The following is a 56,858-nucleotide window of genomic DNA, read 5'->3' as shown; positions in this document are numbered from 1 at the left end:
CCGTCTCCCGGGCGACCCGGATCTCCATGAGGATCAGGGGCACCCGCGTCTCGGCATCGGAGACGGGCGCCGCCGCGAGCGCGTCGTCGATCACGCGCAGGCACGCGCGCACCTCGTGCGCATCGAGGTAGTCCTGTGCGATCGCCCGCCGGACGTGCGCGAGATCCGCCCCCGCGACCTCCGCGGCACGCGGCACCCGGCCCCACAGACCGACCAGCTGCTCGCCCAGCCGTGCGGCGATGTCGACGGCGAGCGTCGCCCGCGCATGGGCGACCGCGGCGACGGTCGCCGCGAACGCCGCGTCGGGATCGTCGGCGGCACGCCAGTGCGCGGCCGCGGGCGCTGCGGCGCCCGCATCGCCGCCGTCCAGACGCCTCTGGAGGTCCGACGCATACGCGCGATGCAGGTCCTTGCGCTCGTGGGGCAGGAGCTGCTCGTACACCGCCTCCCGGATCAGCGCGTGGCGGAAGACGTAGCCGTCGCCCTCGGCGCCGAGGATGCCGGCGGCGATCGCCGCGTGAAGCCCCGCGGTCAGCTCCGGCACCTCGCCCGGCCACGCTGAGGCGAGATCGTCGTGCTCGAGCCGTGCGCCGGCGACCGCCGCCACGCGGACCACCGCGCGACCGGGGTCCTCGAGCCGCCCCACACGGGCGAGCACCACCTCGCGCAACGACGAGGGCAGCGCGTGCTCCGGAAGGCCGAGCAGCTCCTCGACGAAGAACGGGACGCCCTCGCTGCGCTCCATGAGGGTGGCGACCTCGGTCGAGGTCGGCTCCCGGTCGAGGATCTGGCCGGCGTGCGCCGCCACCTGCTCGGCACGGAGACGGCTGATATCGATCGTGGTGACCGTCCTGGCGCGCTGCATCTCGGCAAGCCATGCGGCCATGTCCGGGCCGCGGTCGACGTCGTCGGTACGGTAGGTCAGCAGCAGCGTCAGATGCGTCGCACGCGGGGTGGTCGCCAGCACGCGCAGCACCGCCAGGGTGGCCGCATCCGCCCAATGGATGTCCTCGACGGCGAGGATCAGGTGTCGGTCACGTGACAGGCCCTCGACCAGGGTCTCGATCGCCTCGGGGATGTAGTCGGCGCCTCCTGTCAGCGGCGCCGACGGCCCGCTGGCGAGCTCCGGCACCAGCGTCGCGAGGGCCGCGATGATCGCAGGCGTCCCCGATGCCGCCTCGATCGCGTCAGCCCCGACCCGCGCGCAGCAGTCCCGCAGCAGCCTGCGGATGGGCGTGAGTGGAGCGCCGACGGGCCCGAGGTCGATGCAATGGCTCGTCGCGACGACCGGCTCGACTTCGTAGCCGCGAGCCGCGCGCTCGAGGCACTCCCGCAGGAGCCGCGTCTTGCCGATCCCGGCCTCGCCACGGATGAGAGCGGTTCGAGGCTCGCCTGCGCGCCCGGCGGCGCACAGGTCCAGGAGCGCGGCCAGCTCGGTGTCGCGGCCCACCATTCTGGCGGCCAACGGGGCGACGGCCATCTCCCCATGGTGCCGCACTCGAGCGTTGCAGTCGAGGGGTCGCTGGCGATCAGTCCTGCTAGATGGCTTGCCGGCCGAGGTTCAGGCCGAGGCGGGCGTCCGGTCCAGGCCGGCCGCCAGCAGGGCGAGCACCTCGCCCTCGCGCGCGGAGCGGGCGCCTCAACGGTGATCGACCCCTGCGCGCGAGGGGAGGCCGGGCGCTCACGCTCGTGACCGGGTCCCCTCCGCGGCGAACCAGGCCGCCGCCTCCGCGCGATTCGCCGCACCGAGCTTGGCGAGGATCGACGAGACGTGCACGCTCGCCGTCTTGGGCGAGATGAACAGGCGCTGGCCGATCTGCACGTTGGTGAGGCCCTCGGCGATGAGCTCGAGGACCTCCCGCTCGCGCGGGGTGAGCCCGACGCCGGCATCGTCGTCGGATCCGTGTCCGCCCGCGCCGAGCCGCGCCAGCGTGGAGCGCGCCCATCCGGCGACGAGCCGGGTGTGCTGCTCCTCGGCGTCGTCGACGAGCGCGGTGAGCGAGGCGATCGCCTCCGCGCGTGCGCCCGCGTCCAGCAAGGCTCGTGCGTGCTCGTAGCGCGCGGTGAGCGCGAGCGCGACCCGCCCGCCCTCCACCGCCGTCGCGTCCCGCACCGCGGTCCACCGCGAGAGCCGGTCGCCGTCACCCGCGAGATCGGCGAGGTACGCGCGCATCGTCGCGTGCATCGGCCGCGTCCAGCGGTCCGCGGGGAACCTGTCGACCGTGGCGCGCAGGCCCGCCTCGAGAGCAGGGTCGGCCTCGATGCCCCATTCCGCGGCGAGCGCCAGGACGCGGCCACCGGACACCAGGAGGTCCCGCACCACGACGGCGTGCTCGGGCAGATCCGGGTTCGCGAGCACTCGCGCGGTCTCGAGCGCCTGCGTCACGGCGCGCCGCCGCTCGACGCCGCCGGTGGTGAGCGCGTGGGACACGGCGGCGTCGATGCCCAGCCGCGCCCAGTTCGCGGTCTCCTCGACGTCGTCCTCGATCGCCTGCACCACCGGCCGCAGCTCGGCGGCGATCGCGAGGAAGCGCTCGGTGTCGCCGTCCCACAGGAGCGCCCCGGCCTCGGCGCGCTGTGCGATCGACAGCCAGCGCCCCGACTCGCCCCGCCACAGCACGCTCGCGCGGTGCGCGTGCGTGAAGGCCTCGTCGACGCGTCCGCGGGCCGCGAGCGCCTCCGCGACGTTCGCGTGGATGTAGCCGCCGCAGGAGCGCTCGCGGCCGGCGGCGATCGCCTGCTCGATGGCGCGCAGCCCCGCGTCGACGGCCTCGGCGTACCGGCCCATGACCATCAGCTGGTCCACGCGGTTGTTCCTCGCGATGAGTCCCGTCTCGGAGTCGGGGCCGTCGACCTCGGTCGCGCGCGCGAGGGTCGCCATCACCTCGTCGTTCCTGCCGAGCGTCTGGAGGACGATGCCCCGCAGGCGCAGGACCGGCCCCAGCGTGTGACGGTCGCCCACCGCCTCCGCGATCGCGAGCGCCTCGTCGGACAGGCCGAGGCCGTCCTCGGCGCGCTCGCGGTGGACCGCGCGCATCGCGAGCGCGTTCGCGCGCAGCGGAGCGAGCTCCGGGTCGGCCGAGTCCTTGACGATCTTCTCCAGCTGCGCGAGGTGGTCGACCCCGCACCCGCAGCCGTCCGCCTCGCACGACACCCGCGTGGCGACCTGGTGCAGCGCGGCGCGCTCGAACGCCGTCGCCTCGGTGCAGGCGTCCAGCGCGTCGTCGACGACCGTCAGTGCGTCGCGCTTGCGGCCGGCGGCGAAGTAGTCGCGCGCGATGTCCGCGGCGAGCGCCGCACGGCTGCGGCCGGCCCGGCCCGCCGGATCCTCCACGGCGCGCCACAGTTCGAGCACCCGCTCGCCCAGCTGGGCGCACGTCTCGAACGCATGGGTGTCGCGTGCCTCGGCGAGGGCGGCCACCGTCGCGTCGAAGGCCCGTGCTGCGTCCCGCGCGCCGAACCAGTGCGCGGCGATGCCGGCCGCGAGCTCGCGCTCGCCGCGCGCGGCGCGTGCCTCGAGGGCCTCCGCGATCGCGGCGTGGTGACGAGCCCGCTCCGAGGGCAGCAGCCCCTGGTAGACGGCCTCGTGCACGAGTGCGTGACGGAACGTGTAGCCGGCGCCGTCGACCACGAGCAGATGGGCGGCGACGCACGCCTGCAGACCGTCGACCAGCCCTTCCGGGTCGCCCTGCCAGACGAGTCCGAGGGTCTCGTCGTCGACCCGCATCCCCGCCACGGCCGCCAGCTTCGCCACCGAGCGCGCTCCCGTCGCCAGGCGGTCGTAGCGCGCGAGCACCACGTCGCGCAGCGAGTCGGGCAGCGGCCCCGGAGGGAGGTCCAGCAGCTCCTCGACGAAGAACGGCACCCCATCCGTGCGCGCCACCAGCTCGGCGAGCTCGCGAGCGGTGGGAGGCCGCCCCATGATCTGGTGCGCCTGGTCCTCGATCTCCTCGGCGGACAACGGTGCGACGTCGACGGTCGCGACCGCCCGGTTGCGTTCGAGCTCGGCGAGGACCGCGCGCAGCGGGTGGCCTCGGCCCACGTCGTCCGAGCGGTACGTCAGGACCAGCGTGAGGTGCGTCGCGCGCAGCGTCGCCGCCAAGGTGGCCACGAGCGCGAGGGACGCGGGGTCCGCCCAGTGGAGGTCCTCCAGCACCACGATCGCGTGGACGTCTGCGGTGAGGTTCTCGACCAGCACCTCGATCGCCTCCGCGACCTCGGCGGTGGCCCGCGAGCGCTCGGGCTCGTCCGGCGCGAGCTCGGGCAGCAGCGAGCCGATCGGCACGAGCGTGGCGGTGCCGCCGGCGGCGGCCCGGAACGCGTCGACTCCCACCGCGTCCATCAGCGCGCGCAACGCGTGCCGGAACGGCGTGAACGGTGCCGCGATCGGCCCCATGTCGACGCAGTGGCCCACGGCGATCGCGCGCGGCACGCCGGCCTCGTCCGCGGCCGCCTCGGCGAGCATCTCCGTGATCAGCCGGGACTTGCCGATGCCCGCCTCGCCGCGCACCACGAGCACGCGCGGCCGGCCCTCGGCGCCGTCGCGCACGGCGGCGCGGATGGTGTCCGCCTGCTGACGGCGCCCCACCATCCGGCCGGCGGGCGCGATCGCGTTCATGGTCATATCGTGACATCCCCGTCCGAAACGCTCCAGGCCGCACGTGGCGCGAGGCGCGACCCCACGCGACCGAGGGAGCCCCAGCGGCCGGGGGCCGCGGCGGGCCGTGCGGGCCGCCCGAACCAGTCGCTGAGGAACCGACGGCGACGTGCGGGCCCGTCGCCGTCGAGGCCCTCGAGCCGCGACCGCCGGAGCTCCGCGGCGGCAGCGACGCCGGCGGCGCGGCGCTCGAGGTAGAGGTCGTTGGCGATGAGCTGGTGCATGATGACTCCCCGTTGTCCCGACCGGCCGGGTGCCGCTGCGGTGACACCGCTCACGGTGCTCCCTAAGGCGCACGTCGGGCATGGGGTGGATGCCCTATCTTCGGCGACGGGGCACCTCAGCCGCGTCCGGGGCGAGCGCGTGCGTCGGCCCGCATTCAGGCCGAGGCGGGCGTCCGGTCCAAGCCGGCGTAGTACGCGGCGGCCTCGGTACGGTTGGCCGCGCCGAGCTTCGCGAGGATCGCGGAGACGTGGACGCTGACGGTCTTGCGCGAGATCACGAGCCGGTCGCCGATCTCGGGATTCGTCAGGCCGGCCGCCAGCAGGGCGAGGACCTCGCCCTCGCGCGCGGTCAGCGAGGGGCCCGCGGTCTGCAGCGCCGTGCCGGCGGTCTCCCGTTCCGCCCATCGCAGGACCAGAGGAGCGCGCCCGGCATCGGGATGACGCGCCAGCGCGTCGAACGCCTCCCGAGCATCCGCGCGGCGGCCCTCGCGTCGCAGCGCGAGCGCCTCCCACAGCCGCGCCTCGAGGACGAGCCGGACCGGCGCGTTGCCGTCGGCCGCTCGGGCGATGTCGCCCCAGGTCTCGGCCGGTGCCTCGGCCACGAGCGCGTCGGCGGTCCGGGCCCAGGCCGCCATCGCCGGATGGCGGGGGAGCGCCGCCGCGACCTCGTGGACGCTCGCGACGAGGCTGTCGTCGGGATCCAGCCGCGCGGAGCGCGCCACGGCGATCGCGCGGCTCGCCGCGACCAGGAGCCGTGCCGCGGCGTCGGGCTCGGCGCGCGCCTCCTCCGTGGACAGCGCGGACGCGCGACCGAGCGCGCTCGTGGCGTGCGCGCGGGCGGCGACGGGCGGGCTCTCCATCGCACGCGCGGTCTCCGCCTCGACCAGGATCGCCGCCCGGTTGAAGGCCGCCTCGGCATCGTCCTCGACCGCGGGCGGGACGCCCGGCCCCTCGATCACCTCCGAGGCCTCGTCGATGCGCCCGTCCCAGAGCAGCGCGGTCGCCTCGATCTCGACCAGGAAGTCCCCCCAGCGTGGCGAGTCCCCCGCGAGCAGGGCGCGCGCGCGGCGCAGGTGCGGCATCGCCTCGTCCGTCCGTCCCGCGTTCACCAGCGCCTCGGCCACGTTGGCGAGGATCGGGGCGCCGATGCGTCGCTCGAGCCCGGCCTCGATCGCCTCATCGAGCGTCGCCAGACCGGCTGCCACCGCCTCGTCGTACCGCCCCATCTGGTTGAGGACGTCCACCAGGTTGGCGGTCGCGCACCGTCCCCACAGCACCGCTCCCGCGTCCATCGTGAGCGCGGCGCGGAGGTCGGCGATCGCATCCTCGTACCTGCTCCGCTTGCGATTGACCACCGCGCGCTTGCACAGGGCCATCGACAGCGTCTCGGGGCTGCCGGCGGTGCGGGCGAGGGCGACGCAGTCGTCCGCGAGCACCGCGCCCCGAGGGGAGTCCGACCGAACCGCTCGAGCCGCCAGGGCCCCGACGCGCAACGGCAGCGCGGCGGCGTCGGTCCGGTCGCCGAGCAGGCGCTCGATCTCCTCGAGGTGAGCCGGCACGCCGGAGCGCCCGACATGCTCCGCCGTGAGCGCCATCGCGGTCGCGTGGAGTCGCGCGCGCTCGATCGCGGCTCCCGTCGCGGGCGCGACGGCGAGCGCCTCGTCGACAGCGCGCATCGCGGAGACGCTCTCGCCCGCGTCGTACAGGTCCTCGGCCACCTGGCAGCGCAGCTCCAGCGCGCTCATGCCCAGCCGCGCCGCAGGGGAGTCGACCCGGTCCCACAGGTCGAGGAGCTGCTCGCCGAGCCGGGCCGCTGACACCACCGCGTAGGCAGAGCGTGCCTCGTCGAGCGCGGTGACGATCGCGGCGAAGGCGCGGTCGACGTCCTGCGCGGCCAGCCAGTGGTGGGAGGCCGCGGCGGCACGCGCGGTGTCGCCCGCGTCGACCCGGTCCTGCTCGATCCGTGCGAGCCGGCGGTGCGCCTCGGTGCGCTCGCTCGGCAGCAGGTCCTGATAGACCGCCTCGCGCAGCAGCGCATGGTGGAAGGCGAAGCCCGCCTCGTCGGCTGTCAGGGCACCGGCGTCGAGGCATTGCCGCAGTCCCTCGAGCCGCTGCGCCTCCTCGCCGTCCCACGCCTCGCGCAGGAGCGCGTCATCGATCCGCTCGCCCGCGACGCTCATGAGCCGGGCGACGGCCCGTGCGGCACCGGGCAGGCGGTCGTACCGGGCGAGGACGATGTCGCGGAGGGTTCCCGCGGCATCGTCGCCGTCGCCGCCGGCGAGCTCCTCGACGAAGAACGGCACGCCCTCGGACCGTCGGAGCACCGACGCCACCACCGCGGCGCCCGGCTCTGTCCCCTGCAGCTCGCGAAGCTGCGACGCGACCTGCTCGCGGGTGAGCCGGTGCAGATCGATCAGGCTCACGCCCCGGCGCCGCTCGAGGTCCGCGAGCACCTCGCGCAGCGGATGCCCCCGGCCGACGTCCTCCGGCCGGTAGGTGAGCACCAGCGTGAGCCTGCTCGCCCGGAGGGTGCCGGCCAGCGTCCGCAGGAGGGCCCGGGTCGCGTCGTCCGCCCAGTGCAGATCCTCGAGGACCAGGAGCAGGTGCTGGTCGACCGACAGGTTCTCGAGCACGCGCTCGATCGCCTCGGCCACGTAGTCGGCCCCGCTGGCGGGCGGCGGCTCCTCGCCCTCGTCGAGCTCCGGGATCAGCCGGGCGAGCGTCGCCCGCACGCGCGGGCTCCCTGCCGCCGCGGCCACCGGCTCGAGCCCGAGCGCCTCGACCAGCTCGTGGAGGAGACGCCGCACCGAGGTGAACGGCGCACCGATGGGTCCCAGGTCGACGCAGCTGCCCGAGGCGACCACGGTGCCCGGCATCTCCCGGGAACGGTCCACCAGGTCGGTGACCAGCCGTGTCTTGCCTATGCCGGCCTCGCCGCGGACGAGCACCGTGGACGGCTCTCCGGCGCGACCCGACGCGACGGCGTCGAGGAGCGCGCCGAGCTCGCGGTCTCGGCCCACCATCCGCGGCGCTGTCGGAACGGTGCTCACGGGTCCTCCCCTCCCCATGCGCGGCCCGCGTCCTCCCCGTCGAGGCGTCGGCCTCCGGGAAGGGCTCGCGACCGGTGCCTCCCGTCGGCGCGGCGGACGACCGGGCGCGGTGCGCGCCACCGGTCCATCGTCGCACCGAACCGCGCCGACGGGAAGGCCGCTACGCGGCGGCCGCACGCCCGCCGTGGTGTGGCAGCACGGCACGGACGGGGTGGGAGAACCACTCACGGAGGGGACGACGGCGGCTGGGTCGAGGCGCGTCCTCGAGGCGCTCGAGCTGGCGACGCCGCGCCTCCGCGGCGGAGTCGAGCGACGCGGCGCGGGTGGTGATGTACAGGCCGTTGGCGGTCAGGTCGTTCATGATGGCTCCCCCTGTCGGAAGCGGTCGTGCGCCGCTTCATCGACGCCACCTACGCTCCGCCCTAAGGCACCCGTCGCACATCGGGCAGGTGCCCTATCTTGAGGGGCGAGCCGGTCCTAGGGGACCTCGGGCGGCACCTCCGGGGTGGGCGTCCGCTCGGTGCGGGCGGTCTGCGCCACCACGATCGCGATCAGCACCACGGCGGCGCCCGCGAGCGGTACCGGGGCGAGGGTCTCGCCCAGCCACAGCCAGGCCACCAGGAAGGCGAACAGCACCTCGGAGCTGGCGATGATCCCCGACGCGGTCGCGCTGATGTGGCGCAGCGACGTGAGGATCAGCGTGAAGGGCGCGAACCCGCCCAGCACGGCGATCCACAGCAGCGGCACCCACATCGGCACGACCACCGCGGAGAGGGCGCCGTCGAGAGAGACGGAACCGTTGAGCAGCGCGGGCTCGACGCGCCACCACCCCGAGAGCAGGGCCCAGAAGGCCGTGGCGAACAGCGACGCCCAGAACGCGATCGCCATGGGAGGCCGGCGCGTCACGCCGCGCTCGCCGGCGAGGAAGTAGAAGGCGTAGCAGACCGCGGCCCCGAGCCCGGCGGCGACGCCGAGCGCGTCGAGGTGGGAGTCCCACACCTGCGCCACCACCGCGAGACCGGCGAGCACGCCGGCGATCGCGAGCCACAGGCGGCGGTGCACCCGCTCCTTGAACACGGCGAACGCGACCACCGCGACCATCACGACGGCGGTGTACTCGAAGAGCAGCGCGACCCCGACCGGGAGCCGCGCGATCGCGACCGAGTACATCCACTGGATCATGGCGAGGCCCGCCACGCCGAGCAGCGCGAGCCGGGCCAGCTCGCCGCGCGTGACGCGGAACTGGGCGCGATCGGTGACCAGCAGCACGCCGCCCGCGATCACGGTGGTGGCGAGCACCCGCATGAAGGTCAGCTGGGGCGGAGTGATCCCGGCCGCCATCACGACCTTGGAGATGGAGCCGTTGATGCCGAACAGCGCGGCCGCGGTGAGCGCGTAGGCGGCACCGAGGCCGGGGGAGCGCAGTCGTGCGGGCACGGCGCAAGCCTAGGGGTCGCGGGCGCCCCGTCCGCGCTAGCATCGTGCCCTGCCAGCCCGCCATCGTGAGGAGCCCCCGTGACCGTCCTGCGCATCGTCCTGCTGATCGTTCACTTCGTCGGCCTCGCGGCGATCCTCGGTCCCTTCCTCGATCAGCTCCGCGCGCGCTCCAAGCGCATCACCACCGCGATGGTGTGGGGCGCCCGCGCGCAGATCGTGACGGGCCTCGCCCTCGTCGGCGTCGCCTACGCGTCCGACCACGAGCCCGACCACGTCAAGATCGCGTTCAAGCTGGTCATCGCGCTGGCCGTCGCGGGAGTGGCGGAGGCGACCCGCAAGCGCGCGGAGCCGGGCGCGGCCTACTGGATCGTCGGCGCGCTGACGCTGCTCAACATCGTCGTCGCCGTCGCCTGGCGCTGAGGTGGCCCAGGTCCGTCAGGCGCGCCCGGACGACTCCGCCGAGATCGTCCACCTCGGCGCACTCATGTACAAGGCCGTCGGCGCGCGGCCCACGCCCTCGTGGGCGGCGGAGTCGGCACGGACCGTGAGGGCGCGCCTGGGCACGGACCTGTTCGGCGTGGTGATCGATGCGGAGGAGGGCGGCCTCGCGGCCTGCGGCCTCGTGAACGTCGCGCCGCGCCTCGCGCGCCCCGGCGCCCAGGCGGAACGGATGGGCTACATCCAGTGGGTCTCCACCGCGCCTCAGCATCAGCGCCGCGGCTACGCGCGTGCGGTGATGGAGGCGCTGCTGGACCTGACCGATGCGATGGGCATCGAGGTGGTGGAGCTCCACGCGAGCCCCGCGGGACTGCACCTCTACCAGGATCTCGGCTTCTTCATCAAGCACGACAACGTCGCGATGACGGCGCAGCGGCTCCGTCCCCGACTCTGACGCGTCAGGCTCGGCGGCGCGCCCGGAACGCCGCGACGGCTGTGGCGATGGCCACGGCCAGCAGGACGATGCCCGCGGCGCCGAGCGCGGCCCACCCGACGATGGCGTCGGCGGGCTCGCCCCGGAGACGGCCGTCGCCGATCCACGCCAGGCCCCAGGCCGCCGCGCCGGCGACCGCCCAGGCGAGGACCGGTGCGGTCGCGAGGTCGCGCACCATCGCGATCACGAGCAGGGCGACCGCGGCGACCACGGCGGTCGCGAGGTAGGTGCCGTCCTCGGGCGCCGCGCCGAGCTGGACGGCGCCGGCGGTGGTCAGGTTCGCGACCGTCGCCACGGACGCCCACCCGAGGTAGAGGCCCGTGGGCACGTCGACGGCCACGGCGTCGATCCACCCGCGCGGCGCAGGGCGGGTGAGGCGCACCGCCGCCCACGACAGCGTCGCGACGATCGCGATGAGCACGCCGACGGACGCCCACAGGAGACCGGCTTGGGCGACCGCGATCCACGCGGCGTTCAGGAGCATCGCCGCGAGCAGGTGCCACGCGACCGCGCGCACCCGGGGGAGGGCGGCGGTCGCGGGGAGCGCCTGGACGACGGCGAACACCGCCAGGCCCAGGTAGATCGGGGTCCAGATCCCGAACGCGGGGGTCGCGGGCGCGAGCAGGGTGGCGTCCGCCGCGAGGGCGCCGTCCGCGGCCTCCTCGATGGGAGTGCCGCCGAAGGCGCCTGCGCCCCACGCCGCTCCCACGATGGCGACCAGGGCGCCCGCGGCGACCACCAGTCGCGGGGCGAGCGCGGGCGCGCTCCGTTCGATGTCGAGCTCGGCGGTGGTGGACTGCGTCATCGGGGCCTCCTCATCGGGATGAACGTGACCGCACCGGTGCTTCTTCCCGGTGGACGGGACGGGCCCCCGGCCGCCGCATCGAGGGGGAGGTGCGGCGGCCCGGGGCCCGGTGGAGGAGGGAGATCAGCTGGCGGCGGCGGCGAGGCGCACGAAGGGCACCGGGTCGTCGGCGAGCGCCTCCAGCGCCTGTGCGGGAGCCGACGGGTTCGCGGCGACCGCGAGCCGCACGTCGGCGTGCGTGTCGTACGCGAGGTCGATCAGGACGGTGCCCGGGGCCGCGGGATTCGCGGCGACGGCGCCACGGACGGAGTCCGCGATGTCGAGGGCCAGCGAGACCAGCGTCGCCGCCTCGGCCGCCGGATGGGCGGCGGCGAGGAGCCGCTCCGCCCGCAGCGGCGAGGTCGCGAGGCGGTGCAGCTCGCGCGTGTCGTTCACGGGGGCGGAGAGTCCGGTGCTTGCCGTGGCGATGGCGGTCATGTTGGCTCCTCTTGGTCTGCGAGGGTGTGGACACCTCGCGCTTTACGGGACCTTTACTGTTTCAGGACTATTCCTACACCCGGTCGCGAGGATGTGCAAGGCCGGAGCGCCGGCAGGTGGCCTGTCGAGAGATCGACGGCGCGTGCGGGGTGGCGCCGCCCGGCGACCCGCGTCGGCGAGGCTGGGCCCGGATGTCGGCGCCCGCGACTAAACTTTCGGCGTGGCGAACGACTATTCAGCGCGGCATCTGTCCGTCCTCGAGGGGCTCGAGGCGGTGCGCAAGCGCCCGGGCATGTACATCGGCACCACGGACTCCCGTGGCCTCATGCACTGCCTGTGGGAGATCATCGACAACTCGGTCGACGAGGCGCTCGGCGGCTTCGGCGACCGCATCGAGATCGTGCTGCACGGCGACGACTCCGTCGAGGTCCGGGACTCCGGCCGCGGGATCCCCGTGGACGTCGAGCCCAAGACGGGGCTCACCGGTGTCGAGGTCGTCATGACCAAGCTCCACGCGGGAGGCAAGTTCGGCGGCGGGTCCTACGCGGCGTCCGGCGGCCTCCACGGCGTCGGCGCGTCGGTCGTCAACGCGCTCAGCGAGCGGCTCGACGTGTGGGTCGACCGTGGCGGCAAGACCCATCACATGGCCTTCCGACGGGGAGAGCCCGGCTACTTCAAGGATCCGGCCGCCGGCCCCGCGCCCGAGAGCACCTTCGAGCCCTTCGTCACGGGCTCCGAGCTCGCCGTGGTCGGCAAGGTCGCCAAGGCGCGCACGGGCACGCGCATCCGCTACTGGGCGGATCGGCAGATCTTCAACAAGGGCGCGTCCTTCAGCTACGACGACCTGCTGGTGCGCGCCCGCCAGACCGCGTTCCTGGTCCCGGGGCTCGAGCTCGTGATCCGCGACGAGCGCGACCCGCTCACCCCGCACGAGGAGTCGTTCCGATACGAGGGCGGCGCGAAGGACTTCGTCGAGTTCATCGCGACGGACACGGCGATCACCGACACCCTTGAGCTCACCGGCTCCGGGACGTACAGCGAGACCGTCCCGGTCCTGAAGCCCAACGGGCACCTGGTGTCCGAAGAGGTCGAGCGCGAGTGCCAGGTCGACGTCGCGCTCCGCTGGGGCACCGGGTACGAGACGGACACGCGGTCGTTCGTGAACATCATCGCGACGCCCAAGGGCGGCACCCACCTCGCCGGCTTCGAGCAGGGGATCGTGAAGGTGCTGCGCGCCCAGATCCAGGCGAACGCGCGGCGGCTCAAGCTGACCGGCAAGGACGGCGCGGAGCGCATCGAGAAGGACGACATCATGGCCGGACTGACCGCCGTGGTGACGGTCAGGATCCCGGAGCCGCAGTTCGAGGGCCAGACCAAGGAGGTGCTCGGCACGGGCCCCGTGCGCGGGATCGTCGCCAAGGTGATCGAGCAGGAGCTGACCGCGATCCTCACGTCGACCAAGCGGGACGCGAAGCTCCAGGCCAACACCGTGCTCGAGAAGGTGGTCGCGGAGATGCGGGCGCGCGTCGCCGCGCGCAAGCAGAAGGAGATCTCGCGGCGCAAGAACGCGCTCGAGACGTCATCCCTGCCGTCGAAGCTCGCGGACTGCCGGAGCAACGACGTCGAGCAGTCCGAGCTCTTCATCGTCGAGGGCGACTCCGCGCTGGGCACCGCCAAGCTCGCGCGTCGCTCCGACTTTCAGGCCCTGCTGCCGATCCGCGGCAAGATCCTCAACGTGCAGAAGGCCTCGGTCACGGACATGCTGCACAACGCCGAGTGCGCCTCGATCATCCAGGTGGTCGGGGCGGGGTCCGGACGCACGTTCGACCTCGAGCAGGCCCGCTACGGCAAGATCATCCTCATGACCGACGCCGACGTCGACGGCGCGCACATCCGCACGCTGCTCCTGACGCTCTTCTTCCGCTACATGAGGCCGCTCGTCGACGCCGGCCGGGTGTTCGCCGCGGTGCCGCCGCTGCACCGGGTCGAGGTCTCGGGCTCCGCGCGACGGGAGAAGGAGTACATCTACACGTACTCGGAGAAGGAGCTCCAGGAGACCCTCCGCGACCTCAAGCGCGCCGGTCGCCGCTACAAGGAGGACATCCAGCGCTACAAGGGACTGGGAGAGATGGACGCCGATCAGCTGGCCGAGACCACCATGGACCCGGAGCGTCGCACGCTCCGCCGCGTCACGAGCGCCGACGCGGCGGCCGCGGAGCGCGTGTTCGAGCTGCTCATGGGCAACGACGTGGGGCCACGCCGCGACTTCATCATCGCGGGTGCCGCGAGCCTCGACCACTCGAGGATCGACGCATGAGCGGCGGGGTCTGGCCCGAGGGGACGCACGAGTCCCGCACGTGCTCCGTGCACCCGTTCGGCTACCACCGCAGCAAGCGCGTCAACGACGCGCCGTCCCGCACGGTCTTCCGTGACGTGCGCTGGGGCGGGCTTCCGCGGCGCTGCGAGTGGCTCGAGCACGAGCTCGACGTGTCCGGACGCGAGCCCGACTTCATCGACGAGCTCTGGATCCGCGAGCGCTCCGGACGAAGGCACGGGCTCGCCGTCATCGGGGTCACCCTCACCGCCGCGGTGCTGGTGTCGTTGATCCTCGCGGGCACCACGACCGTCGCGGCCGTGATCACGGTCGTGATCGGCGGTGCGCTGGTCCTGGGGCTCGACCGCGGTGACGCGGCCCTCCACCACGAGCGGCTGCGACGCATCCGCGACTGGCACAAGCGCGTCGGCTCGCCGCGATAGTCGGACCCTGGGGGCGCCCGTTGTTGGCATGATGGGAGTCCCCGGGCCATCAGGGCGGCGCCGCGCGCGTCGGCAGGCACACGACACGAGGCGGGACGCATGGCGGAGGCCTACATCCAGGCGGGCGACCACGAGGACGCCCTCGAGCCCGTCGGCCTGATCCGGCAGTCGGGCGCGATCCTGCGGGTCGGGCGCATGATGCTCGCCGCGGGCACTGCCAGCTACCGCGTCAAGCAGGCGATGCAGGCGGTGGCGCACGCGCTGGGCGTGGACCACCACGCGGCGCACGTCACGCTCACCGAGATCACGGCGACCACGCACCGCGGACCCATCTTCCGCACCGAGGTCACCGAGATCCGCAGCCTCGGGGTCAACGCGGACCGCATCGCGATGCTCGACCGGTTCCGGCGCGACGTCCCCGAGCGCACCTCGGTCGCGGAGGTCTCCGCGGCGCTCGACCGGATCGAGAAGGCGCCCGCCCGGCACCACCCGGTCATGAACGCGATCTACGCGGGCGGCGCGTGCGCCGGCTTCGCCGTGCTCAACAACGCCCGCCCCCTCGAGGTGATCGCGGTGCTCATCGCCGCGTCGCTCGGCCAGTTCGTGCGTCGCGCCTTCCACCACCGCGGCTTCAACCCCTTCGGCACCACCATGCTCGCGGCGGCGATCGCGTGCGGCGCGTACCTGGGCTCGGTCGCCGTCTACGCGCTCTTCGGCGCCGCGACCGACGTGCACGCCTCGGGCTACATCGCGTGCGTCCTGTTCCTGCTCCCCGGGTTCCCGCTGATCACGGGGGCGCTCGACCTCGCCAAGCTCGACTTCTCCGCGGGGATCTCCCGCATCGTCTTCGGATCGATGATGACGCTCGGCGCGGCGCTCAGCGTGTGGGCGCTCACCCTGCTGGGCGGGCTCGACACCTCCGTGCGCGAGCCCATGGAGATGACCGCGGCCACGCACGTGGTCGTCACCGCACTCGCCAGCCTGATCGGCGTGCTGGGCTTCGCGCTGATGTTCAACTCGCCATGGCGCATGGCCTTGTTCGCCGCGGCGATCGGCATGGTCGCGAACACCATCCGCAAGGCGATGATCGAGGACGGCATGATGATCCAGATGGCGACGGTGATCGCCTGCGTGATCGTGGGCGTGCTCGCGGCCCTCGCCGCGGATCTCGCCCGTTCGCCGATCATCACGCTGCAGGTGCCGGCGGTGCTCGTCATGATCCCCGGGGTGCTGGCGTTCCAGTCGGTGGTGAGCCTCAACGAGGGTCGCTACTCCGACACGATCGGCGCCATCCTGGAGGTGCTGCTGGTGGTCCTGTCGATCATGGTGGGCCTGGTGATCGGCAAGCTGCTGACGGACCGTCATTGGTCGTTCGAGGGTCACTGACGATGAGGGCGCGCCGACGGCGCGCGAGGACCTGGGGGAGCACGATGCGGGGGTCACGCCCCGGTGAGGGGCTGAGATGGACAGGGTGATCGAGAGGACCCGGCGCATCGCCGTGCTCGACGGCCATCGCCTGAGCGACCGCGCGGTCGACAGGCTCGCGATGGCCGCCGCGTCGCTGGTGCTGTTCTCGACGGACGCGCTGTTCGACGCCACGGACAGGTTCCGCGCACTCCGCCCCGACATCGAGGTCCTCGACGGCGGGCTCCTCAAGGGCGGTGGGGTCCGGGAGGCGATCGTCGCCGCGGCGGAGGCCGGATGCGTGCTGCTCGCGGTGGCCGAGCCGATCCAGCGTCGCCGCTTCCTGCACCAGGCGGTCAACGGTGCCATCGACGCGGGGGAGCGCGGTCATCCCACCGTCGCGGTCCTCATCATGCGTCCCCGCGAGGTGCCCGGCGACGTGGCCGTGTTCTCCAACACGGGCGAGGCCTCGGGGTACGGGCTCGCGTTCGCCCTCGAGATCGCGATGCGGCGCGGTGTCGACGTGGCGCGCATCCTGCCCACCAAGGGCCTGTACGTGCGTCGCACCGCGGAGGTCGGCCACAAGGCGGACGTCGAGGCGGGCGGCTACGGGGTGAAGGTGCGGTACCGCAAGGTCGCGCGCCCCCTCGAGACGGTGCTGCGGGGCCAGTACACCCTGGCGGTCCACTCCGTGCTCGACGTGATCGGGCGCCGCTCCACGCGCGCCGAGCCGGGCGCGCCGGCGCGGCTCCAGCACGATGCCAACGTCGACGCCGTGCTGTGGCTGCTGCGCTTCTTCCGCGGCGACGTCCTCCTCGTGGGCGACACCGTCCGGCTGCGCCAGCCGCGCGAGCGCGACGCGGTGGTCGTGGAGCCGACCGTCTAGGGTCCAGCGATCGCCGACGCGGTCAGCCGACGCCGCCCACGGGCGCCGGCATGCCGACGCCCGACCCGTCGCGTCGGCCGGGCTCGCCGGGCAGGTCGAGAGGCTGGCCCGCGCCGGAGCACGCGCGCGGCGGGGCCGCGCCCGCCCACGCGAGCAGCAGCGCGTCCTCACCCTTGAGGAAGCGGTGCGACCGGACCCCGCCGGTGGCCCGCCCCTTCCCGGGGAACTCCGCCAGCGGCGTCCACTTGGCGGAGCCCGCCGCCGTGCCGGGGAGCGCGTCGGACGGTCCCGCGATCGTCACCACGGCGGCCTCGGTGCCCGCGGCGATCGTGCCGAAGAACACGGCCGAGGCGCCGGCGGCCAGCTTGATGCCCGCCATGCCGCCGCCCGCGCGGCCTTGCGGCCTGACGTTCGCCGCGTCGAAGTGCAGCAGGCTCGCGTCCGACGCGATGAAGAGCAGCTCGTCGCCGTCGGCCGCGGCGCCGGCCCCGATCACGACGTCACCGTCGGCGAGCGCGATCGCCTCCCAGGCGTCCTTCGTCGGGACGTCGTCCGCCTTGACACGCTTGACGATGCCGCGGGCCGTGCCGAGCGCGAGCGGGGCGGTCCCGTCGAGAGGGACCAGGGCGAGCGCGTCCTCGCCGCGCTCCAGCACGACGAGCTCGCCGATCGGGGTGCCGCCCCCGAGCGACGGCGGCTCGCTGGTCGGGGCGAGCGCGGGGACGTCGAGCAGCGACAGCCGGACGATGCGACCCGTCGTCGTGACGACGCCGACATCCGCGCGTGCCGTGGCGTGCACGGTCGACCGCAGCGCGTCGTGCGGGGAGCGCCGGCCGTCGCGCGCGGGGGGCTCGTCGGCCGACGTACGGGCGATCAGCCCGGTGGTCGACAGCAGGGCGTAGCACGGCGAGTCCTCGATCTCCATCGCCATCGCGGGCGCCTTGGCGCGGCTCGCGCCGGTCGCCGCCGCGGGTGCGAGGGCGCCGCCGTCGGCGAGCAGGATGGTGCGACGCGGGGTGCCGTGCTCGGCGGCCGCGGCGTCCATCTCGCGGCCCACCACGGACCGGAGCACGGACTCGGACCCGAGGATCTCCTCGAGCTCGGCGATCTCGGCGAGCAGCTGCGACTTCTCGTTCTCGAGCTCGAGGCGCGAGAACTTGGTGAGGCGGCGCAGGCGCAGCTCGAGGATGTACTCGGCCTGGATCTCCGACAGGTCGAAGGCGGTGCGCAGCCGCTCCTTGGCGACCGCCGCATCGTCCGCCGCCCGGATGATCTGGATGACCTCGTCGATGTCGAGGATCGCGATGAGCAGGCCGTCGACCAGGTGGAGCCGGTCGCGACGGGCGGCGAGGCGGTGGCGCGAGCGACGTCGCACCACCTCGACGCGATGCCCGACCCACACCGACAGGAGCTCCTTGAGCCCGAGGGTCCGGGGCTCGCCGTCGACGAGCGCCACGTTGTTGATCGAGAACGACTCCTCGAGCGGCGTGTACCGGTAGAGCTTCTCGAGGACGGCCTCGGGGTTGAAGCCGTTCTTGACCTCGATGACCAGCCGCAGCCCGTGATGGCGATCCGTGAGGTCCGTGACGGCGGAGATGCCCTCGAGCTTCTTGGACGAGACGCCGTCCTTGATCTTCTCGATGACCTTCTCGGGGCCCACCAGGTAGGGGAGCTCGGTCACGACGATGCCCTGACGGCGCGCCGTGACCTTCTCGATCCGCGTGGTGGCGCGGGTGATGAAGCGACCACGCCCCGACTCGTACGCCTCGCGCACCCCCTCGAGGCCCACGATCTTGCCGCCGGTCGGCAGGTCGGGCCCGGGCACGAACCGCATGAGCTCGTCGAGCTCGGCGCGCGGGTTGTCGAGCAGGTGGCGGGCCGCGGCCACCACCTCGATCAGGTTGTGCGGCGCCATGTTGGTCGCCATGCCGACGGCGATGCCGGCGGCGCCGTTGACCAGCAGGTTCGGGATCGCCGCCGGCAGCACGGCCGGCTGCGTGAGCTTGTTGTCGTAGTTGGGGACGAAGTCGACGACGTCCTCGCCCAGGTCCGCCGTCATCGCGAGCGCGGCGGGTGCGAGCCGGCACTCCGTGTATCGGGACGCCGCCGGGCCGTCGTCGAGCGAGCCGAAGTTGCCGTGGCCGTCGACCAGCGGGAGCCGCAGGGAGAAGGACTGCGCCATGCGCACCAACGCGTCGTAGATCGCTGAGTCGCCGTGCGGATGCAGCTTTCCCATCACCTCGCCGACGACGCGCGCCGACTTCACGTAGCCGCGCTCGGGTCGCAGGCCCATGTCCTGCATCATGTAGACGATGCGGCGCTGCACGGGCTTGAGGCCGTCGCGGGCGTCGGGCAGCGCCCGGGAGTAGATGACCGAGTAGGCGTACTCGAGGAACGAGGCCTCCATCTCCGCGCTCACGTCGATGTCGACGATCTGCGCGTCGGCCGCGTGGGTCATCTGACGCCTCTTCTCTCTCCGGCGCCGCGGTGTGCCGCGGCGATGCTCAGCCCGTATTGTCTCGCGGCGGTCGGACACCCGCCGCTCGCCACGCGGGGCCCGGTCCGACCGCCCCGCGGGGGACAGCCGGGCGACAGCCCACGAAGGTGAGACAATAGCCGCCATGGCTCACACGCTCGACCAGGCCGTCCGGACGGCCGGCTACTACCCGGCCCTCGCCACCACCGTGCTGCGCTCCGCGATCGGCGCCGAGAACGTGCGCGGGCACTTCGTGCACGCCGAGACCACGTTCGACGACCGCGAGGTCCGGCGTCACATGACCGCGCTGGTCATCACCGAGACCCGGCTGCTGCGTCTCCACATGGACGACGGTGCCGGTCTCGGGGGCCAGGAGAGCGGACGCGAGGCCTCCGCCACGGTCGAGACCACCGCGCTGACCGCGATCCGGAACACGGCGATGACCCACGTGATCCACGACCCCGAGGCGTTCACCGAGGGCGACCTCCCGAACGAGCTCGTGCTCGCGGTCGGCGGCTCCGTCCACTCCCGGCTCGACCTCGAGCCCGCCACCTGCGGCGACCAGAGCTGCGAGGCCGACCACGGCTACACCGGGACCCTGACGTCGGACGACATCCTCGTGCGCGTCAGCGTGATCGCCGACGGCGAGGACACGGTGCGCGCGCTCCAGGACTTCTCCTCGGTGCTGCAGGGGGCGATCGGGGCGCGCTTGTGACGCTCGACAGGCTCGCCGCGGTGGGCCTGTCGCTCCCCGACCTGGGTGGACGGGAGCTCGGCGCCGTGCTCCCCGCCGCGCTGGCGGCGCTCGGTGCGCCCGGCATCGTCCCCGGACGCGACGCCGAGGCCGACCGGGCGCGCCTGGGCGTCCCGCACGCAGACCACGTCGTGGTCGTGCTGCTCGACGGACTGGGCCATCATCAGCTCGACGCGCGCCGCGGACACGCCCCCTTCCTGAGGACCACGGAGTCGGGCGTCATCTCCGCCGGGTTCCCCACCACCACGGCGACGTCGCTCGCGATGTTCGGGACCGGACGCGCCGCCGGCGCCACCGGCATGACCGGCTACACGGCTCATAACCCCGCCACCGGGGCCGCCGCGAACCTGGTCTCGTGGGACGGCGCGGGTGACCCGGAGACGTGGCAGCGCGAGCCGTCCCTGCTGCGGCTCGCGGCGGAGGCGGACATCACGGTGACCACGCTCGGCAAGCGCAGGTTCGCGGGCTCCGGCCTCACGCGCGCCGCGTTGTCGGGAGGCGAGTTCGTGGGCGCCGATCCGCTCGCGCAACGCGTGGACGAGGCGATCGCGCGCGCCCGGCGCCCGGGCCTGACCTACCTCTACTGGGGCGAGATCGACGCCGCCGGTCACCAGCACGGCTGGCAGTCGGATCCCTGGGTCGCGGCCCTCGAGGAGGCGGACCAGGAGCTGCGGCGCCTGCGCGCGCGGCTGCCGAGGCGCGCCGCGCTGGTCGTGACGGCGGATCACGGCATGGTGGACGTCACGGGAGCCCCGCGGTGGGACCTCGGGAACGAGCCCGCGCTCGCCCGCGGCATCCGCCTGGTGGCGGGGGAGCCGCGCGCCCTCCACCTGCACCTCGAGGACGCGGGCGCGGCCGATGCGGTGGCGGCCCGATGGTCCGACGTGCTGGACGGCCATGGCGTGCCGATGACGCGGGACCAGGCGGTCGGGGCGGGGCTCTTCGGCGCGGTGGCGCCCCATGTCGAGCCCAGGATCGGCGACGTGGTGGTCGCCATGGCGGGACGTGCCACCGTGGTGGACTCGCGCACCCAGAGCGCGCAGGCGCTCGGACTCATCGGTGTCCACGGCTCGCTCACCGAGGACGAGCTGCGGGTCCCCCTGCTGGTCGCCCACGGCTGAGGCCGGGGCTGCGTCTGCTGGTCAGCCCTGGTCGTTCTTCGCGCCGAACACGATCTCGTCCCAGCTGGGCACGGAGGCGCGTCCACGCTTCGCGGCCGTGCGGCGCTCGGACGGCTCCGCGGGCTTGGCGGGCGCAGGTGCGGGTGCGGCGGTCTCGGCGGTCTGCTCGCGTGCCTTCCCGGCGGGGTGGCGGAAGCCGGTCTCCGCCTGACGCGCTCGCGCGGGGCCGAAGCCCTCGAACACCTCGTCGTCCTCGTCGGTCTCGGGGTCGTCCACCGTCTCACGGGTGCCGCGGCGGAGATCGAGGTCGTCGAGCAGCAGCTCGGTGGGGTTGTCGACGGGCGAGGCGGGCGGCGTCGCCGGCGCGAGCTCGACCACCGGGACGGCGTCGGTCGTGGGCGCGGGCGGGCGGCTCTCCTGCAGAGGCGCCGCGGTCTCCGCGGCCTCGCGGACCGCCGAGAGGTGGCGGCGCGGGATCGGCACGTCGAGCAGCTCGGTCTCCGAGAGCCAGCGCGCCTCCTCGTCCTCCGCCGTGACCGTCCTCGCGGCGTGGTCGAACACCCACTGGGCTCGCACCGATCGTCCGGACACGCGGTAGTCGGCGGCGACCCGCCACGGCTCGTCGACCTCCCGCCAGGCATCCCAGACCACGGACTCCGGGTCGACGCCACGGGCGGCGAGGCGGTCGGTCACCAGCTCGCCGAGCTGGGGAGCGGACGGATCGCGGCCGATCCGCGTCTCCTGCGCGAGATCCGCGATGTAGCGCCGCTCCGCCACCACGGGTCCCTCGTACTTCTCGACGGAGGCCATCGCGATGCCGGTGAGCTCGCACAGCTCGGCGGCGGTGAGGCCGCCGCGGATGCGCTGCTGGATCTCCCTCGGGCTCAGCGTCGGAGCCTCGTCCACCTGCTCGGCCGGCGGCCGGGAGGATGCCGCCGGACGCGTGTAGCGGACGGCGTGGCGCAGCTCGTCGGTCAGCGGCAGCTCGAATCGGTCGCCCGACTCGGTCTCCACCACCAGGTGGAGGCCGTCCTCCGACGGGCCGACGAGTGAGAGGCTGGTCATGCCCACAGGGTGCCACGCGCCCGCCCGCCCCGCTGGGTGCGACACCCCGAGCGCGCGCAACCGGGTCCGAGGCCCGCCGAGGCCCTGCCTACGATGAAGGCATGACCACGCCGCTCGAGCTGATGGACGTCGCCCGCACCCTCGCGCTGGAGGCGCAGCGGCTGGTCGCCGCCGGACGCCGCGAGGCCGAGGTCCAGCACACCAAGTCGTCCGACGTCGACATCGTCACGCAGATGGACATCGCCGCCGAGCGGCTGCTGCGTCAGCGCCTCGCCGAGCTCCGCCCCGATGACGGCGTGCTGGGGGAGGAGGGCGACGACGTGGCGAGCCGCTCCGGCATCACCTGGGTGGTCGACCCGATCGACGGCACCGTCAACTACCTCTACGGGATCCCGCACTGGTCGGTCTCGGTCGCCGCTGTCAGCGGTCCCCCCGAGCCTCGCGCGTGGACGCTCGAGGCGGGCGCGGTGGCGGACGCGGGCGGCAGCGTGTGGTCCGCCGCCCGGGGCGAGGGCGCGTGGCGCGACGGTCGCAGGCTCCGCCGTGAGGGGACCCCGGCGCTGGGCGCGTCGCTGGTCGCGACCGGCTTCCAGTACACGGCCGACAAGCGCGCGGCGCAGGGGCGGCTGGTCGCGCAGCTGCTGCCGCAGATCCGCGACATCAGGCGGCTCGGCTCGGCCTCGATCGACCTGTGCCACGTCGCCGCGGGTCTGGTCGACGCGTACTACGAGCACGGGCTGCACCCGTGGGACTTCGCGGCCGGCGCGCTGATCGCCGCGGAGGCGGGCCTGCGCGTGGCGGGACTCGACGGCGCCGCCCCCGACGACAGCCTCCTGGTGGCGGCCGCGCCAGGCGCCTGGGACGCGCTGCACGACGCGCTGATCGCGGCCGGCGCGCGCACCATCTGACGTCCGCGGCGGGGGTCGGTCCGGCCGGGAGAGCGCGTTCAGCGCGCACGAGTCGCATTCTGCCGCGCGATGGGGCACAATGCTCCCGCCTATGGGGAACAAAAGTGCCCCACCCGGCATTGGACAGCCACAGGCACCCTGGAAGGAAGCAGCCCGCATGGCAACGGATTACGACGCCCCGCGCAAGACCGACGACGAGATCTCGGCGGACTCGATCGAGGAGCTGAAGGCTCGGCGCGCCGACAAGACGTCCGGCGTGGTCGACGAGGACGAGGCCGAGGCGGCCGAAGGCTTCGAGCTGCCGGGCGCCGACCTCTCGGGCGAGGAGCTCTCAGTCCGGGTGCTGCCCCCTCAGCAGGACGAGTTCACCTGCATGTCGTGCTTCCTGGTGCATCACCGCAGCCAGCTCGCCACCTTCAAGGGCGACCAGCCGATCTGCTCGGAGTGCGCGGCCTGATCCATGGCTGACGTCGAGGTGCTGGTCGCCGTCACGGACCCCGAGGTCCCGCTGCCGCGGTACTCCCATCCGGGAGACGCCGGCGCGGACATCACGACACGCGAGGACGTCACGCTGGCCCCGGGGGAGCGGCGCACCGTTCCGACCGGCCTGCGGATCGCCCTGCCGCAGGGCTACGCGGCGTTCGTGCACCCGCGCTCGGGCCTCGCGGCGCGGCACGGCGTGACGGTGGTCAACGCTCCAGGCACGGTCGACGCGGGATACCGCGGAGAGATCGCCGTGACGCTGCTGAACACCGATCCGGCCGCGAGCGTCACGCTCGCCAAGGGCGACCGGATCGCCCAGCTGGTCATCCAGCGTGTCGAGGCGGCCGACTTCGTCCCCGTCGCCGACCTGCCCGGGTCGCACCGGGGCGAGGGCGGCTTCGGCTCCACGGGGGCCTCGTGACCCAGCGCGACGTCCAGGACATCGGGACCGTCGAGCCCCGCGCCGTCGCGCGCGTGGTCGGCCGCGTGGTGGCGGTGCAGGTCGAGCCCTCCGACGCCCCGCCGGCCTTCACGGTCCGGCTCGAGGACCGCACCGGGCGCCTCGAGGCGGTCTTCATGGGGCGCCGCGAGGTCCCGGGCATCACCCCGGGCATCACGCTCGAGGTCGAGGGCTGCGTGTGCGCGACCGAGTCGCTCCCACGCCTGTACAACCCCCGCTACGAGCTGGCCGCGTCCGCGTGAAGGCCGACGACTCCGCGGCGGGCCGCCTCCTCGGAGGCGACAGCTTCTCCATGCATGAGGCCATCGGCGGATGGCGCGGCTTCATCGAGTCGTCCGCCCCCGGCATCGCCTTCGTGGCCGCCTACGTGATCGTGGGGGGATTCCGGGTGCCCGTGATCGCGGCGGTGGCCGTGATGGCCGTGCTCGTCGTCGCGCGGGTGATCCAGCGGACCCCTCCGACCCAGGCCCTGTCGGGCGCCATCGGCGTCGCCATCGGCGCGATCTGGGCCTGGCGCTCGGGCGACGCGTCCGGGTACTTCGTGCCGGGGCTGTGGCTGAACGCCGCCTACCTCGCCGGCATCCTGCTGAGCATGGCCGTCGGCTGGCCGGTCGTCGGCATCGTCATGGGCCTGCTGCGCGGCGAGGGGACGCGCTGGCGTGCCAACCCCGCGGAGCGACGTCGCTTCCAGCTCGCCTCGGCGGTGCTCGCCGCGATGTTCGCCCTGCGTCTCGCGGTGCAGGTGCCCCTGCTGCTGGCCGATCAGACCGCGGTGCTGGGCACCGTGAAGCTCGCGATGGGCGTCCCGCTGTTCGCCCTCACGCTGTGGGGCGTGTGGCTGCTGGCCCGCGACGCAGGACCTGCTCCAGCGACTCAGGATCCGCCTCCGACGACACGATGAACATCAGCTCGTCGTGAGCCTCGAGCGTGTCGTCCGGCTCGGGCGCGATGGTGCGGTCGCCCCGCACGATGCACGAGAGCACGATGTCGACGGGCCACTGGATGTCGCGCAGCGGCACCCCGACCACGGGCGACCCGACCGGGAGCGTCACCTCGACCATCGAGGCTCCGGACTGCCGGAAGGTGAACACGCGCACGAGGTCGCCGACAGCGACGGCCTCCTCGACCATCGCCGTCATGATGCGCGGCGTCGAGACCGCGACGTCGACGCCCCATTGGGCGTCGTACATCCACTCGTTGCGAGGGTTGTTCACCCGGGCGACCGTCCGCGGGACGCCGAACTCGGTCTTCGCGAGGAAGGACACCACGAGGTTCGCCTTGTCGTCCCCGGTCGCCGCGACGACCACGTCCATCTGCTCGACGCCGGCGTCGCGGAGCGCGGACATCTCGCACACGTCGGCGAGCATCCACTCGGCCTCGGCGACCTGGGCGACGCGCATCGCCGCGGGGCTGCTGTCGACCAGGAGCACCTCGTGACCGTGCTCGAGAAGGTCGCGGGCGATCGAGCGGCCCACCGACCCCGCGCCGGCGATCAGCACCTTCATCGCTTCACCTCCGGTGCCTGGCCGGTGACCCGGACCGGGTCGATCCCGTCGCGCGGCGCGAGCACGAAGTACGCCTCGTCGCCCTCCTGCACCACCGTCCCCGCGCCCGGCAGCATCGCCTCGCCGAACCGCAGCAGGTAGGCCAGGCGCGCGTGCGCACGGTCCTGCACCTCGGCGTACGGGCGTCCCACCCAGCCCTCGTGCAGCTGCAGGCGGCGCAGCGACACGCCGGCGGACGGGTCCGCGTACAGGTCCTCGGTGCCGCCGGGCAGCAGGCGGGACACGATCTGCTCGGCGGTCCACGGCACCGGAGCGACCGTCGGGATGCCGAGCCTGCGGTACACCTCCGCGCGGCCCGAGTCTGCGATGCGGGCGACCACGTTGTCGACGCCGTACGTCTCCCTCACCACGCGCGCGGCGAGGATGTTGGAGTTGTCGCCGTCCGAGACGGCCGCGAACCCGTAGGCGTCCTCGACGCCCGCGGAGACCAGCGTGTCGCGGTCGAAGCCGATGCCCGTGATCCGCTGACCCTTGAACGTCGACGGCAGCCGCCGGAAGGCGTCGCCGGACTGGTCGATGACCGCGACGGTGTGGCCACGAGCCTCGAACTCCGTCGCGAGCGTGGCGCCCGTGCGGCCGCAGCCCATGATCACGATGTGCACGGCAACCCACCGTATACCCGTTGAGCCTAGGATGGTGCGACGTGCGGAGGTTTCTCGAGAGCCTGAAGATGCTGGTCTTCGGCCGTCCCATCGCGACCGGCCGGGAGCAGCGGATGGCGCTGAGGACGCGCCTCGCCCTGCCGGTCTTCGGCGCGAGCCTGCTGTCGACCGTGGCGTACGCGCCGGACGCGGTGCTCGACGCGCTGCGCAAGGGCGGCCAGGGGACGGCGCTCCCGTGGATGGCCGCGGGCGTGTGCGCGATCATGATCCTGCTCGGGTTCGCCTACCGGTCGAACGTGCGCAAGCATCCCGACGAGCGCGGCGACTACGGCACCGTCCAGGACCAGCTCGGGCCCACGGCGGGGATGGTCACCGGCGCGGCCCTGCTGGTCGACTACATCTTCACCGTCGCCGTGTCCGTCGCGGCGATCGCCCAGTTCGCCGAGTTCGTGCTGCCCGTCCTCGAGGGCTACCACACGGGCATCGCGCTCGCCGCGATCGTGATCATGACGCTCGCGAACCTCCGCGGCATCCGCGAGCGTGCCCGGGTCATGCTCGCGGTCTGGTTCGGGTTCCTGCTCGTGATCGGCGCGCTCGCTCTCGTGGGGGCGCTCCAGGGCGACCTCGCCGGCACCGCCACCGTGAAGGCGGACGCGACCTGGTCCGCCGCGTTCTCGTTCGCCGGGGCGATCGCCTCGGGCGCGGTCATGCTCACGGGGATCGAGCACCTCGCCTCCTCCGCGCCGTATCACGCGGAGCCGCGGGCGAAGCGCGCGGGGCGCACGCTGATCCTCGCGGTGCTCGCAGGCGCGGCCGCCTTCCTCGCCGCCTCGCTCCTCGTGTGGAAGTACCGGGTGTCCGGCTGGCAGCAGGGGCCCGTGCTCCTGCAGGCCGCGGAGCGCATGTTCGACCATCCGGCCGCGCTGTGGGCGGTCGCCGTACCCACCATCGCGATCCTGTACGCGGCTGCGTCCGCGGTGTTCCGCCGCTTCTCCGGCCTCACGTCGCTGCTGGCGCGCGACGCGTACCTGCCTCGGCAGCTGTCGCAGCAGAGCGACCGGCTCGTGTTCCGCGGTGGAGTCATCTGGGTGTCGAGCGCGTCCGCGCTGCTGGTGATCGGGACGGGCGCCCGCCTCGAGCAGCTGGTGCACATGTACCTGATCGGCGCCTTCGCCGCGATCGTGCTGAGCCAGGTGGCCATGGTGCGGTTCCAGCGGCGGCGGATCGCGCTCGAGCTGCGGGGACGCGGCCGGCTGCGCATGCAGGGGACGCGGGTGCTGCACGCCGCCGCCGCGACGGTGGGCGCCGGCGTGTGGATCGTGGTCGCGGTCTTCAACTTCTCGGCGGGCGCCTGGCTCGCTCTGCTCCTGGTGCTCCTGCTGGTGTTCCTGATGCGCGGGATCCGGCAGCACTACGCCCACGTCCGTGAGCAGCTCGCGATCGAGACCGACGACCCGGCTTCGGCGCGCCCGAGCGCGACCCACGGCATCGTCCTGGTCGCGCAGCTCCACCGGCCCGCGCTGCGAGCCATCGCCTACGCCAAGGCCGCCCGCCACTCGAGCCTCGAGGCGGTGGGCGTCCAGATCGACCGCAACGCGACCGTCGAGCTCCAGCGGCGCTGGGGCGAGCTCGACCTCGGGGTCCCGCTGGTGATCCTCGACTCGCCCTACCGCGACCTGGTCACGCCCGTCCTCGATCATGTCCGCTCGATCCACCGCGTCTCGCCGCGCGACATGGTGGTCGTGTACGTGCCGGAGTACATCGTGGGCCGCTGGTGGGAACGGTTCCTCCACAACCGCGCCTCGATGCGGCTGCGGGAGCGGCTGCTGACCATCCCGCGCGTGGTGGTCGCGGCCGTGCCGTGGCACCTCGAGTCCGCGCTCGGCACCCTCGAGTCCGAGGCGCTCACGCGTGAGCTGCCCCGTGTCGAGCTCCGGGAGGCGGGCCAGGATGGCTGAGCTCGTCCGGCTGGACGTCGGCAAGGTCGCACACGGCGGCCACTGCGTCGCCCGCCATGAGGGCCGAGTCGTATTCGTGCGCCACGCCCTCCCCGGCGAGGTGGTGATGGCCCGGGTCACCGAGGGCGGGGACGATGCGCGGATGTGGCGCGCGGACGCCGTCGAGGTGCTCGAGGCGTCGCCCGACCGGGTGCCGTCGGTCTGGCCCGAGGCGGGCCCGGGCGGCATCGGGGGAGGGGAGCTCGCTCACGTGGCGCTGCCCGCGCAGCGGCGCTGGAAGCTCGACGTGCTCCGCGAGTCGTTCGAGCGCTTCGCCCGCGTCGAGTTCCCGGGCGAGGTCGCCCCGGCGCCCGGCGACGACGCTCGCGGCGGCCTGCGGTGGCGCACCCGCGCGACGGCGACGGCCGGGCCGGATGGGCGCGCGTCCATGCATCTGCACCGGGGGGACGGCATGCGCCCGCTCGGCGCGCTGCCCATCGCCGTCGAGGCGGTCGAGCGCGCCCTCCTGGACGGCAGGTTCCCCGCGGGATCGCGCGTCGCCGCGGTCGCGCCCGGCGGGGGCGAGGCGAGGCTGCTGGTCGACGGTCGTCCGTGGCGCGGCGGACGCGCCGACACCCGGCCGAACGCGCCCCGGCGCGTGCGGGAGTCCGTCGAGACTCCCCAGGGCCGGTGGGACTACCAGGTCGATGCCGCCGGCTTCTGGCAGGTGCACGTCGAGGCGCCGCACGTGCTGGTCGAGCAGGTGCTGAGCCGCGTCGGCGAGGCCGACGTGGTCCTCGATCTGTACGCGGGGGCGGGGCTGTTCACCGTCCCGCTCGCCTCGCAGGGACGCAGCGTGACGTCCGTCGAGGCCGACGCAGGCGCCTCCCGCGACGCCCGTCGGAACGCGCACGCGTTGCCGTCGGCCGGGATCGTCCACGCGGACACCCGGCGCTTCCTCGAGACCCAGCGTCCCACCGCCGACGCGGTGGTCCTGGATCCACCGCGCTCCGGGGCGGGGGCCCGCACCCTCGCCGCGGTGGACGCCACGGCGGCGCGGAGGCTCGTGTACGTGGCCTGCGACCCCGTCGCGCTCGCGCGCGACGTCGCGCTGCTCGCCGGGCACGGGTTCCGGCTGGTGGAGGCGCAGGCGTTCGACCTCTTCCCCATGACGCACCACGTGGAGACCGTGGCGACGTTCGAACGGTCCTGACCCCGAGCATCGTCCCTCGCAGGCCGCGCCATCCGCAGATCAGAAATACCGCTGATGTTCCGCCGACCGCGACGGTTCCGGCGCCGCGGGTGCGGATAGGATGGCCGGAGGCCCGAAGACGGGAGTCCCCGAGACCGCGGAGGAGATCGCATGAGCGTGAACACCCTTGGATCCAAGTCGACGCTGACGGTAGGCACGAAGGAGTACGAGATCTTCCGTCTCGGCGCGGTTCCAGGGTTGGAGCGCCTGCCGTACTCGCTGAAGATCCTCGCCGAGGCGCTGCTGCGCACGGAGGACGGCGCGAACATCACCGCCGACCACGTCCACGCCCTCGCCGCGTGGGACCCGACCGCCGAGCCCGACACCGAGATCCAGTTCACGCCCGCGCGGGTGGTCATGCAGGACTTCACCGGCGTGCCCTGCGTGGTCGACCTGGCGACCATGCGCGAGGCGGTCGCGGAGCTCGGGGGCGACCCCAGCGCGATCAACCCGCTGGCTCCCGCCGAGCTGGTCATCGACCACTCGGTGGTCATCGACATCTTCGGCCGCCGCGACGCGCTCGACATGAACACCGCGCTCGAGTACCAGCGCAACCGCGAGCGCTACCAGTTCCTGCGCTGGGGACAGACCGCGTTCGACAACTTCAAGGTGGTGCCGCCGGGCACGGGGATCGTCCACCAGGTCAACCTCGAGTACCTGGCGCGAGGCGTCATGACCAAGGACGTGGACGGCCTGACCCAGGCGTACCCGGACTCCTGCGTCGGCACGGACTCCCACACCACGATGATCAACGGCCTGGGCGTGCTCGGCTGGGGCGTCGGCGGCATCGAGGCCGAGGCGGCCATGCTGGGCCAGCCCGTCTCGATGCTCATCCCCAAGGTGGTGGGCTTCAAGCTGACCGGCGCGATCCCCGCGGGCGCGACCGCGACCGACGTGGTGCTCACGATCACGGAGATGCTGCGCGCGCACGGCGTGGTGGGCAAGTTCGTGGAGTTCTACGGTGAGGGCGTCGGCGCCGTGCCGCTCGCCAACCGCGCGACCATCGGCAACATGAGCCCCGAGTTCGGCTCGACCGCCGCGATCTTCCCGATCGACTCCGTCACCATCGACTACCTGCGGCTCACGGGCCGCACCCCGGACCAGGTCGCCCTCGTCGAGGCGTACTGCAAGGAGCAGGGCCTCTGGCACGACCCCGCGCGCGAGCCCGTGTTCTCCGAGTACCTCGAGCTCGACCTGTCCACCGTGGTGCCGTCGATCGCGGGTCCCAAGCGTCCGCAGGACCGAGTCGCGCTGTCGGAGTCGAAGCCGCAGTTCGAGAAGGCCATCGAGACCGTCCGCACGGGCGACGCGAAGGCCGCGACCTACGTGAACGAGGCGGGCGAGTCCGTGCCGCTCAAGGACGGCGACGTGGTGATCGCCTCGATCACCTCCTGCACGAACACGTCCAACCCGTCGGTGATGCTGGCGGCCGCGCTGCTGGCGCGCAACGCCAACGCGAAGGGCCTGAGCTCGAAGCCGTGGGTCAAGACGTCGATGGCGCCCGGCTCGCAGGTGGTGACGGACTACTACGAGAAGGCCGGCCTGTGGCCCGATCTCGAGGCGCTCGGCTTCCACCTGGTGGGCTACGGCTGCACCACCTGCATCGGCAACTCGGGCCCGCTGCCGGAGCCGGTCTCCGGCGCCGTGAACGATCACGACCTCACGGTGGTCTCGGTGCTGTCGGGCAACCGCAACTTCGAGGGCCGGATCAACCCGGACGTGAAGATGAACTACCTCGCGTCGCCGCCGCTGGTCATCGCGTACGCGCTCGCCGGCACCATGGACCACGACTTCGAGACCGAGCCGCTGGGCCAGGACTCCGCGGGCAACGACGTGTTCCTCAAGGACATCTGGCCCGACCCGAGCGAGGTCGAGGCGATCGTGCAGTCGGCGATCACCCAGGAGATGTTCGAGAAGGACTACGCGGACGTGTTCGCGGGCGACGAGCGCTGGCGCGGGCTGCCCACCCCGGAGGGCAGCACCTTCGAGTGGGACGACGCCTCGACCTACGTGCGGAAGGCGCCGTACTTCGACGGGATGGGGATAGAGCCGGAGCCGGTCCAGGACATCGCGGGCGCGCGCGTCCTCGCGCTGCTGGGGGACTCGGTGACGACCGACCACATCTCGCCCGCCGGATCCATCAAGGCGGACAGCCCCGCGGGCCTCTACCTGGCGTCGCACGGCGTGGACCGCAAGGACTTCAACAGCTACGGCTCGCGCCGCGGCAACCACGAGGTCATGATCCGCGGCACCTTCGCGAACATCCGGCTGAAGAACCTGCTGCTGGCGGGCGAGGACGGCTCGGTGGTCGAGGGCGGCTTCACCAGGAACCTGCTGACGGGCGAGCAGACCACGATCTACGACGCGTCGGTCGCGTACCAGGAGGCGGGCATCCCGCTGGTGGTGCTGGCGGGCAAGGAGTACGGCTCCGGCTCGTCGCGCGACTGGGCGGCCAAGGGCACCAGCCTGCTCGGCGTGCGCGCCGTCATCACCGAGAGCTTCGAGCGCATCCACCGCTCGAACCTCATCGGCATGGGCGTGATCCCGTTGCAGTTCCCCGCGGGTGAGAGCGCCGCGTCGCTCGGCCTCGACGGCACGGAGACGTTCGACATCACGGGCATCGCTGCGTTCTCGGCGGGCGAGCACCCGCGCACGCTGCCGGTGACCGCGACCAAGGCGGACGGCTCCGTGATCGCGTTCGACGCCGTGGTGCGCATCGACACGCCCGGCGAGGCGGACTACTTCCGCAACGGCGGCATCCTCCAGTACGTGCTGCGGTCGCTGGTGAGCTGACGCCCCGGGAAGCGTGACGGCCCCGTCCGGCGTTGAGCCGGGCGGGGCCGCATCCGTCCAGGCCGTACAGTGAGAGTTCCGACAGTAAGGAGTCATGCGTGCTGGAGCGCATCGGGTCGCCGCGCGACCTCAAGGATCTGACAGACGCGGAGCTCGACGAGCTCGCCGCGGAGATCCGCGACTTCCTGGTCGACAACGTGTCCCGCACCGGCGGCCACCTGGGCCCCAACCTGGGCGTGGTCGAGCTCACCATCGGCATCCACCGCGTGTTCGACTCGCCCCATGACTCGATCGTGTTCGACACCGGGCATCAGTCATACGTGCACAAGCTGCTCACGGGTCGGCGCGACTTCTCGAACCTCCGCAGGCGCGGCGGGCTGGCGGGCTACCCGGCACGGGACGAGAGCGTCCACGACATCGTCGAGAACTCCCACGCCTCGACGGCGCTGTCCTGGGCCGCCGGGATCGCCCGCGGGCACACGCTCCGAGGTGAGGACGGCCGCACCACGGTCGCCGTCATCGGCGACGGCGCGCTGACTGGCGGCATGGCGTGGGAGGCCCTCAACTCGCTGGGCGCCTCCCACGACCGGGTGGTGGTGATCGTCAACGACAACGGGCGCTCGTACGCGCCGACCATCGGCGGGCTGGCGCGCAAGCTCGACGGGATCCGCACCGATCGTCGGTACGAGCAGTTCCTCGGCTGGGGCAAGCGCACGTTCGCGAACCGCGGCCGTTTCAGGAACTTCGCCTACCTCTCCGTCATGCACGGGAAGCGGGCGCTCAAGGGCCTGCTCACCGACCAGGGCATGTTCGCGGATCTCGGGATCAAGTACATCGGACCGATCGACGGCCACGACCAGCGTCACGTCGAGCGTGCGCTCGAGCAGGCGCGGGAGCTCGGCGGGCCGGTGCTGGTCCACGTGCTCACGGAGAAGGGCCGCGGGTACAGTCCGGCGGAGCAGGACGATGCGGACCGCTTCCACGCGGTGGGCAGGATCCACCCGGAGACCGGGCTGCCGATCGAGGCGTCTCGCTTCGGGTGGACCTCGGTGTTCGCGGACGAGATGCTGGCGGCGGGGGAGGACCGGCCCGACGTCGTGGCGCTGACCGCGGCCATGCTCGCCCCCGTGGGGCTCCAGCCGTTCGCCGACGCGCACCCGGATCGCGTGATCGACGTCGGCATCGCCGAGCAGCACGCCGTCACCTCGGCCGCGGGCCTCGCATACGCCGGCCTGCACCCCGTGGTGGCGGTCTACGCGACCTTCCTCAACCGGGCGTTCGACCAGGTGCTTATGGACGTCGCGCTGCACAAGGCGGGCGTGACGTTCATGCTCGATCGCGCCGGCATCACCGGTGACGACGGTCCCAGCCACAACGGCATGTGGGACATGGCGCTGCTCCGGCACGTGCCGGGGCTGCGACTGGCAGCCCCGCGCGATGAGCCGACCCTGCGCCAGGCCTTCAGGGACGCGCTCGACGTCGACGACGCGCCGACCGTGGTGCGGTACCCGAAGGGCGCCGTTCCCGAGCCTCTCCCGGCCCTGCGCAGCGTCGGGGACATCGACGTGCTCGCGGAGCACGGCGAGGATCCCCGGGTCGTGGTCGTCGGGCTGGGATCCATGGCCGCGACCGCGGTCGAGACCGTCGGGAAGATCGCCGCGGAGGGCATCTCGGCGATCGCTATCACCGCCACCTGGGCGCACCCGGTGCCCGGGGGCCTGCTGGAGGCGATCGGCGGGGCGGAGCTGGTCGTGACGGTCGAGGACGGCCTCACGGACGCGGGCCTCGGCGAGGAATGGGCGGCCTACGCGCGTCTCGCCGGGACGCCGGCGCAGTGGAGCCACCACGGCGTGCCGCGCGAGTTCCTCCAGCACGCCACCCGCGCGCAGATCGTCGATGACCTGGGCCTCGACGCGTCGGACCTCGCCGCGCACGCGCTGGGGCTCATCACCCGCGACTGACCCCCCCGCATCGTCCCGCGTGGACGATCTGTGCACGAAACCGAGCGGTTCCGTGCACCGAGCGTCCATCTCGGGGGTGGAGCCGGGGTGGAGCCGGGCCGCGCTCAGTCCCCGGCGGCGTCCGTACCTGCGGTCGGGTTCTCGAACGCCTCCGCGAGCTCGGGCGCGGTGAGATCGATCTGCCACGGGCGCGCGCCGCGGCCCGCGAGGAACTCCCTGATCCACGGCTCGCCGCCGCCGCGGTACTCCCAGCAGGCTCGCCGGAGCGCGTCGGGCTGCAGGAGGTTCTCGGCCGGGATGTCGAGCCGGTCGACCAGCGCGGCGATCCTCGCGCGCGAGGCACCGAGCCGCGCGAACGCCTCGGGCCGCTTGTCCTTCCACACGCGCTGCTGCGGCGGGCCGTCTCCCTGAGGCGCGCGTCGCGCGGGGAGCTGATCCTCGGGCAGCGCCATGGCCGCCTCGACGGCCGTGTACCACTGCGCCGCACGGCGCCGCGTGCCCTTGGACTGGAACTCCCTCACCTTGAGCAGGTCGTCCAGCGAGCCCGGCTTCGCCTGTGCGGCGGCCACGATGGCCTGGTCGCGCAGGACCCGGCCCGGGGAGGTGTCCCGTCGGCGCGCCTCGGCGTCGCGGGCCTCCCACAGCGACCTGACGATCGCGAGGGACCGCGCATCCCTGACCTGGTGGCTGCCGGAGGTGCGCCGCCACGGGTCCTCGCGCGGCGCGGGCGGGGGAGCCAGCCGGACCGCCTCGAACTCCTGCTGCGCCCACACGAGCTTGTCCGCCGCCGCGAGGTGGGTGGCGAGCCTGGTGTGCAGGTCGAGCAGCACCTCGACGTCGAGCGCGGCGTACACGAGCCAGTCGTGGGGGAGTGGACGCGTCGACCAGTCCTGTGCCGAGTGCTCCTTCGCGAGCGCGAACCCCAGCTCGCGTTCGACCACGGCGGCGAGGCCCACCCGCGGCCATCCGAGCAGGCGGGCCGCGAGCTCCGTGTCGAACACGCGTGCCGGCTCCAGGCCGAGCTCGCGCATGCCGGGCAGGTCCTGGCTGGCGGCGTGGAAGACCCACGTCGCGGAGCCGATCGCCTCGCCCAGCGGGGACAGATCGGTGATCGCGGCGGTGTCGATGAGCGCGATGCCCGCGCCGGCGCGTTTGAACTGCGCCAGGTACGTGGCCTGGCCGTAGCGGAAACCGGAGGCGCGCTCGGCGTCGGCGGCGACGGCGCCGGCACCGCTCGCGAACGCGGCGCACACCTCGGCGAACGCCTCGGGCGTGTCGACGATGTCGGGGACGCCCCCCTCCGGCTCGGTGAGCGGGATGGGGTCGGTCGCCTGGTCGACGGACGATGCGGCGGACTCGGTCACGCGGTCCTTCCCGGCAGCGGGCGCACGCCCTCGGGCGTCGGCGGGATGCCTGCGCAGGCTGCCATCAGATCGGTCCACGCCGCGATGTGCGGCGCGAGATCGGTGGTGGTGGGCGTCCACGACGCCCGCAGCTCGACGGTGACCTCGTCGGGACGCTCGGCCAGCTCGCCGAACGAGGTCGAGGTCACCTTGGTCACGGTACCGCCCCTGGCGCGGTGCGGGACCCCCGCGAGCGCGTCGCTGAGCCACGACCAGGCGACCTCGCCCCACAGCTCGTCGCGACCCACCTCGGGCTCGACGACCGCCTTGACGAGAGCGATGATGCGCATCGTCCCCTCCCAGGCAGGCTGGCCGTCGGGGTCGTGCAGGACGACGAAGCGCCCCGATGCCTCGAGGCCGTGGACGTCCAGCTCGCCCGACACCGCAGCCGCGTAGGGTGCGATGCGGCCGGGCGCGGGCACCTCGGCGAGCCGCACGTCGCGGTGCGTGGGCGCCCCGCGCAGGGACAGCAGCGCCGCGCGGAAGTCCGCGGGGGCGGCGTCGAGGTCCTCTGCCATACGGGGAGCCTATTCCCGAGCCCGCGTGCCAGCGCGTACGCCACGCGCCGCACGACCGTCTAGGCTGGACAGCGTCTCTCCTGAAACCCCCGACCAAGGATGAACGATGGCGCTTGCTCAGATCGGCGTGACCGGACTTGCGGTGATGGGCCGCAACCTCGCGCGCAACTTCGCCCGCAACGGCTTCACGGTGGCGGTGCACAACCGCTCGGCGGAGAAGATGCGGTCGCTGATCGCGGAGCACGGCGACGAGGGCGACTTCATCGGCTCGGAGAGCCTCGAGGACTTCGTCGCGTCGCTTCAGGTGCCGCGCACGGTCGTCGTCATGGTCCAGGCGGGCGGCCCCACCGACGCCGTCATCGACCAGCTCACGACCCTGCTCGAGCCGGGCGACATCATCGTCGACGCCGGCAACGCGCTCTACACGGACACCATGCGCCGTGAGAAGGACCTCGCGGCCAAGGGCCTGCACTTCGTGGGCTCCGGCGTCTCCGGCGGCGAGGAGGGAGCGCTCCTCGGCCCGTCGATCATGCCCGGCGGCCCCGCGGAGTCCTACGTGACCCTCGGCCCGATCCTCGAGAAGATCGCCGCGAAGGCGGAGGATGGCACGCCCTGCTGCGTCCACATCGGTCCCGACGGCGCCGGCCACTTCGTCAAGATGGTGCACAACGGCATCGAGTACGCCGACATGCAGCTGATCGGCGAGGCGTACGACCTGCTCCGCACGGGCCTCGACCTGAACCCGGCGGAGATCGCGGAGATCTTCGCCGAGTGGAACCAGGGCGACCTCGAGAGCTTCCTCATCGAGATCACCGCCGAGGTGCTCCGCCAGACCGACGCGCGCACCGGCAAGGCGCTGGTCGATGTCATCAAGGACGAGGCGGGCCAGAAGGGCACCGGCCGCTGGACCGTGAAGTCGGCGCTGGACCTGGGAGTCCCCGTGACGGGCATCGCGGAGGCGACGTTCGCTCGTGCGATCTCGTCGCAGGTCAAGCAGCGCGAGGCCGCCCGCGGCGTGCTCACCGCGTCGACCGGCGACTTCCACATCAACAACCGCGAGGGCTTCATCGAGGACGTGCGGCTCGCGCTGTACGCCTCGAAGGTGGTCGCGTACGCGCAGGGCTTCGACCAGATCCGGGCCGCCTCCGAGGAGTTCGGCTGGGACATCACCCTGGGCGACATGGCCAAGATCTGGCGCGCGGGCTGCATCATCCGCGCGCGCTTCCTCGACCGCATCACGCAGGCCTTCGAGCGCGACGCCGATCTCCCGACGCTGCTGGTCGACCCCTACTTCGCCGACGAGATCGCGGAGGGCGTGGGCGCCTGGCGCCGCGTGGTGGCCCAGTCCGCGCTCACCGGCGTCCCCGCGCCGGCCTTCGCGTCCTCCCTCGCGTACTACGACTCGCTGCGCGCCGAGCGCCTCCCCGCGGCCCTCATCCAGGGGCAGCGCGACTTCTTCGGCGCGCACACCTACAAGCGCGTCGACGTCGACGGCACCTTCCACACGCTGTGGTCGGGCGACCGGTCCGAGGTGGAGGCGTAGTCAGCGCCTCAGCCAGCGGGTGACGGTCGCGCCGTCGCCCACGAGCTCGAGGGCGGGCGTGAAGCCCTGCGGCGGCGTGGGCGCGGGCCTGCCCTGGGCTCCGCCGGGGACGGACGATGCGGTCATCCAGGCCTCGTCGACCACGCCTCGCTGAAGGAGGCGGCCGGCGAGGGTCGGCCCGCCCTCGCACAGGACGCGCGTCATCCCGCGCGCGGCGAGCTCGCTCATGGCGGTGCGCGGCGACACGTCGTCGGGGCCCGTCACGATGATCCGGCCGGCCCAGTCCGGGCCGAGCCGGGTGACCGCGGGGGAGCCTGCGTGCGTGAGGACCCAGGTGTGCTCCGGGGTGAGGCCCGGCGGCAGGATCCCGCCATGCGTGACGACGGCGACCGCCGGGAGCGCGCGCAGCCCCTGGCGGGCGCGACCCGCGGCGAGAGCCTCCGGGAGCGCGATGTCCGCGTAGCGCTCCCTGCGCGCCGCCTGGCCTCCCACGAGCACCACGTCGCACGCGGCCCGGAGGACGGCGGCGACCCGGGAGCCGGCCGGTGTCGCGAGGCTGCGCGCGCCGCCGTCGGGCCCGGTGGCACGGCCGTCCGCGCTCACCACCATCGCGAGGCGGACGGTGCTCGGCCGCTGCGCAGCGAGCGCGCTCAGCCGCGCCTCCGCGTCGTCCGGATCGATGCGCTCCGGCGTGCCGCCGGACAGCGTGAGCGCCCCCTCCGCCATGGCCCCTCCTTGGACCTCGCCCGCTCCGGCGCCCCGTAGGCTGGGCGCCGTGACCGTCACAGTGCTGGGCCGGAGGCCGCTCGTCGACCCGTCCGACCTGGTGGCCGCCCTGGTGCCGCCCCCGCACTTCGACGGGGCGACGCTCGACACGTACCTTCCGGACCCTGCGCATCCCAGTCAAGCACAGGCGCTCGCCGCGGTCGCGCGGTTCGCCGCGCCGCATCTCAGGCGCGTGCGCCTCGGGCGCAGGGGACCCGGCACCGGGATCTACCTGGACGGCGGCTTCGGCGTGGGCAAGACCCACCTGCTCGCCGCTGTCGCGCACGCGCTCCGGGGACGCGCGGCGTTCGGCACCTTCGTGGAGTACACGAACCTGGTCGGGGCGCTCGGCTTCGCGGCCGCGCGCGACGCCCTGTCGCGCTTCGCGGTGGTCGCGATCGACGAGTTCGAGCTCGACGACCCCGGTGACACGCTCATCATGGCGAGGCTCATGCGGGAGCTCACCGACGCGGGCACGTGCATCGCGGCGACGTCGAACACGCTGCCCGACGCCCTGGGGGAGGGCCGGTTCGCGGCGGAGGACTTCCAGCGGGAGATCCAGGCCGTGTCCCGGGTGTTCGAGGTGATCCGGATCGACGGTCCGGACTACCGCCACCGGGGGGACCTGGAGTTCCCGCCGCCCGCGTCGGAGGAGCTTCTCGGCTCGCTCGCCGGCACCGCGGGCGGCGCGCGCGTCGGATGGCCCGCTCTGGTCGCCGACATCGCTCAGGTCCACCCGAGCCGGTACGGCGCGTACGTCGACGGCGTGACCGCCCTGGCGGTCGACGGCGTCGCTCCGCTCGACGACCAGAACCAGGCGCTGCGGGTGGTCGCCCTGGTCGACCGCCTCTACGACCGCGACGTGGCGATCGCGGCGTCGGGGGAGCCGCTCACGGCGATCTTCCCGCCGGAGATGCTGCGCGGCGGCTACCGCAAGAAGTACCTGCGCGCCCTGTCGCGGCTCGAGTCGATGGCGCACGCCGCGCTCGGCGACCGGGTCGTCTGAGCGGTCAGGCGGGGACGTCGGCGACGATGCTGTCGCCGCGGACGGCGAGGGCCGCGCCGGCCGTGAGCGCGGCGAGGTCGGCGTCGAAGGCGTCGAGATGCCGGGGCGGCACCATCAGGACGATGCGCGCCGCCGCGCCGTACTCCGGCTCGCCCACCGCGCCTCCGTGTGCGGGGGCCCAGCCGTGGGCGAAGGACAGGATCCGGCCGGCCTCGGCGTGCGGGACGTCCACGGTGACGCGGGTGAGCACCCGGCGGCTCAGCAGCGTCGCCCCATCCAGCGTCTGCGCGACCGATGCCGTGTACGCGCGCACCAGGCCGCCGGCGCCCAGGAGCGTGCCTCCGAACCAGCGGCTCACCACCGCGACCACGTCGGTCACGTCGCGGTGGCGCAGCACCTCCAGCATCGGCACCCCCGCGGTGCCCGACGGCTCCCCGTCGTCCGAGCTGCGCTGACGGTCCGCGTGGACGCCCAGCACCATCGCGGTGCAGTGATGCCGCGCGTCCCACCGCTGCCTGCGGATCCCTGAGATCACGGCCTCGGCCTCCTCCATGGACGCGACGGGCGCGAGATGGGTGAGGAACACGGACCTCTTGATCACCAGCTCGTGCTCGACGGGAGCGGCGATCGTGGCGGGGAGGTCGGGGGTCACCCGGGACACCCTAGCGACCCTTGCGGCGGCCCTTCCGACGGGACGCCGGCGGCTCACGGTCGGCGTCGGCCCGCTCCGTCAGCAGCGCGCCCAGGCGTGCCCGCTCGGCGCTCACGTCGAAGCCGGGCGGCGGCCAGGACGGGTTCATGTCGGTCAGCGTGTCGACCAGCAGCTGGGTGACCGCGAGCCGGGCGTACCACTTGCGGTCGGCGGGGATCACGTGCCATGGGGCGCTCGGCGTCGAGGTGTGGTCGAACACGTCCTGGTAGGCGTGCATGTAGTCGTCCCACCGCTCTCGCGCGTCGATGTCGGAGGGGTTGTACTTCCAGAACTTCTCCGGACGCTCGAGGCGCTCGGCGAGCCGCGCGAGCTGCTCGTCGGGGGAGATCATGAGCGCGCACTTCACGACCGTGATGCCCGCCTCCTCGGTCTGCCTCTCGAAGCGTTCGATCTCGCGGTACCGCTCGAGCCAGGGGTCGCCGTCGACCAGGCCGTCGACGCGCACCACCAGCACGTCCTCGTAGTGCGAGCGGTCGAAGACCCCGATCCGGCCGGCGCGCGGCAGGGCCCGCCGGATGCGCCAGAGGTAGTGGTGGCGACGCTCCTCGGGCGTGGGGACGCCGAACGACCGCACCTGGACGCCCTGCGGGTCGACCATGCCGAGCACGTGGCGCGAGATACCGCCCTTGCCCGACGTGTCCATGCCCTGGAGCACCAGCAGGACGGCGCGTGAGCCGCCGGCACGGCTCTCCGCGTAGAGCTTCTCCTGCAGCTCCGACAGCCGCCCGCCCAGGGTCGCGATCGCCGCCTCACCGGCCGCCTTGCCCCCGTCGAACCCGGGTGTTGCCGAGGTGTCGAATCCGCCCAGATCGAATCCGGGTCCCACGCGCAGGATGTCCGACGGGCGGACCTGCCACCCGCGGCCGTGCCTCGCGATCCGCAGCGCCATGGGTGCCTCCCTCATCGGTGGTCTCGCTCACCACCCTAGACCGGGCCCGGCCTGGTAGACAGGAGGAAGGGCGCTCGGGAACGCGTCCCGAGGGGGTGTGCGATGAGCAGCGGTGGCAACGCGGGCGCGAACGCGGGATGGGGAGGCACATACTTCCTCGCGATGATCGGCTCGGCGGTGTGGTTCTGGCAGCAGGCCGAGGGCTTCTGGGAGCACGTCGGGGCGCTGCTCCAGGCGCTCGTCTGGCCGGCGTTCCTGATCTACGACCTGTTCGAGCTCCTCAACGCCTAGACCGCCGGGACGTCCTCCGGGTCCTCGGCGGCTTCGGGCGTGCCCCCGCGCAGCACGCCGAACAGCGCCGCTGCCGCGGCGAGGATCAGCGAGCCCAGCACCACGTCCCACGGGCTCAGGGGCCGCATCGTCACGAGCAGCAGCACCAGGATCGCCCCCAGCCAGGGCCACAGCAGCCAGCCGTGGCGGCGCAGCACGGCTGGCACGCCCTCCGGGCGCCACCCCCGCGCATCGAGCCGCGACGCCCCGCGCTCGAGCAGGTCGGCGCCGGAGCGTCGCGCCGCGGCGGCCCCGGCCGAGCGCCCGGCGAGCAGCCCCGCGGCGATGGCGATCACTCCGAGCACCACCCAGGCGAGCATGACCGCGGCCATCTCCCCGGTCAGCGCGCCGTAGATCGCCGCGGTCGCGGCGGTGGGCACCTGGGTCGCGATGAGCGCCGCTGCCACGGAGCCGCCGATCGCGATGGCGCCGCCGATGATGGCGCCGACCACGAGCAGGAGCGTGCCGGCGACGATCACGGCGCGCGGGCGGCGCGGGTGGACCACGACGCCGACGATCAGGAGCACGATCGCGATCCACGGCAGCACGTCGCCGACCGTCGTGAGGACGGAGTAGCCGAGGCGTGCCTTCGCGATCGCCGGGACCTCGGCGACCGTGATGGTCGCGGTCACCTCGGGGATCGAGTCCGCGAGCGTGAATCCGGCGTCGACCAGCGCGGGCTTGAGCTCGGCGATGATCGGCGCGAGCTGGATGGCGACCGTGCCCGAGTCGTCGATCGCGACGGCGCCGTCCGCGTCGGCCTCCATGACGGCCACCAGCTGCGCGTGCGTGAGCCGGAGCGCCTGCTCCCACACGGTGGAGAACGCGTCGGACTCGACCACGGTGGTCAGCGCGCTGCGGATCGCGACCCTGGCCTGGTCGGCGAGCAGGGGACCGAGCAGCTCGGAGGCCTGGGCGAGCCGCGGCGTGGAGTCGGCGTCGATGACGCCGTCGAGCAGCTCGGCGACCAGCGCGTCGGTGTCGAGCGCCTGATCGATCGCCGCGGACGCCTCGGACACGATGAGGGCCTGCACGGCGGGATCCGCGGACAGCGGCGCGAGCGTCGCGACGAACGTGTCGGTGTCGCTGACCTGGCGGGAGGCGAATCCGGCGACCATGGCGAGGGGTGCGATCACCGTGCCGAGGACGATCAGGAGGATGCCGAGGAACGCGCGACCGCGCATGCGCGGGGCGGGCGGTGAGGGGACCGGCTCCGCGGGAGCGGGCTCCGGGGAGGGCGCTGCGGCCGTCTCGAGCGCTCCGCGCAGCTGCGCGTTCTCCTGCTCGAGCTCGCGCAGGCGAGCCTCGATCTGTGCCTTGGTCGGTCCGGCCATGATGGATCCCCCTGGTGCCTCGTGGCGGCGCATGCGCGGGCGCGACCCGCCCGCACGGACGAGCCTAGGGGTACGGTGGGGCCGCGCGCATCGTGCCCCTCCGGTCCCGTGTCAGCCCGCGCGGGCCACCAGGGCGACCGCGTCGGGAGCGAGCGAGATCCCTTCCGGCCCGGAGGCGACGTTGCCGAAGGTGGCGAGCACCTCGCCGGCCGGCACCGCCATCGGGGAGCCCGAGAGGTTCGCGTGGACCGCGACGGGGCCGTGCATGGTGAGCTGACGGGGCTGCTGCTCCGACGCCCCGGCGGGGTGGCGCTCCCAGGCGGCGGGGTCGAGCGTGCGCGTCCGCACCTCCATGATGTCCGCGAGCCAGGCGACGATGCGCTCGTTGGTGCCGGTGGTCGCCGCGACGCCCGCGCCCAGCTTCGACCGCAGGAAGGTCCGGCGGTCCTGCGGGTCGGGGACGTCGACGTGACCGCCGTAGAGCTGCTCCCAGCCGTGGCCCGCGAACTCGCTCATCCGACCCTCGGAGACGGCCGAGCCGAGCGGCTCGTCGTGGTCCGTGAAGAACATGAACGGCCTGGTCTCGCCGTGCTCCTCGCCCATGAAGAGCATGGGTGTGAAGGGCGACAGCAGCACGAGCGCGAGCGAGGCCGCCTGGCCGCCCGCGGTGAGCCGGGACGCCGGACGGTCGCCGATCGCGCGGTTGCCGACCTGGTCGTGGTTGGAGGCGAAGACCACGAAGCGGCGCCGGTCGAGGTCGGGCGGCACGGGCGCGCCCCAGTCCTCTCCTCGGAACGTCGAGTAGGAGCCGTCGTGGACGAACACCTCGCGGTAGACCTTGTCGAGCGCCTCGATCGACCCGAAGTCGCAGTAGTACCCGTGGGTCTCGCCCGTCAGGTAGGCGTGGAGCGCGTGGTGGACGTCGTCCGCCCACTGGGCGTCCATCCCCAGGCCGCCGTCGGCGGTCGGGGTGACCATGCGCACGTCGTTGAGGTCGGACTCCGCGATGAGCGAGAGGGGGCGGCCCAGCCGCGCGGACAGCTCCGCGGTGCGGTCCGACAGCTCCGCGAGGATGTGGCGATCAGAGTCGTCCACCAGCGCGTGGACGGCGTCGAGACGCAGCGCGTCGACGTGGAAGTCCTCGAACCACCGCAGTGCGTTGTCCACGATGAACGCGCGCATGCCCGCGGCCTCGGGCTGATCCAGGTTCACCGCCCAGCCCCACGGCGTCTCGTGGGCGTCCGTGAAGTAGGGACCGAACTGCGCCAGGTAGTTGCCGTCGGGACCGAGGTGGTTGTAGACGACGTCGAGGCAGACGGCGAGCCCGTGCGCATGCGCACGATCGACGAGCCGCTGCAGCGCCGCGGGTCCCCCGTACGGTGCGTGCACCGCGTAGAGCGAGACGCCGTCGTAGCCCCAGCCGCGCTCGCCGGGGAAGGCGGCGACGGGCATCAGCTCGATCATCTCGACGCCGCGGCGGGCGAGGTCCGCCAGCTGGCGCTCGTCGATCGCGTCGAGGGTCCCGCGCGGGGTGAAGGTGCCGATGTGAAGCTCGTACTGGACCGCGCCGAGAGCCTCACGACCGCGCCAGCCGGCGTCGTTCCACGCGTACGATCGCGCGTCGAAGGTCCGCGAGGGCCCGTGCACGCCCGCCGGCTGCCATGGCGACCGCGGGTCGGGGAAGGGGCCGCCTCCGTCGACGACGAAGGCGTAGTCGGTTCCCGCGGGCACGGCCGGCCCCGTCCACCAGCCGTCGTCGCCGCGGGACATCGAGGCGAGCGTCGCATCGTCCCCCGCGCCGAGCCGGCACTCGACGGACGATGCGTGCGGTGCCCACACCCGGATCGGCGCCGTCATGCGCGCTCCAGGAGGGCCACGGGGTGCGACCGGAGGAGGTCGGCGATCGGCACCGGGCCGCCCGCGAAGGTGCGACGACCGATCGTGTCGTGCCACTCGCCGTCGGGCAGCTGGACCGTGTGCTCGGCCCATCCGCCGAGGCGCTCGAGCTCGAGCGCGACACGGGTGGCGACGGTCACCACGATGGGCTCGTCGCCGTCGGTCCGGGCGAACACGACCGCGTGCCCGGACGACGAGGCGAGCGGGTGGTAGCCCGCCGACGGGCCGATGAAGGCGCCGGGGTGGAGGCGCCGCAGCCTCAGCGCCTCGTGGGTCACCCGCATCTTCTCCTCGTCGAGTGTGCGCGGCTTGGCCCGTCCCGCCATGCGCGCGAGGGTCTCGGCACGCGCGTCGAAGTCGACGGCGCGACGGTTGTCGGGGTCGACGAGGCTGGGCGCCAGCAGCTCCGTTCCCTGGTACACGTCGGGGATGCCGGGGATGGTGAGCTGGATGAGCTTCTGGGAGAGCACGGCGCTGCGCACGCCCTCGGCGGTCGCGCGGTTCCAGGCGAGGACCTCCTCGCGGACGGCGGGGTCGGCGTGGGTCGCCTGGGCGAACCACAGCACCTGAAGCTCGTACTGCTCGTTCACGGAGGTCCAGGTGGTGTGGGTCTTGGCCTCGCGCATCGCCTTGGTGAGGTAGCCCTCGAGGCGCTCCCACTCCATGAGCCCGTGCTCGTCGGCGGTGCCCACCAGGGTCTGCCACCAGAGGTTCTCCATGCGGCCGTCGAGCTCGACGGGACGCATCTCGGCGGTCGCGGACTGGAGCCGCGCGACGAGCGCGTCCCAGTCGTCGGCTGCCTCGGACAGCACCCCGAGCCGGGCGCGCACATCCTCGGAGCGCTTGGTGTCGTGGGTGGACAGGCAGGTCATCGCGTGAGGGTAGGTCTGCTGCTGCTCGTGCGCCCAGGCATGGAACGCGGCGGGAGGCATCGCGAAGCGGCCCGCGGGCGAGCCCACCTCGCACAGCGGGAGAAGGTGGGTCCAGCGGTAGTAGGCGGTGTCCTCGACGCCCTTCGCCATCACGGCGCCGCAGGCCTGCTGGAACCGGGTGATGAGCTCGCTGCGTCGGGCGTCGTTGGTCCGCCCGGCGGAGCCGACCTCGGCGCCCTTGAGCAGGTCGACCACCACGTCGAGCGTCTCGTGCCGCTCGGGGTCGAGCATGGTGCGCGCGCGCTCCGCGGCGTGGTCGATGACCTCGAGGGAGGTCGGCTTCGGCGGCTCGCCCGCGACCACGTACGCGCGGTAGCGGTCGAAGGTCACCAGCAGCGTGCGGAGGCAGTCGTACAGCGCCCGCCAGGTGTGATCGCGCAGGCGGACGTCGGTGGTGCAGACGTGGTGCGCGATGGTCGCGAGGCGGTGGACCTCGCTCGACAGCGAGTCCTTGACGATCTCGCGCTTGGCGGCGTCGATCATCCCGGGGAGCTCGCCCATGGCGTCGCCGGCCACCCGATGCAGGGTGCCCGCGAGCGGCGACGAGCCCGAGGGATCGCGGAGCAGCGCTCCGACGCGCCACGAGGCGTCGTAGCCGGTGGTGCCGGACGCCTTCCACGTGGTGGGCAGCCGCTCCTCGTCCTCGAGGATCTTCTCGACCACGATCCAGGCGCCGTCGGTGGCGTCCGCCAGTCGCGCGATGTAGCCCTCGGGATCGGCGAGGCCGTCCGGGTGGTCGATCCGCAGCCCGTGGATGGTGCCGTCCTTGATGAGGTCGACGATCAGCCGGTGCGTCGCGTCGAAGACGTCGGGGTCCTCGACGCGCACGGCCACCAGGGAGCCGACGTCGAAGAAGCGTCGGTAGTTCAGCTCCTCGTTGGCGACCCGCCAGTAGGCGAGCCGGTAGTGCTGCTCCTCGACCAGGGAGGCGAGGGGCAGGTTCTCGGTGCCCTCGCGCACGGGGAAGACGTGCTCGTAGTACCGCAGCACCGGCACCTCGCCCCGGTCCTCGTGTCCCGGCACGACCATGCGGTCGACCGTGAGCTCGCCGTTCGAGAGCACCGTGCCGATGCGCTGGCCGAGCACGGGCATGAGCACCGGCTCGCCGGACGTCCAGTCGACGTCGAACCAGTGCGCGTAGTCGGAGTCGGTGCCGTGCTCGAGCACGGACCACAGCGCGCGGTTGTGATACGCGGGGGTGGGGACCGCCATGTGGTTGGGCACCACGTCCGCCACGAGGCCGATGCCGCGCTCGCCTGCCCGCCACGACAGGTCGCGCAGACCGTCCAGCCCGCCCAGCGCATCGTCGATCCGGGAGTGGTCGACCACGTCGTAGTAGTGCGTGGAGCCGGGGGCGGCCGTCAGCACGGGGGAGAGGTAGAGGTGGCTCACGCCGAGCGCCTCGAAGTAGTCGAGCCGCGCCGCTGCGTCGGCGAAGGTGAAGTCCGCGCTCAGCTGCAGGCGATAGGTCGCTGTCGGCACCGGTGCGCCGGTGCGGTGCCCGGTGCGATGCGCACGTTCATGAGCGGTCTCAGGCATGGATGAAGGCCTCCCTCGGGTGTGTCCATCATGGCAGACGCACCCGAAGGCTCTGGCATTCCTTTTGCCTGCGCCTTACTTGGCTGTGACCTGGATCTCGACGGGGATGTTCCCGCGGGTCGCGTTCGAGTAGGGGCACATCTGCTCGGCCCTCTCGGCGACCCGCTCGGCCGTCTCCTGGTCGATGCCCGTGGCGGTGACATGGAGGCGGACCCCGAGGCCGAAGCGGTTGAGGGCGACCGGGCCGATGCCGACGCGCGCCGTCACGGTCGACTCCGCGAGGCGCACCTTCATCAGCTTGGCCGCGCCCTGGAAGGCGGAGTTGTAGCACGCGGCGAAGCCGGACGCGAAGAGCTGCTCGGGGTTGGTCTTCTTGGGCTTCGTGATCGGGTTGGGGATCACGAGGTCGAGGTCGAGCAGGCCGTCGCTGGTGGCGACCCTGCCGTTGCGCCCGTCTCCGGTGGCGGTCGCCTCCGCGGTGTAGAAGGCCTTGGGGTGCTTGGGCGTGGCGTCGTGGCCGGCGCTCGCGCCCGGGGCGATGTCGACGTCGGCCTCGGCGGTCCGGGTCTGCTCGGTCATGGGTGCTCCCTCGAGTTCGGCTGCGGTTTGTAGAGTTACTAGTACGTCTACTTTGGCGAGAACGCAAGCCGGGGCAGGATTGTTCCCGAGGACCGAGGAGGATCGATGGAGCTGACGGAGTCGCGACCGCGACGGGGAGCAGGGGTGAGCGACGCGATCGTCGACGTCGCCGCCGCGCTGTTCGCCGAGCACGGCATCCGTGCCGTGAGCGCGGATCGCGTGCTGGAGGTCGCCGGCTACTCGAAGGTGACCTTCTACCGGCACTTCCCGTCCAAGGATGCGCTGGTCGTCGCCTACCTCGAGGGCGAGCTCGCTCGGGTCCGCACGCTCCTGGACGACGCCGCGGCCGCGGGGGGGCCGGGCTCCACCACGGAGGTCGCGGCGGCCCTCACCGAGGAGATGTGCCGACCGCACTTCCGCGGCTGCCCGTTCATCAACGCGGCGGCGGAGTACCCGGACCCCGCGCACCCCGTCCGCCGGGTGGTGTCGGACTTCCGCAGCCTCATGACGGGGGCGATCGCCGGCTGGGTCCGCGCCCGCGGCGCGGCGGATCCGGAGCGTCTCGCGGAGCAGATCATGATGCTGCGCGACGGAGCGCTCGTCGCCGGGTACCTGTCGAGCGACCCGGGCCTGGTCGCCCGCGAGCTCGCAGGCTCGCTCGACGCCCTGCTCGCCGCGGCCGGTGTCCGCGACGCGGGCTGAGCCCGCTCAGCCCGGCGAGGACTGGTCGTCGGGGCCCATGCGCAGCAGCTCGAGGAGCGTACGCGGGTGATAGGCGGAGATGCGGTCGGCCACCAGCGTCAGGTGCGCGCCCGACGCGCGGTCGTCGACCGTCACCAGGCGGTCCGTGAGCCGCCCCTTCACCGTCACCTCGAGGTCCTGCCGAGCGAACGTCCCCATGAGGTACGCCTCGCGGGGATGCGCCGACCAGAACCCGTGCGGGATGCCCAGCACGTGGACCTCCGTCGGGCTCACCGCGAGGCACACGTGAGGCGGCAGCTCGGTGCGATCGTGCGCCAGGTCCTCGCCGAGCGCGCGCGCCGCGGGGGTGTGCGGACTCGTCACATGGCGCGCGCGGCGGTCCTCCCATCCGCTCATCACCGCGTCGTCCGCGACCTCCTGGGGCATGAACTCGGCCACGTCCTCGATGGTCGCGTCGCCGGTGGTGTCGATCGCCGCCTGCAGCAGCGTCTGCTCGCGGGACATGAGAACCTCCTCGAGTCGCTCACCTCCACCGTAACGCCGTCCGCCCTGGCCGCGTCGGCGGTGCGGGCGTAGCCTGAGTGACGTCTGAGGAGGTTCCGATGGATGTCGCCACCCCGCGTGGTCCCGAGGCCCTGGGCCTCGATCCCGAGACGGCGATGAGCATCGCCGAGCTGTCCGAGGCGCGCGCCCTGTGGTCCACCGTCGCGCTGTCGCCGCGGGGCGTGCGACGCGCGATGGGCATCCAGGCCGCCACGTTCGGATCCGGCATCGCGCTGGCGATGCAGCACGACCCCACGGGCGGCTACTGGAGCCGGGCCCTCGCGCACGGGCTCACCGAGCCCGTGGACGATGCGCTGGTCGGGCGGCTCGTCGACTTCTTCCGGGGCGCGGAGGTGCCCGCGGCGGCGATCCAGATCCCGGACGTGCTCCTGCCGGGGGATTGGGACCAGATCGCGGCGCGTCACCACCTGAGGGCGGGCCGGACCCTGGTCAAGCTGATCCGCCACCGCTCGACCCCGGTGGCGGAGGCGCCGACCGAGCTGCGCGTCTCCGGGATCGACGCCCGCGATGCGCCGGCGTGGGCGGAGGTCCTGATCCGGGGCTTCGGCATGCCCACCCAGGAGGACCTGGTGGCGATGCTCGCCTCGATCGTGGGCCGCGACTTCTACGCCTACGGGGCCTTCGACGGAGACCGGCTGGTCGCCGCCGCGAACGTGTTCATCGGGGGCGACGTGGCCCATATGGCGGGATCGGCGACGCTTCCCGACGCTCGACGCCGGGGCGCCCAGGGCGCGCTGCTCAAGGCGAGGATCGAGGCGGCGACCGACATGGGCTGCACGTGGCTCACCGCCGAGGCGCCGGCCGAGGGCGACGGCGAGGGCGGGGAGTCGCTGCGCACCATGCGTCGCGCCGGCTTCGTCGAGCTCTACCGGCGCCGCAACTGGGTCTGGCGCGCCTCCCACTGACGCGCCCGCATCGTCCGCTGGGACCTCCGTCCCACGTCTCGCGCCCCCTCGCTTGAAACGATTCATGCAAGGGGGCGACCGCCCTCGTACCGTGCGGGCCTGCGGGCCCCGGAAGGAGAGGTGCACTGTGGCACATCGGATGATCTGGAACCAGACCGCGTACTTCGGCGCCGGCGCCATCGAGGTGGTCCCGGGCGAGCTGGCCGCGCGAGGCTTCACCAAGGCGTTCCTGGTCTCGGACAAGGTGCTCATCGAGACCGGCGTGACGGGCAAGGTCACCGCGCTGCTCGACGCGGCCGGCTTCCCGTACGAGGTGTACGACAACGTGCTCCCGAACCCGCCCATCGAGAACGTGCAGGCCGGTGTCGCCGCGTTCCAGGCCTCGGGCGCCGACGTGCTGATCGCGGTGGGCGGCGGCTCGCCGCAGGACACGTGCAAGGCGATCGGCATCATCGTGGCCAACCCGGAGTTCGCGGACGTGCGCTCGCTCGAGGGCGTCGCGCCCACGACGCACCCGTCGATCCCGATCATCGCGATCCCGACCACGGCCGGCACCGCGTCCGAGACCACGATCAACTACGTCATCACCGATGTGGAGAACAACCGCAAGTTCGTGTGCGTCGACCCGCACGACATCCCGATCCTCGCGGTGGTCGACGCCGAGATGATGGCCACCGCGCCGCGGTCGCTCAAGGTCGCGACCGGGCTCGACGCCCTCACGCACGCGATCGAGGGCTACACCACCAAGGGCGCCTGGGAGCTGTCCGACCTGTTCCACCTCAAGGCCATCCAGGTGATCGCATCGTCGCTGCGTGCGGCCGCCGACGGCGACGCGGAGGCGATGGAGCGGATGGCGCTCGCCCAGTACGTCGCGGGCATGGGCTACTCGAACGTGGGCCTCGGCATCGTGCACGCGATGGCGCACCCGCTCGGCGCGTTCTACTCGGCTCCGCACGGCGTCGCCAACGGCATCCTGCTCGCGCCCGTCATGCGCTTCAACGCGCCCGAGACGGGGGAGAAGTACCGCGACATCGCCGCCGCCTTCGGTGTCGAGAACGCGTACGCGATGCCGCTGGACGACGCGCGCGAGGCCGCCGTCGACGCCGTGGCGCAGCTCACCCGCGACCTGGGCAACCCGCTCACGATCGACGAGATCGGCGCGAGCGCGGACGACGTCCCCGCGCTCGCGCAGGCCGCCTTCGACGACGTGTGCGCGGGCGGCAACCCCCGCGAGACCACCGTCGCGCAGTTCGAGACCCTGTACCGCTCGCTGCTGGGGGTGACGGTCGGCTGATCCGCGGCCGCGCCGAGCGCCCGGGGCACGTGCCCCGGGCGCTCGTGCGGCGTGGCGCCCAGGCCGCTCGCCCTCCGGTTCCTACCGTGGGGTCATCACCCGACCCGAGGAGGAGACGATGGCACGACCCGTGGGAGCCGAGCCGACCGGTGAGGTGCGCGCGTACCCCGCGGGCCAGGTGTTCTTCTCCACGACCGACCGACGGGGCGTCATCACCAGCGTCAACTCGACCTTCGTGAGGCTGTCGCGCTTCGGGGAGGGCGAGCTCCTGGGCGCGCCGCACAACATCATCAGACACCCCTCGATGCCGGGCGCCGCGTTCCACATCATGTGGGAGCGGATCCTCGCGGGGCGCCCGATGGTCGCCTACGTGCGGAACCTCGCGCGCGACGGCGCCGAGTACCTCACCTTCTCGACGGTGACGCCGCTCCGCGACGGTTTCATCTCGGTGCGATCCGCGGTGATGCGCCCCGATCTGTTCGAGCCGGTCGACGCGGCGTACCGGGAGACGCGAGAGCTCGAGGCGCGCTGGCGCGCCGAGGGCGCGTCGCGGGCGGACGCGGCCGCGCGTGGTGCGGCGGACCTCGCCGCGCGGCTGCGTGCGCTCGGGTTCGACTCCTACGACGACGTCCTGCGCGCCGCGCTCCCCGCCGAGGTGGACGCGCGACGTGCGGTCGCGCCGCCCGCGGCGCCCACGACCGAGCCGGGCACCCCGTGGTCCTCCGTGGTGAGCGGGCTGGTGGGCGTCGACCACGAGCTCGAGGCGCTGCGCGGCCGGTACGACGTGACGGTCGGGCTCGCCTCCGAGCTGACGGCGGCGCGCGACGACCTGCAACGGACGCTCGCGCTGCTCCAGGGCTCGACGGACGCGGCTGCGGAGGCGGCGGCGAGCGTCGCCGACGCCGCGCCGGTCCTGGTCTCGACCGCACGGGCCGTCGCGACGCTGGCCCGCGGCGTCGGCGAGGACCTGACCCCTCTGGGTGCGGCGCTCGACGACCAGCGCGCGCTGCTCCTTGACCTGCGCGCCTCGCTCGCGCTGTCCGTCCTCCACACCGACATGGCGCTGATCTTCGCCGGCGAGGCGCTCTCCGGCGAGGCGTACGGCGATCCGGTGACCTCGATCGCCGATCTTGCCCGGACGGTCGCCGACTCCGTGGTGGCGAGCGATCAGCTGCGCACCGGCTCCGCCGAGGGCCTGCGGCGCATCGCCGACGCGATCGACGCCGCGCACGGCCGCCTGCTCGAGTTCCAGCGCATGATGGCGAACTGGCGCAACCTGGTGGTCCGCTCCGGCGTCTCGGGGCGTCTCGCCGGCGTGCTCGGCCCGGTGGACGATGCGCTGCGCGGCGTGCTCGGGCAGATGCAGGGCCTCACCGCCTTGGCCGCCGCGTGCCGGGAGCAGGCGGTGCCGGCGCCCACCGACCGCCTGCTCGCGCACGCGGCGGCGGTCGGGGAGGGCGTGCGGGCGCTCTGACCCCCGCTCGTCCGGATCACGTGGCCACGGCGGCCAGCCGGCCCGACCGGACCGCCGCCGCCAGCGCCGCGTGGTCCCGTTCCGCCTGGTCGGCGTAGTCACGTGCCCACCGGGCGACCGCATCGTCGAACCGGTCGCTCCGGCCGAGGTAGCCGAGGATCCGTGCGCCGTCCGGGCTCTGCGCGTGCGCGCGGGCGAGGACCGCGGCGCAGAGCCGCGTGTACTCGACCAGGAGCGACGGCGTGAGCCTGTCCAGATCGACGGCGCCCTTCATGTCGCGGAACTGGCGGACGTAGAAGTCGCGGCCCTCGAACTCGAGCCATCCGAGGAACCGGTCGGACACGGCCTGCATGACGCGCTGACCGGTCACCACCCGCCACCCCTCGACCCCTCGCGAGGGCCGGGCCACGGCGCGGCGACGGGTGTCCCCGAACGCCATGCCGCCGTACGTGACGAGCACGGAGGGGACGGCCTCCTTCGGCTGGAGCATGAGGGGCTCTCCCGACGGGCCGATCAGCAGCGCGATGTGCGCGCGCAGGCCGACCGAGCCGACGCCCACCACCCGGAAGGCAGCATCGACGAGCGTGTACTGCTCGAGCAGGACCGCGACGTCGGACGCGGCCGACTCGCGGTAGGTCCGCAGGATGCCGGTCATCTGCTCGGGGCTGGCCACCCCGAGGTGGCGGAGGACCGGCGGCTGATCGACGATGCGCGTGTCGAGGCCGCTCCCGACGGTCGCGACGGAGGTCAGCACCTGCTCGGACGAGCGTCGACGGGCCTTGCGCTGCGCCCTCCGGAGCTCCTTCCGGTCGGGTCCCGCGTCGATGCGGTCGAGGAGTGCGTCCGCCTCGACCCGGAAGTAGAAGCGCTCGAGCGCGGTGTGCGCGTAGAGGCGGTTCAGGGTGTCGCGATAGGCGTGGGCGGCCGCGGTCGCGGCCTCTCGACAGGTCCGCTCGTCGATCCCGACCTCGCGCCCGGCGAGCACGGCGCTCGTCGCCAGCCGCTTGAGGTCCCACTCCCACGGCCCCACGTTGGCCTCGTCGAAGTCGTTGAGGTCGAACACCAGCTCGCGCTCGGGGGAGGCGTAGAAGCCGAAGTTGCCCAGGTGGGCGTCGCCGCACGCGACCACCACGATGCCCGTGCGCGGGGCGTCCCGCAGGTCATGGGCCATGTGGGCGGCGCTGCCGCGGTAGAAGGCGAACGGCGACTCGAGCATCCGGGCGACCCGCACGGGCACCAGCTCCGGGACGCGCCCCCGGTGCTGGGCCTCGAGGATCGCGACGGGGTCGCGGTCGGGCATCTCCAGCAGCGCGTGCTGGCGGCGGGCGACCGATCGACGCAGCGCACGGCCGGCGCTGAGCTGGGCGTCCAGGGTCATGGCGAGATCCGGCCGGGTGGTCATAGCCCCATCATGCGGCGTGCTCCGACCGTGGCGCGCGCGGACCGCGTCTGCCGTGCTCGACGCGTCAGGCCGCCTGAGGAGGGAAGGCGAAGCCGGGGCGGACGCCGCCGGGGATGCCGTGGCCGGCAGGGTCGGAGGCGACGCGGCGGACCCGTGCGCGCCCGCCGGAGACGGTGATCTCCGAGACCGAGGCGTTGGGGAGCGGCGTCGTGAGCGGGCCCTGGCCTGCGGCCATGGACACGCGCGCGAGGTGGGTGAGCAGCGTCACGCCGTGGCTGACGACGAGCACGTCGCCGTCGGGGTTGTCCGCGGTGATCCTCGCGAACGCCTGCCGGGTGCGCTCCATGAAGGCAGCGCCGGACTCGCCGCCGGGGAAGCCCGGGAACGTGCCGTCGAACACCGCGCCGAAGACCGCGTCCGGACTGTGCTCGGACCAGAACTCCTCCTCCGGCGCCTTCTCGTGGTCGCCGAAGGAGAACTCCTTCAGCCCGTCGAGCAGGGTGAGGTCGAGGCCGTCGTGATGCGCGAGGATCTCCTGGGCCGTCGCGACGGTGCGCCCGAGAGGGCTCGCGTACGCGGCGACGAACGGCACCTCGGCGAGCGCCTCGGCCGTGGCACGGACCCCGTCGAGACCCTCGGGCGTGAGCGGCGAGTCGCACCAGCCCTGAAGGAGGTGCTCGGTGTTGTACACGGTGCGTCCGTGGCGGACCAGGTGAAGGGTGAGGGTCATGCGCGTCTCCTAGGTGGCGCGCCGCACCGGCGGCGCGCGTCGATGCGGTGTGCTCGCGATGCCGGCAGCGGGGGATCGGGGCCGGCGTCGCTGAGAGGTGAACGTCGGGCGGACGTCAGGGCTTCCAGCACGAAGGCCCCCGGATCTCTCCGGGGGCCCCTCTCGCGTGGTGGGCGATACTGGGATCGAACCAGTGACCTCTTCCGTGTCAGGGAAGCGCGCTACCGCTGCGCCAATCGCCCTCGTATACAAGAAATCGCCCCGGAGGGCGATCCTTCGAGCGGACGACGGGACTCGAACCCGCGACCCTCACCTTGGCAAGGTGATGCTCTACCAACTGAGCCACGTCCGCGTGGACCGAACCGGTGTTCGGGCCGGGCAAGACTCTACCGGATCCCGGGCGTCCGTGGTGACCGCGACGCGCCGCGGCCCGACCAGAACCGGCGGTCCCGCGGGGCGCGCCGGGCGCTGGTTCCCGGACCTCGGTGTCCCGGCGGGGAGCCGGTCGGGATCGCTCGGTGGCCAAGGGTGCGACCGGGGGAATGCAGAAGGCCCCCGGATCTCTCCGGGGGCCTGTCTCGCGTGGTGGGCGATACTGGGATCGAACCAGTGACCTCTTCCGTGTCAGGGAAGCGCGCTACCGCTGCGCCAATCGCCCATGCGAGGTGGGTACGGGATTCGAACCCGTGTATACGGCTTTGCAGGCCGCTGCCTCGCCTCTCGGCCAACCCACCGTGTACCAACACGAGGTTGGTCTCGAACCTTCGAGCGGACGACGGGACTCGAACCCGCGACCCTCACCTTGGCAAGGTGATGCTCTACCAACTGAGCCACGTCCGCGCTGTCGGGGCATGACCCCCGACGAGAGATAGAGGTTAGCCCAGATCCGGGGGAAGTCCAAATCGGCGACCGGCCGCGGCTACGGTGGTGCCGTGAGGTGGGAGGACGACCCGGATCGGGCGGGCAGCGCGGCGTTCCGCGGCGTCCGCGCCTGGGAGCCGGTCGAGCACGCCGACCCTGCGCGGGACGGCGCACGCATCGCCGCCGGCGGCTTCTGGGTCGTGGTCGCGACGTTCGAGGGCCGGCTCGACGCGTGGCGGATGGCGCGCGTCGAGAGGCAGGACGACCCGGTGCCCGAGCCCGCACCCGGACGGGTCTGGGAAGGGCCGCCCGCGGAGAGCTGGGAGACCACCCTCGACGCGGGGGCGTACGCGGCGGGGGTGGAGGCGATCCGCTCCGACATCCGCGACGGCGAGGTCTACCAGGTCAACCTGTGCCGCATGCTGGGCGCCCCGCTGCCGGCACCTCAGCCGGGCCCGGACGCGGTCGCGCTCGCGCATCGTCTGGCCACGGGGAACCCGGCTCGCTTCGCCTCCCGGATCGTCATTCCCGCCACCGACGCCTGGCCGGGCGCGTGGGTGGTCTCCGCATCCCCGGAGCTGTACCTGGCCGTGGACGGCCGGAGGGTCGCCTCGAGCCCGATCAAGGGCACGGCCGCTCCAGGCGAGCCGATGCTGCCCAAGGACGAGGCCGAGAACATCATGATCACGGACCTGATCCGCAACGACCTGTCGCATGTGGCTGCGCCGGGCTCGGTCGGGGTCCCCGAGCTGCTGGGCCTGCACGACCTGCCCGGGCTGGTCCACCTGCAGTCCACCGTCGAGGCCGAGCTCGCCGACGCTTTCGACTGGACGCCGGCGCTGTGGCCGGCGCTGCTCGCCGGCACGTTCCCGCCCGGCTCGGTCTCCGGCGCTCCCAAGTCCTCCGCGCTGCGGATCATCGCGCGCGAGGAGCCGACCGCGCGCGGCCCGTACTGCGGCGGCATCGGCTGGATCGACGCGGATCGGCGCCGCGCGGAGCTCGCGGTGGGCATCCGGACCTTCGTGTGGGCGCCTGACCAGGGGGGACGCCTCACCTTCGGCACCGGCGCGGGGATCACGTGGGGATCCGACCCGGTGGCGGAGTGGGAGGAGACCGAGCTCAAGGCGCGTCGGTTGATCGCCCTGGCATCGACCGCCACAATGACGCCATGACACTCGTGGTGTGGGCTGGGGGACGCCTGCGGGAACCGGACGAGGCGCTGATCGCCGCCGGTGACCATGGGCTGACGGTGGGAGACGGGGTCTTCGAGACCCTCGAGGTGGTGGACGGGCGCGCGTTCGCGCTGTCGCGCCACCTGAGGCGGCTGACGTACTCGGCGACGCGCATCGGCCTGGAGCCTGTCGATGTCGAGCTGGTGCGCGAGGGCGTGGGCGCCGTGCTCGCGGAGGCGGACGGCCTCTCGCGGGTCCGGATCACCGTGACGTCGGGAAGCGGCCCGATGAGCTCGGCCCGCG

The 56,858-nt window shown here is 73.2% G+C and carries 50 protein-coding genes and 5 tRNA genes (2 of these 55 running past the window's edge); 26 read left to right on the top strand and 29 right to left on the bottom strand.

Going from position 1 to position 56,858, the window contains the following annotated elements:
• From QQX10_RS01340 to QQX10_RS01315, 6 genes are all read right to left on the bottom strand, one after another.
• Positions 1 to 1,480, bottom strand: partial view of a helix-turn-helix transcriptional regulator gene (locus QQX10_RS01340; protein WP_301144385.1) — the 5' portion only. It extends 1,436 nt beyond the left edge of the window; 1,480 of the gene's 2,916 nt are visible here — the first part of the coding sequence; it begins with the start codon at positions 1,478 to 1,480; its stop codon lies beyond the left edge, outside the window.
• 201 nt (positions 1,481 to 1,681) lie between these two features.
• Positions 1,682 to 4,618 (bottom strand): helix-turn-helix transcriptional regulator, encoded by a 2,937-nt coding sequence (locus QQX10_RS01335; protein ID WP_301144384.1) that lies wholly within the window; start codon positions 4,616 to 4,618, stop codon positions 1,682 to 1,684.
• A gap of 2 nt (positions 4,619 to 4,620) precedes the next feature.
• The gene (locus QQX10_RS01330) at positions 4,621 to 4,881 is read right to left on the bottom strand and encodes a hypothetical protein (RefSeq protein ID WP_301144383.1); all 261 of its coding nucleotides are present in this window, start codon (positions 4,879 to 4,881) and stop codon (positions 4,621 to 4,623) included.
• Positions 4,882 to 5,036: 155 nt separating this feature from the next.
• Positions 5,037 to 7,931, bottom strand: coding sequence for a helix-turn-helix transcriptional regulator (locus QQX10_RS01325; RefSeq protein WP_301144382.1), 2,895 nt, complete (start codon positions 7,929 to 7,931; stop codon positions 5,037 to 5,039).
• A 160-nt stretch (positions 7,932 to 8,091) separates the two neighbouring features.
• Positions 8,092 to 8,292 carry a hypothetical protein gene (locus tag QQX10_RS01320; RefSeq protein ID WP_301144381.1) on the bottom strand — a complete coding sequence of 67 codons (201 nt, stop codon included), beginning with the start codon at positions 8,290 to 8,292 and terminating at the stop codon, positions 8,092 to 8,094.
• Positions 8,293 to 8,408: 116 nt separating this feature from the next.
• Entirely contained in the window at positions 8,409 to 9,368 is a 960-nt protein-coding gene (locus QQX10_RS01315; RefSeq protein ID WP_301144380.1) for an EamA family transporter, read from the bottom strand.
• A gap of 78 nt (positions 9,369 to 9,446) precedes the next feature.
• Between QQX10_RS01315 and QQX10_RS01310 the strand changes: the two genes are divergently transcribed.
• A complete protein-coding gene (locus tag QQX10_RS01310; protein ID WP_301144379.1) occupies positions 9,447 to 9,788 on the top strand; it encodes a hypothetical protein in 342 nt (113 codons plus the stop codon).
• Position 9,789: 1 nt separating this feature from the next.
• Positions 9,790 to 10,260 carry a GNAT family N-acetyltransferase gene (locus QQX10_RS01305; protein WP_301144378.1) on the top strand — a complete coding sequence of 157 codons (471 nt, stop codon included), beginning with the start codon at positions 9,790 to 9,792 and terminating at the stop codon, positions 10,258 to 10,260.
• A 4-nt stretch (positions 10,261 to 10,264) separates the two neighbouring features.
• Here QQX10_RS01305 and QQX10_RS01300 read toward each other — a convergent pair whose 3' ends face one another.
• The gene (locus tag QQX10_RS01300) at positions 10,265 to 11,104 is read right to left on the bottom strand and encodes a TspO-related membrane protein (protein ID WP_301144377.1); all 840 of its coding nucleotides are present in this window, start codon (positions 11,102 to 11,104) and stop codon (positions 10,265 to 10,267) included.
• 123 nt (positions 11,105 to 11,227) lie between these two features.
• A complete protein-coding gene (locus QQX10_RS01295; protein WP_301144376.1) occupies positions 11,228 to 11,581 on the bottom strand; it encodes a hypothetical protein in 354 nt (117 codons plus the stop codon).
• A 220-nt stretch (positions 11,582 to 11,801) separates the two neighbouring features.
• Between QQX10_RS01295 and QQX10_RS01290 the strand changes: the two genes are divergently transcribed.
• The 4 genes from QQX10_RS01290 (at position 11,802) to QQX10_RS01275 (ending at position 16,628) form a co-directional block, all read left to right on the top strand.
• Entirely contained in the window at positions 11,802 to 13,898 is a 2,097-nt protein-coding gene (locus QQX10_RS01290; RefSeq protein WP_301144375.1) for a DNA gyrase/topoisomerase IV subunit B, read from the top strand.
• Positions 13,895 to 14,338, top strand: a complete 444-nt coding sequence (locus tag QQX10_RS01285) for a hypothetical protein (RefSeq protein WP_301144374.1) — start codon at positions 13,895 to 13,897, stop codon at positions 14,336 to 14,338. Before QQX10_RS01290 ends, QQX10_RS01285 begins: the two co-directional genes overlap by 4 nt.
• 99 nt (positions 14,339 to 14,437) lie before the next feature.
• Entirely contained in the window at positions 14,438 to 15,724 is a 1,287-nt protein-coding gene (locus tag QQX10_RS01280) for a threonine/serine exporter family protein (protein ID WP_301144373.1), read from the top strand.
• Positions 15,725 to 15,800: 76 nt separating this feature from the next.
• Entirely contained in the window at positions 15,801 to 16,628 is an 828-nt protein-coding gene (locus QQX10_RS01275; RefSeq protein ID WP_301144372.1) for a hypothetical protein, read from the top strand.
• A gap of 22 nt (positions 16,629 to 16,650) precedes the next feature.
• Here the strand turns inward: QQX10_RS01275 and QQX10_RS01270 are convergent, their stop codons facing one another.
• On the bottom strand, positions 16,651 to 19,086 hold the full coding sequence (locus QQX10_RS01270; protein WP_301144371.1) for a DNA gyrase/topoisomerase IV subunit A: 2,436 nt from the start codon (positions 19,084 to 19,086) through the stop codon (positions 16,651 to 16,653).
• A 163-nt stretch (positions 19,087 to 19,249) separates the two neighbouring features.
• Between QQX10_RS01270 and QQX10_RS01265 the strand changes: the two genes are divergently transcribed.
• A complete protein-coding gene (locus tag QQX10_RS01265) occupies positions 19,250 to 19,819 on the top strand; it encodes a DUF5998 family protein (RefSeq protein ID WP_301144370.1) in 570 nt (189 codons plus the stop codon).
• Entirely contained in the window at positions 19,816 to 20,979 is a 1,164-nt protein-coding gene (locus tag QQX10_RS01260; RefSeq protein ID WP_301144369.1) for an alkaline phosphatase family protein, read from the top strand. Before QQX10_RS01265 ends, QQX10_RS01260 begins: the two co-directional genes overlap by 4 nt.
• Before the next feature lie 21 nt (positions 20,980 to 21,000).
• On the opposite strand, the gene sepH is transcribed toward QQX10_RS01260, so the two are convergent.
• Positions 21,001 to 22,044: a septation protein SepH gene (gene sepH / locus QQX10_RS01255; protein ID WP_301144368.1), complete on the bottom strand. Its 1,044-nt coding sequence runs from the start codon at positions 22,042 to 22,044 to the stop codon at positions 21,001 to 21,003.
• Between the two features lie 101 nt (positions 22,045 to 22,145).
• Here sepH and QQX10_RS01250 point away from each other — a divergent pair, with 101 nt between their 5' ends.
• From QQX10_RS01250 to QQX10_RS01230, 5 genes are all read left to right on the top strand, one after another.
• Complete coding sequence (locus tag QQX10_RS01250; RefSeq protein ID WP_301144367.1) at positions 22,146 to 22,952, top strand: inositol monophosphatase family protein; 807 nt, start codon at positions 22,146 to 22,148, stop codon at positions 22,950 to 22,952.
• Positions 22,953 to 23,109: 157 nt separating this feature from the next.
• Entirely contained in the window at positions 23,110 to 23,409 is a 300-nt protein-coding gene (locus QQX10_RS01245; protein ID WP_301144366.1) for a DUF4193 domain-containing protein, read from the top strand.
• 3 nt (positions 23,410 to 23,412) lie between these two features.
• On the top strand, positions 23,413 to 23,856 hold the full coding sequence (dut, locus tag QQX10_RS01240) for a dUTP diphosphatase (RefSeq protein WP_301144365.1): 444 nt from the start codon (positions 23,413 to 23,415) through the stop codon (positions 23,854 to 23,856).
• A complete protein-coding gene (locus QQX10_RS01235; RefSeq protein ID WP_301144364.1) occupies positions 23,853 to 24,137 on the top strand; it encodes a single stranded DNA-binding domain-containing protein in 285 nt (94 codons plus the stop codon). The genes dut and QQX10_RS01235 overlap by 4 nt, the downstream gene beginning before the upstream one ends.
• On the top strand, positions 24,134 to 24,796 hold the full coding sequence (locus QQX10_RS01230; RefSeq protein ID WP_301144363.1) for a DUF3159 domain-containing protein: 663 nt from the start codon (positions 24,134 to 24,136) through the stop codon (positions 24,794 to 24,796). The genes QQX10_RS01235 and QQX10_RS01230 overlap by 4 nt, the downstream gene beginning before the upstream one ends.
• On the opposite strand, the gene QQX10_RS01225 is transcribed toward QQX10_RS01230, so the two are convergent.
• Together QQX10_RS01225 and QQX10_RS01220 are read right to left on the bottom strand one after the other, a co-directional pair.
• Entirely contained in the window at positions 24,714 to 25,400 is a 687-nt protein-coding gene (locus QQX10_RS01225; RefSeq protein ID WP_301144362.1) for a potassium channel family protein, read from the bottom strand. The genes QQX10_RS01230 and QQX10_RS01225 overlap by 83 nt on opposite strands.
• Positions 25,397 to 26,062, bottom strand: coding sequence for a potassium channel family protein (locus QQX10_RS01220; RefSeq protein ID WP_301144361.1), 666 nt, complete (start codon positions 26,060 to 26,062; stop codon positions 25,397 to 25,399). Before QQX10_RS01220 ends, QQX10_RS01225 begins: the two co-directional genes overlap by 4 nt.
• A 41-nt stretch (positions 26,063 to 26,103) precedes the next feature.
• On the opposite strand from QQX10_RS01220, the gene QQX10_RS01215 reads away from it, so the two are divergent.
• The 4 genes from QQX10_RS01215 to dxs all read left to right on the top strand — a co-directional run bounded on the left by QQX10_RS01215 (position 26,104) and on the right by dxs (position 34,005).
• Positions 26,104 to 28,020: an APC family permease gene (locus QQX10_RS01215; RefSeq protein WP_301144360.1), complete on the top strand. Its 1,917-nt coding sequence runs from the start codon at positions 26,104 to 26,106 to the stop codon at positions 28,018 to 28,020.
• Entirely contained in the window at positions 28,013 to 29,212 is a 1,200-nt protein-coding gene (locus QQX10_RS01210) for a class I SAM-dependent RNA methyltransferase (RefSeq protein ID WP_301144359.1), read from the top strand. The genes QQX10_RS01215 and QQX10_RS01210 overlap by 8 nt, the downstream gene beginning before the upstream one ends.
• A gap of 150 nt (positions 29,213 to 29,362) precedes the next feature.
• Positions 29,363 to 32,044, top strand: a complete 2,682-nt coding sequence (gene acnA, locus QQX10_RS01205) for an aconitate hydratase AcnA (RefSeq protein ID WP_301144358.1) — start codon at positions 29,363 to 29,365, stop codon at positions 32,042 to 32,044.
• Positions 32,045 to 32,142: 98 nt separating this feature from the next.
• A complete protein-coding gene (dxs, locus tag QQX10_RS01200; protein WP_301144357.1) occupies positions 32,143 to 34,005 on the top strand; it encodes a 1-deoxy-D-xylulose-5-phosphate synthase in 1,863 nt (620 codons plus the stop codon).
• A gap of 104 nt (positions 34,006 to 34,109) precedes the next feature.
• Here the strand turns inward: dxs and QQX10_RS01195 are convergent, their stop codons facing one another.
• On the bottom strand, positions 34,110 to 35,369 hold the full coding sequence (locus QQX10_RS01195; protein ID WP_301144356.1) for an HRDC domain-containing protein: 1,260 nt from the start codon (positions 35,367 to 35,369) through the stop codon (positions 34,110 to 34,112).
• Positions 35,366 to 35,926, bottom strand: coding sequence for a DUF3000 domain-containing protein (locus QQX10_RS01190; protein WP_301144355.1), 561 nt, complete (start codon positions 35,924 to 35,926; stop codon positions 35,366 to 35,368). Before QQX10_RS01190 ends, QQX10_RS01195 begins: the two co-directional genes overlap by 4 nt.
• A gap of 106 nt (positions 35,927 to 36,032) precedes the next feature.
• Here QQX10_RS01190 and gnd point away from each other — a divergent pair, with 106 nt between their 5' ends.
• Positions 36,033 to 37,469 (top strand): NADP-dependent phosphogluconate dehydrogenase, encoded by a 1,437-nt coding sequence (gnd, locus tag QQX10_RS01185; protein ID WP_301144354.1) that lies wholly within the window; start codon positions 36,033 to 36,035, stop codon positions 37,467 to 37,469.
• On the opposite strand, the gene QQX10_RS01180 is transcribed toward gnd, so the two are convergent.
• Positions 37,470 to 38,195, bottom strand: coding sequence for a dihydrofolate reductase family protein (locus QQX10_RS01180; protein WP_301144353.1), 726 nt, complete (start codon positions 38,193 to 38,195; stop codon positions 37,470 to 37,472).
• 49 nt (positions 38,196 to 38,244) lie between these two features.
• Here QQX10_RS01180 and zapE point away from each other — a divergent pair, with 49 nt between their 5' ends.
• The gene (gene zapE / locus QQX10_RS01175) at positions 38,245 to 39,240 is read left to right on the top strand and encodes a cell division protein ZapE (protein ID WP_301144352.1); all 996 of its coding nucleotides are present in this window, start codon (positions 38,245 to 38,247) and stop codon (positions 39,238 to 39,240) included.
• A 4-nt stretch (positions 39,241 to 39,244) separates the two neighbouring features.
• Here the strand turns inward: zapE and QQX10_RS01170 are convergent, their stop codons facing one another.
• Together QQX10_RS01170 and QQX10_RS01165 are read right to left on the bottom strand one after the other, a co-directional pair.
• The gene (locus QQX10_RS01170; RefSeq protein ID WP_301144351.1) at positions 39,245 to 39,892 is read right to left on the bottom strand and encodes an IMPACT family protein; all 648 of its coding nucleotides are present in this window, start codon (positions 39,890 to 39,892) and stop codon (positions 39,245 to 39,247) included.
• 10 nt (positions 39,893 to 39,902) lie between these two features.
• A complete protein-coding gene (locus QQX10_RS01165) occupies positions 39,903 to 40,841 on the bottom strand; it encodes a polyphosphate kinase 2 family protein (protein ID WP_301144350.1) in 939 nt (312 codons plus the stop codon).
• 102 nt (positions 40,842 to 40,943) lie between these two features.
• Here QQX10_RS01165 and QQX10_RS01160 point away from each other — a divergent pair, with 102 nt between their 5' ends.
• Positions 40,944 to 41,132: a hypothetical protein gene (locus QQX10_RS01160; RefSeq protein ID WP_301144349.1), complete on the top strand. Its 189-nt coding sequence runs from the start codon at positions 40,944 to 40,946 to the stop codon at positions 41,130 to 41,132.
• Here the strand turns inward: QQX10_RS01160 and QQX10_RS01155 are convergent.
• The 4 genes from QQX10_RS01155 to QQX10_RS01140 all read right to left on the bottom strand — a co-directional run bounded on the left by QQX10_RS01155 (position 41,129) and on the right by QQX10_RS01140 (position 47,451).
• Positions 41,129 to 42,505: a hypothetical protein gene (locus QQX10_RS01155; RefSeq protein WP_301144348.1), complete on the bottom strand. Its 1,377-nt coding sequence runs from the start codon at positions 42,503 to 42,505 to the stop codon at positions 41,129 to 41,131. The genes QQX10_RS01160 and QQX10_RS01155 overlap by 4 nt on opposite strands.
• Positions 42,506 to 42,616: 111 nt before the next feature.
• A complete protein-coding gene (gene treZ, locus QQX10_RS01150; protein ID WP_301144347.1) occupies positions 42,617 to 44,362 on the bottom strand; it encodes a malto-oligosyltrehalose trehalohydrolase in 1,746 nt (581 codons plus the stop codon).
• Positions 44,359 to 46,872: a malto-oligosyltrehalose synthase gene (gene treY / locus QQX10_RS01145; protein ID WP_301144346.1), complete on the bottom strand. Its 2,514-nt coding sequence runs from the start codon at positions 46,870 to 46,872 to the stop codon at positions 44,359 to 44,361. Before treY ends, treZ begins: the two co-directional genes overlap by 4 nt.
• 75 nt (positions 46,873 to 46,947) lie before the next feature.
• The gene (locus tag QQX10_RS01140; RefSeq protein WP_301144345.1) at positions 46,948 to 47,451 is read right to left on the bottom strand and encodes an organic hydroperoxide resistance protein; all 504 of its coding nucleotides are present in this window, start codon (positions 47,449 to 47,451) and stop codon (positions 46,948 to 46,950) included.
• Between the two features lie 144 nt (positions 47,452 to 47,595).
• On the opposite strand from QQX10_RS01140, the gene QQX10_RS01135 reads away from it, so the two are divergent.
• Positions 47,596 to 48,153: a TetR/AcrR family transcriptional regulator gene (locus QQX10_RS01135; RefSeq protein WP_301144344.1), complete on the top strand. Its 558-nt coding sequence runs from the start codon at positions 47,596 to 47,598 to the stop codon at positions 48,151 to 48,153.
• A gap of 6 nt (positions 48,154 to 48,159) precedes the next feature.
• Here QQX10_RS01135 and QQX10_RS01130 read toward each other — a convergent pair whose 3' ends face one another.
• Positions 48,160 to 48,657, bottom strand: a complete 498-nt coding sequence (locus QQX10_RS01130; RefSeq protein ID WP_301144343.1) for a hypothetical protein — start codon at positions 48,655 to 48,657, stop codon at positions 48,160 to 48,162.
• A gap of 98 nt (positions 48,658 to 48,755) precedes the next feature.
• Between QQX10_RS01130 and QQX10_RS01125 the strand changes: the two genes are divergently transcribed.
• The 3 genes from QQX10_RS01125 to QQX10_RS01115 all read left to right on the top strand — a co-directional run bounded on the left by QQX10_RS01125 (position 48,756) and on the right by QQX10_RS01115 (position 52,390).
• On the top strand, positions 48,756 to 49,622 hold the full coding sequence (locus QQX10_RS01125) for a GNAT family N-acetyltransferase (RefSeq protein ID WP_301144342.1): 867 nt from the start codon (positions 48,756 to 48,758) through the stop codon (positions 49,620 to 49,622).
• Between the two features lie 127 nt (positions 49,623 to 49,749).
• Entirely contained in the window at positions 49,750 to 50,916 is a 1,167-nt protein-coding gene (gene fucO / locus QQX10_RS01120) for a lactaldehyde reductase (RefSeq protein WP_301144341.1), read from the top strand.
• A 118-nt stretch (positions 50,917 to 51,034) separates the two neighbouring features.
• Positions 51,035 to 52,390 carry a PAS domain-containing protein gene (locus tag QQX10_RS01115; RefSeq protein ID WP_301144340.1) on the top strand — a complete coding sequence of 452 codons (1,356 nt, stop codon included), beginning with the start codon at positions 51,035 to 51,037 and terminating at the stop codon, positions 52,388 to 52,390.
• A gap of 16 nt (positions 52,391 to 52,406) precedes the next feature.
• On the opposite strand, the gene QQX10_RS01110 is transcribed toward QQX10_RS01115, so the two are convergent.
• The 7 genes from QQX10_RS01110 to QQX10_RS01080 all read right to left on the bottom strand — a co-directional run bounded on the left by QQX10_RS01110 (position 52,407) and on the right by QQX10_RS01080 (position 55,362).
• Positions 52,407 to 53,792 carry a DUF2252 domain-containing protein gene (locus QQX10_RS01110; protein ID WP_301144339.1) on the bottom strand — a complete coding sequence of 462 codons (1,386 nt, stop codon included), beginning with the start codon at positions 53,790 to 53,792 and terminating at the stop codon, positions 52,407 to 52,409.
• A gap of 64 nt (positions 53,793 to 53,856) precedes the next feature.
• Positions 53,857 to 54,522, bottom strand: a complete 666-nt coding sequence (locus QQX10_RS01105; RefSeq protein ID WP_301144338.1) for a histidine phosphatase family protein — start codon at positions 54,520 to 54,522, stop codon at positions 53,857 to 53,859.
• 167 nt (positions 54,523 to 54,689) lie between these two features.
• Positions 54,690 to 54,764: transfer RNA gene (locus QQX10_RS01100), tRNA-Val, on the bottom strand.
• A gap of 37 nt (positions 54,765 to 54,801) precedes the next feature.
• Positions 54,802 to 54,874, bottom strand: a tRNA-Gly gene (locus QQX10_RS01095).
• Between the two features lie 231 nt (positions 54,875 to 55,105).
• A tRNA-Val gene (locus tag QQX10_RS01090) sits at positions 55,106 to 55,180 on the bottom strand.
• Positions 55,181 to 55,185: 5 nt separating this feature from the next.
• Positions 55,186 to 55,256 (bottom strand) — tRNA-Cys (locus QQX10_RS01085).
• Between the two features lie 33 nt (positions 55,257 to 55,289).
• Positions 55,290 to 55,362 (bottom strand) — tRNA-Gly (locus QQX10_RS01080).
• A 92-nt stretch (positions 55,363 to 55,454) separates the two neighbouring features.
• On the opposite strand from QQX10_RS01080, the gene QQX10_RS01075 reads away from it, so the two are divergent.
• Both QQX10_RS01075 and QQX10_RS01070 read left to right on the top strand, forming a co-directional pair.
• Positions 55,455 to 56,555, top strand: a complete 1,101-nt coding sequence (locus QQX10_RS01075; RefSeq protein WP_301144337.1) for a chorismate-binding protein — start codon at positions 55,455 to 55,457, stop codon at positions 56,553 to 56,555.
• Positions 56,552 to 56,858, top strand: the 5' end (the start) of a protein-coding gene (locus QQX10_RS01070; protein WP_301144336.1) for an aminotransferase class IV. 563 nt of this gene lie beyond the right edge of the window; 307 of the gene's 870 nt are visible here — the first part of the coding sequence; the start codon lies at positions 56,552 to 56,554; the stop codon falls past the right edge of the window. Before QQX10_RS01075 ends, QQX10_RS01070 begins: the two co-directional genes overlap by 4 nt.

The sequence above is a fragment of the Demequina lignilytica genome (assembly GCF_030418305.1).
Lineage (GTDB): Bacteria > Actinomycetota > Actinomycetes > Actinomycetales > Demequinaceae > Demequina > Demequina lignilytica.
The sequence above is the reverse complement of the archived record's forward strand: the minus strand, read 5'-3'. Positions and strand labels throughout refer to the sequence as shown.

Coding starts and splice junctions, on each gene's coding strand:
- QQX10_RS01335 (WP_301144384.1), bottom strand. CDS start 4,618: ATGAACGCGATCGCGCCCGCCGGCCGGATGGTGGGGCGCCGTCAGCAG.
- QQX10_RS01330 (WP_301144383.1), bottom strand. CDS start 4,881: ATGCACCAGCTCATCGCCAACGACCTCTACCTCGAGCGCCGCGCCGCC.
- QQX10_RS01320 (WP_301144381.1), bottom strand. CDS start 8,292: ATGAACGACCTGACCGCCAACGGCCTGTACATCACCACCCGCGCCGCG.
- QQX10_RS01300 (WP_301144377.1), bottom strand. CDS start 11,104: ATGACGCAGTCCACCACCGCCGAGCTCGACATCGAACGGAGCGCGCCC.
- QQX10_RS01295 (WP_301144376.1), bottom strand. CDS start 11,581: ATGACCGCCATCGCCACGGCAAGCACCGGACTCTCCGCCCCCGTGAAC.
- QQX10_RS01285 (WP_301144374.1), top strand. CDS start 13,895: ATGAGCGGCGGGGTCTGGCCCGAGGGGACGCACGAGTCCCGCACGTGC.
- QQX10_RS01280 (WP_301144373.1), top strand. CDS start 14,438: ATGGCGGAGGCCTACATCCAGGCGGGCGACCACGAGGACGCCCTCGAG.
- QQX10_RS01275 (WP_301144372.1), top strand. CDS start 15,801: ATGGACAGGGTGATCGAGAGGACCCGGCGCATCGCCGTGCTCGACGGC.
- QQX10_RS01270 (WP_301144371.1), bottom strand. CDS start 19,086: ATGACCCACGCGGCCGACGCGCAGATCGTCGACATCGACGTGAGCGCG.
- QQX10_RS01265 (WP_301144370.1), top strand. CDS start 19,250: ATGGCTCACACGCTCGACCAGGCCGTCCGGACGGCCGGCTACTACCCG.
- sepH (WP_301144368.1), bottom strand. CDS start 22,044: ATGACCAGCCTCTCACTCGTCGGCCCGTCGGAGGACGGCCTCCACCTG.
- QQX10_RS01250 (WP_301144367.1), top strand. CDS start 22,146: ATGACCACGCCGCTCGAGCTGATGGACGTCGCCCGCACCCTCGCGCTG.
- QQX10_RS01245 (WP_301144366.1), top strand. CDS start 23,110: ATGGCAACGGATTACGACGCCCCGCGCAAGACCGACGACGAGATCTCG.
- dut (WP_301144365.1), top strand. CDS start 23,413: ATGGCTGACGTCGAGGTGCTGGTCGCCGTCACGGACCCCGAGGTCCCG.
- QQX10_RS01225 (WP_301144362.1), bottom strand. CDS start 25,400: ATGAAGGTGCTGATCGCCGGCGCGGGGTCGGTGGGCCGCTCGATCGCC.
- QQX10_RS01210 (WP_301144359.1), top strand. CDS start 28,013: ATGGCTGAGCTCGTCCGGCTGGACGTCGGCAAGGTCGCACACGGCGGC.
- acnA (WP_301144358.1), top strand. CDS start 29,363: ATGAGCGTGAACACCCTTGGATCCAAGTCGACGCTGACGGTAGGCACG.
- QQX10_RS01190 (WP_301144355.1), bottom strand. CDS start 35,926: ATGGCAGAGGACCTCGACGCCGCCCCCGCGGACTTCCGCGCGGCGCTG.
- gnd (WP_301144354.1), top strand. CDS start 36,033: ATGGCGCTTGCTCAGATCGGCGTGACCGGACTTGCGGTGATGGGCCGC.
- QQX10_RS01180 (WP_301144353.1), bottom strand. CDS start 38,195: ATGGCGGAGGGGGCGCTCACGCTGTCCGGCGGCACGCCGGAGCGCATC.
- QQX10_RS01165 (WP_301144350.1), bottom strand. CDS start 40,841: ATGGCGCTGCGGATCGCGAGGCACGGCCGCGGGTGGCAGGTCCGCCCG.
- QQX10_RS01160 (WP_301144349.1), top strand. CDS start 40,944: ATGAGCAGCGGTGGCAACGCGGGCGCGAACGCGGGATGGGGAGGCACA.
- QQX10_RS01155 (WP_301144348.1), bottom strand. CDS start 42,505: ATGGCCGGACCGACCAAGGCACAGATCGAGGCTCGCCTGCGCGAGCTC.
- treZ (WP_301144347.1), bottom strand. CDS start 44,362: ATGACGGCGCCGATCCGGGTGTGGGCACCGCACGCATCGTCCGTCGAG.
- treY (WP_301144346.1), bottom strand. CDS start 46,872: ATGCCTGAGACCGCTCATGAACGTGCGCATCGCACCGGGCACCGCACC.
- QQX10_RS01140 (WP_301144345.1), bottom strand. CDS start 47,451: ATGACCGAGCAGACCCGGACCGCCGAGGCCGACGTCGACATCGCCCCG.
- QQX10_RS01130 (WP_301144343.1), bottom strand. CDS start 48,657: ATGTCCCGCGAGCAGACGCTGCTGCAGGCGGCGATCGACACCACCGGC.
- QQX10_RS01125 (WP_301144342.1), top strand. CDS start 48,756: ATGGATGTCGCCACCCCGCGTGGTCCCGAGGCCCTGGGCCTCGATCCC.
- QQX10_RS01115 (WP_301144340.1), top strand. CDS start 51,035: ATGGCACGACCCGTGGGAGCCGAGCCGACCGGTGAGGTGCGCGCGTAC.
- QQX10_RS01110 (WP_301144339.1), bottom strand. CDS start 53,792: ATGACCACCCGGCCGGATCTCGCCATGACCCTGGACGCCCAGCTCAGC.
- QQX10_RS01105 (WP_301144338.1), bottom strand. CDS start 54,522: ATGACCCTCACCCTTCACCTGGTCCGCCACGGACGCACCGTGTACAAC.